54 protein-coding genes, 1 tRNA gene and 1 pseudogene (2 of these 56 cut by a window edge) are annotated in these 56255 nt (G+C 70.6%); 33 read left to right on the forward strand and 23 right to left on the reverse strand.

The genetic code is table 11. The features are described 5' to 3' along the window. Positions 1–38 carry the start of an ABC transporter ATP-binding protein gene (locus tag IE317_RS10195; protein WP_191308627.1) on the reverse strand. The gene continues 676 nt to the left of window position 1, outside the view, so only the first 38 of its 714 coding nucleotides appear in the window; the start codon lies at positions 36–38; its stop codon lies off the left edge, out of view. Positions 39–202: 164 nt separating this feature from the next. On the opposite strand from IE317_RS10195, the gene IE317_RS10200 reads away from it, so the two are divergent. Together IE317_RS10200 and IE317_RS10205 are read left to right on the forward strand one after the other, a co-directional pair. Further along, positions 203–2023: a sensor histidine kinase gene (locus IE317_RS10200; protein ID WP_191308630.1), complete on the forward strand. Its 1821-nt coding sequence runs from the start codon at positions 203–205 to the stop codon at positions 2021–2023. After that, positions 1963–2616 carry a response regulator transcription factor gene (locus IE317_RS10205; RefSeq protein WP_191308633.1) on the forward strand — a complete coding sequence of 218 codons (654 nt, stop codon included), beginning with the start codon at positions 1963–1965 and terminating at the stop codon, positions 2614–2616. The genes IE317_RS10200 and IE317_RS10205 overlap by 61 nt, the downstream gene beginning before the upstream one ends. Here the strand turns inward: IE317_RS10205 and IE317_RS10210 are convergent. Further along, entirely contained in the window at positions 2613–3959 is a 1347-nt protein-coding gene (locus IE317_RS10210; protein ID WP_229902624.1) for an FAD-dependent oxidoreductase, read from the reverse strand. The genes IE317_RS10205 and IE317_RS10210 overlap by 4 nt on opposite strands. Before the next feature lie 85 nt (positions 3960–4044). On the opposite strand from IE317_RS10210, the gene IE317_RS10215 reads away from it, so the two are divergent. From IE317_RS10215 to IE317_RS10230, 4 genes are all read left to right on the forward strand, one after another. Beyond that, positions 4045–4689 carry an aminodeoxychorismate/anthranilate synthase component II gene (locus IE317_RS10215; RefSeq protein ID WP_191308636.1) on the forward strand — a complete coding sequence of 215 codons (645 nt, stop codon included), beginning with the start codon at positions 4045–4047 and terminating at the stop codon, positions 4687–4689. Beyond that, positions 4686–5477 carry an ABC transporter ATP-binding protein gene (locus IE317_RS10220; protein ID WP_191308638.1) on the forward strand — a complete coding sequence of 264 codons (792 nt, stop codon included), beginning with the start codon at positions 4686–4688 and terminating at the stop codon, positions 5475–5477. Before IE317_RS10215 ends, IE317_RS10220 begins: the two co-directional genes overlap by 4 nt. Next, on the forward strand, positions 5465–6106 hold the full coding sequence (locus IE317_RS10225; RefSeq protein WP_191308641.1) for a hypothetical protein: 642 nt from the start codon (positions 5465–5467) through the stop codon (positions 6104–6106). Before IE317_RS10220 ends, IE317_RS10225 begins: the two co-directional genes overlap by 13 nt. 100 nt (positions 6107–6206) lie before the next feature. Further along, on the forward strand, positions 6207–6524 hold the full coding sequence (locus tag IE317_RS10230; RefSeq protein ID WP_191308643.1) for an effector-associated constant component EACC1: 318 nt from the start codon (positions 6207–6209) through the stop codon (positions 6522–6524). Between the two features lie 53 nt (positions 6525–6577). On the opposite strand, the gene pknB is transcribed toward IE317_RS10230, so the two are convergent. From pknB to IE317_RS10265, 7 genes are all read right to left on the reverse strand, one after another. Then, positions 6578–8554 carry a Stk1 family PASTA domain-containing Ser/Thr kinase gene (pknB, locus tag IE317_RS10235; RefSeq protein ID WP_191308645.1) on the reverse strand — a complete coding sequence of 659 codons (1977 nt, stop codon included), beginning with the start codon at positions 8552–8554 and terminating at the stop codon, positions 6578–6580. Further along, positions 8551–9900 (reverse strand): serine/threonine-protein kinase, encoded by a 1350-nt coding sequence (locus IE317_RS10240; protein WP_191308647.1) that lies wholly within the window; start codon positions 9898–9900, stop codon positions 8551–8553. The genes pknB and IE317_RS10240 overlap by 4 nt, the downstream gene beginning before the upstream one ends. 3 nt (positions 9901–9903) lie before the next feature. Further along, positions 9904–11373 carry a peptidoglycan D,D-transpeptidase FtsI family protein gene (locus IE317_RS10245; RefSeq protein ID WP_191308650.1) on the reverse strand — a complete coding sequence of 490 codons (1470 nt, stop codon included), beginning with the start codon at positions 11371–11373 and terminating at the stop codon, positions 9904–9906. Then, positions 11370–12857, reverse strand: coding sequence for an FtsW/RodA/SpoVE family cell cycle protein (locus tag IE317_RS10250; protein WP_191308652.1), 1488 nt, complete (start codon positions 12855–12857; stop codon positions 11370–11372). The genes IE317_RS10245 and IE317_RS10250 overlap by 4 nt, the downstream gene beginning before the upstream one ends. Continuing rightward, the gene (locus tag IE317_RS10255) at positions 12857–14254 is read right to left on the reverse strand and encodes a PP2C family protein-serine/threonine phosphatase (protein WP_191308654.1); all 1398 of its coding nucleotides are present in this window, start codon (positions 14252–14254) and stop codon (positions 12857–12859) included. Before IE317_RS10255 ends, IE317_RS10250 begins: the two co-directional genes overlap by 1 nt. Continuing rightward, complete coding sequence (locus IE317_RS10260; protein WP_091305105.1) at positions 14251–14712, reverse strand: FHA domain-containing protein FhaB/FipA; 462 nt, start codon at positions 14710–14712, stop codon at positions 14251–14253. The genes IE317_RS10255 and IE317_RS10260 overlap by 4 nt, the downstream gene beginning before the upstream one ends. Before the next feature lie 100 nt (positions 14713–14812). After that, positions 14813–16045, reverse strand: a complete 1233-nt coding sequence (locus IE317_RS10265) for a DUF3662 and FHA domain-containing protein (RefSeq protein WP_191308657.1) — start codon at positions 16043–16045, stop codon at positions 14813–14815. Positions 16046–16175: 130 nt separating this feature from the next. On the opposite strand from IE317_RS10265, the gene IE317_RS10270 reads away from it, so the two are divergent. After that, positions 16176–16258, forward strand: a tRNA-Leu gene (locus IE317_RS10270). Between the two features lie 144 nt (positions 16259–16402). Here IE317_RS10270 and IE317_RS10275 read toward each other — a convergent pair. Both IE317_RS10275 and IE317_RS10280 read right to left on the reverse strand, forming a co-directional pair. Then, the gene (locus tag IE317_RS10275) at positions 16403–17134 is read right to left on the reverse strand and encodes a S1 family peptidase (protein WP_191308659.1); all 732 of its coding nucleotides are present in this window, start codon (positions 17132–17134) and stop codon (positions 16403–16405) included. Between the two features lie 125 nt (positions 17135–17259). Then, positions 17260–17634 carry an FKBP-type peptidyl-prolyl cis-trans isomerase gene (locus IE317_RS10280; RefSeq protein WP_191308661.1) on the reverse strand — a complete coding sequence of 125 codons (375 nt, stop codon included), beginning with the start codon at positions 17632–17634 and terminating at the stop codon, positions 17260–17262. Between the two features lie 141 nt (positions 17635–17775). Between IE317_RS10280 and IE317_RS10285 the strand changes: the two genes are divergently transcribed. The 6 genes from IE317_RS10285 to IE317_RS10310 all read left to right on the forward strand — a co-directional run bounded on the left by IE317_RS10285 (position 17776) and on the right by IE317_RS10310 (position 25040). Then, positions 17776–20994, forward strand: coding sequence for a penicillin acylase family protein (locus IE317_RS10285; protein WP_191308663.1), 3219 nt, complete (start codon positions 17776–17778; stop codon positions 20992–20994). Between the two features lie 60 nt (positions 20995–21054). Then, positions 21055–22095, forward strand: a complete 1041-nt coding sequence (locus IE317_RS10290) for a trans-sulfuration enzyme family protein (protein ID WP_191308665.1) — start codon at positions 21055–21057, stop codon at positions 22093–22095. A gap of 60 nt (positions 22096–22155) precedes the next feature. Beyond that, the gene (locus tag IE317_RS10295; RefSeq protein ID WP_229902625.1) at positions 22156–22953 is read left to right on the forward strand and encodes a hypothetical protein; all 798 of its coding nucleotides are present in this window, start codon (positions 22156–22158) and stop codon (positions 22951–22953) included. Further along, positions 22950–23528, forward strand: a complete 579-nt coding sequence (locus tag IE317_RS10300) for a class F sortase (protein WP_191308667.1) — start codon at positions 22950–22952, stop codon at positions 23526–23528. The genes IE317_RS10295 and IE317_RS10300 overlap by 4 nt, the downstream gene beginning before the upstream one ends. A 215-nt stretch (positions 23529–23743) precedes the next feature. Continuing rightward, on the forward strand, positions 23744–24433 hold the full coding sequence (locus tag IE317_RS10305; protein WP_191308669.1) for a hypothetical protein: 690 nt from the start codon (positions 23744–23746) through the stop codon (positions 24431–24433). Positions 24434–24437: 4 nt separating this feature from the next. Further along, positions 24438–25040 (forward strand): class F sortase, encoded by a 603-nt coding sequence (locus tag IE317_RS10310; protein WP_191308671.1) that lies wholly within the window; start codon positions 24438–24440, stop codon positions 25038–25040. On the opposite strand, the gene IE317_RS10315 is transcribed toward IE317_RS10310, so the two are convergent. Then, entirely contained in the window at positions 25026–26066 is a 1041-nt protein-coding gene (locus IE317_RS10315) for a patatin-like phospholipase family protein (RefSeq protein WP_191308673.1), read from the reverse strand. The two genes, IE317_RS10310 and IE317_RS10315, sit on opposite strands and share 15 nt — an antisense overlap. 10 nt (positions 26067–26076) lie before the next feature. Further along, a complete protein-coding gene (locus tag IE317_RS10320) occupies positions 26077–26823 on the reverse strand; it encodes a FadR/GntR family transcriptional regulator (protein ID WP_191308675.1) in 747 nt (248 codons plus the stop codon). A gap of 127 nt (positions 26824–26950) precedes the next feature. Here IE317_RS10320 and IE317_RS10325 point away from each other — a divergent pair, with 127 nt between their 5' ends. The 10 genes from IE317_RS10325 to IE317_RS10370 all read left to right on the forward strand — a co-directional run bounded on the left by IE317_RS10325 (position 26951) and on the right by IE317_RS10370 (position 36680). Beyond that, positions 26951–28441 carry an ABC transporter substrate-binding protein gene (locus IE317_RS10325; protein WP_191308677.1) on the forward strand — a complete coding sequence of 497 codons (1491 nt, stop codon included), beginning with the start codon at positions 26951–26953 and terminating at the stop codon, positions 28439–28441. Beyond that, the gene (locus IE317_RS10330) at positions 28438–29382 is read left to right on the forward strand and encodes an ABC transporter permease (protein ID WP_191308680.1); all 945 of its coding nucleotides are present in this window, start codon (positions 28438–28440) and stop codon (positions 29380–29382) included. The genes IE317_RS10325 and IE317_RS10330 overlap by 4 nt, the downstream gene beginning before the upstream one ends. Further along, the gene (locus IE317_RS10335; RefSeq protein ID WP_191308682.1) at positions 29382–30188 is read left to right on the forward strand and encodes an ABC transporter permease; all 807 of its coding nucleotides are present in this window, start codon (positions 29382–29384) and stop codon (positions 30186–30188) included. Before IE317_RS10330 ends, IE317_RS10335 begins: the two co-directional genes overlap by 1 nt. Beyond that, entirely contained in the window at positions 30185–30916 is a 732-nt protein-coding gene (locus IE317_RS10340) for an ABC transporter ATP-binding protein (protein ID WP_191308684.1), read from the forward strand. The genes IE317_RS10335 and IE317_RS10340 overlap by 4 nt, the downstream gene beginning before the upstream one ends. Further along, positions 30913–31683: an ABC transporter ATP-binding protein gene (locus IE317_RS10345; protein WP_191308687.1), complete on the forward strand. Its 771-nt coding sequence runs from the start codon at positions 30913–30915 to the stop codon at positions 31681–31683. The genes IE317_RS10340 and IE317_RS10345 overlap by 4 nt, the downstream gene beginning before the upstream one ends. Beyond that, entirely contained in the window at positions 31676–33088 is a 1413-nt protein-coding gene (locus IE317_RS10350) for an aldehyde dehydrogenase family protein (RefSeq protein ID WP_191308689.1), read from the forward strand. Before IE317_RS10345 ends, IE317_RS10350 begins: the two co-directional genes overlap by 8 nt. After that, positions 33085–33840: an SDR family NAD(P)-dependent oxidoreductase gene (locus IE317_RS10355; RefSeq protein ID WP_191308691.1), complete on the forward strand. Its 756-nt coding sequence runs from the start codon at positions 33085–33087 to the stop codon at positions 33838–33840. The genes IE317_RS10350 and IE317_RS10355 overlap by 4 nt, the downstream gene beginning before the upstream one ends. Positions 33841–33849: 9 nt before the next feature. Continuing rightward, entirely contained in the window at positions 33850–35235 is a 1386-nt protein-coding gene (locus tag IE317_RS10360; RefSeq protein WP_191308694.1) for an amidase, read from the forward strand. 79 nt (positions 35236–35314) lie between these two features. After that, positions 35315–35836 carry an RNA polymerase sigma factor gene (locus IE317_RS10365; protein WP_191308696.1) on the forward strand — a complete coding sequence of 174 codons (522 nt, stop codon included), beginning with the start codon at positions 35315–35317 and terminating at the stop codon, positions 35834–35836. Continuing rightward, positions 35829–36680 carry a CU044_5270 family protein gene (locus tag IE317_RS10370; RefSeq protein ID WP_191308698.1) on the forward strand — a complete coding sequence of 284 codons (852 nt, stop codon included), beginning with the start codon at positions 35829–35831 and terminating at the stop codon, positions 36678–36680. The genes IE317_RS10365 and IE317_RS10370 overlap by 8 nt, the downstream gene beginning before the upstream one ends. A gap of 36 nt (positions 36681–36716) precedes the next feature. Here the strand turns inward: IE317_RS10370 and IE317_RS10375 are convergent, their stop codons facing one another. Further along, positions 36717–37574, reverse strand: coding sequence for an HpcH/HpaI aldolase/citrate lyase family protein (locus IE317_RS10375; protein WP_191308701.1), 858 nt, complete (start codon positions 37572–37574; stop codon positions 36717–36719). Continuing rightward, positions 37571–38641, reverse strand: a complete 1071-nt coding sequence (locus IE317_RS10380) for an HpcH/HpaI aldolase/citrate lyase family protein (RefSeq protein ID WP_191308703.1) — start codon at positions 38639–38641, stop codon at positions 37571–37573. Before IE317_RS10380 ends, IE317_RS10375 begins: the two co-directional genes overlap by 4 nt. Positions 38642–39063: 422 nt before the next feature. Between IE317_RS10380 and IE317_RS10385 the strand changes: the two genes are divergently transcribed. The 3 genes from IE317_RS10385 to IE317_RS10395 are packed head-to-tail and all read left to right on the forward strand — an operon-like array spanning position 39064 to position 41347. Continuing rightward, on the forward strand, positions 39064–39717 hold the full coding sequence (locus IE317_RS10385; protein ID WP_191308705.1) for a hypothetical protein: 654 nt from the start codon (positions 39064–39066) through the stop codon (positions 39715–39717). Between the two features lie 32 nt (positions 39718–39749). Further along, a complete protein-coding gene (locus tag IE317_RS10390; protein ID WP_191308708.1) occupies positions 39750–40400 on the forward strand; it encodes an SDR family oxidoreductase in 651 nt (216 codons plus the stop codon). Next, positions 40397–41347, forward strand: a complete 951-nt coding sequence (locus tag IE317_RS10395) for a ribose-phosphate diphosphokinase (protein WP_191308711.1) — start codon at positions 40397–40399, stop codon at positions 41345–41347. The genes IE317_RS10390 and IE317_RS10395 overlap by 4 nt, the downstream gene beginning before the upstream one ends. Here IE317_RS10395 and IE317_RS10400 read toward each other — a convergent pair. Then, positions 41344–42639, reverse strand: coding sequence for a D-arabinono-1,4-lactone oxidase (locus IE317_RS10400; protein WP_191308713.1), 1296 nt, complete (start codon positions 42637–42639; stop codon positions 41344–41346). The two genes, IE317_RS10395 and IE317_RS10400, sit on opposite strands and share 4 nt — an antisense overlap. An 85-nt stretch (positions 42640–42724) precedes the next feature. Between IE317_RS10400 and IE317_RS10405 the strand changes: the two genes are divergently transcribed. Beyond that, positions 42725–43909 (forward strand): amino acid deaminase/aldolase, encoded by a 1185-nt coding sequence (locus tag IE317_RS10405; RefSeq protein WP_191308715.1) that lies wholly within the window; start codon positions 42725–42727, stop codon positions 43907–43909. Positions 43910–44061: 152 nt separating this feature from the next. Here IE317_RS10405 and IE317_RS10410 read toward each other — a convergent pair whose 3' ends face one another. Then, entirely contained in the window at positions 44062–44709 is a 648-nt protein-coding gene (locus tag IE317_RS10410; RefSeq protein ID WP_086852102.1) for a TetR/AcrR family transcriptional regulator, read from the reverse strand. Positions 44710–44839: 130 nt separating this feature from the next. Here IE317_RS10410 and IE317_RS10415 point away from each other — a divergent pair, with 130 nt between their 5' ends. Further along, on the forward strand, positions 44840–46156 hold the full coding sequence (locus IE317_RS10415; RefSeq protein ID WP_191308718.1) for a GH1 family beta-glucosidase: 1317 nt from the start codon (positions 44840–44842) through the stop codon (positions 46154–46156). 25 nt (positions 46157–46181) lie between these two features. After that, a complete protein-coding gene (locus IE317_RS10420; protein WP_191308720.1) occupies positions 46182–47441 on the forward strand; it encodes an MFS transporter in 1260 nt (419 codons plus the stop codon). A 324-nt stretch (positions 47442–47765) separates the two neighbouring features. On the opposite strand, the gene IE317_RS10425 is transcribed toward IE317_RS10420, so the two are convergent. Next, on the reverse strand, positions 47766–48182 hold the full coding sequence (locus IE317_RS10425) for a hypothetical protein (RefSeq protein WP_191308723.1): 417 nt from the start codon (positions 48180–48182) through the stop codon (positions 47766–47768). 12 nt (positions 48183–48194) lie between these two features. Next, positions 48195–48533: a hypothetical protein gene (locus IE317_RS10430; RefSeq protein ID WP_091305133.1), complete on the reverse strand. Its 339-nt coding sequence runs from the start codon at positions 48531–48533 to the stop codon at positions 48195–48197. Positions 48534–48863: 330 nt separating this feature from the next. On the opposite strand from IE317_RS10430, the gene IE317_RS10435 reads away from it, so the two are divergent. Both IE317_RS10435 and IE317_RS10440 read left to right on the forward strand, forming a co-directional pair. After that, a complete protein-coding gene (locus tag IE317_RS10435; protein ID WP_191308725.1) occupies positions 48864–50249 on the forward strand; it encodes a helix-turn-helix transcriptional regulator in 1386 nt (461 codons plus the stop codon). A gap of 22 nt (positions 50250–50271) precedes the next feature. Continuing rightward, a complete protein-coding gene (locus IE317_RS10440) occupies positions 50272–51159 on the forward strand; it encodes a phosphotransferase family protein (protein WP_191308728.1) in 888 nt (295 codons plus the stop codon). Positions 51160–51369: 210 nt separating this feature from the next. Here the strand turns inward: IE317_RS10440 and IE317_RS10445 are convergent, their stop codons facing one another. The 4 genes and pseudogenes from IE317_RS10445 to IE317_RS10460 all read right to left on the reverse strand — a co-directional run bounded on the left by IE317_RS10445 (position 51370) and on the right by IE317_RS10460 (position 54299). Further along, positions 51370–52398: a copper resistance D family protein gene (locus IE317_RS10445; protein ID WP_191308731.1), complete on the reverse strand. Its 1029-nt coding sequence runs from the start codon at positions 52396–52398 to the stop codon at positions 51370–51372. Positions 52399–52403: 5 nt separating this feature from the next. Then, positions 52404–52972: pseudogene (locus tag IE317_RS10450) on the reverse strand (copper resistance CopC family protein). Next, the gene (locus IE317_RS10455; protein WP_191308736.1) at positions 52973–53728 is read right to left on the reverse strand and encodes a YcnI family copper-binding membrane protein; all 756 of its coding nucleotides are present in this window, start codon (positions 53726–53728) and stop codon (positions 52973–52975) included. 76 nt (positions 53729–53804) lie between these two features. Next, entirely contained in the window at positions 53805–54299 is a 495-nt protein-coding gene (locus tag IE317_RS10460) for a hypothetical protein (protein WP_191309124.1), read from the reverse strand. Positions 54300–54591: 292 nt separating this feature from the next. On the opposite strand from IE317_RS10460, the gene IE317_RS10465 reads away from it, so the two are divergent. Beyond that, positions 54592–55239, forward strand: coding sequence for an ABC transporter permease (locus IE317_RS10465; RefSeq protein WP_191308738.1), 648 nt, complete (start codon positions 54592–54594; stop codon positions 55237–55239). Beyond that, positions 55232–56255, forward strand: the 5' portion of a protein-coding gene (locus IE317_RS10470) for an ATP-binding cassette domain-containing protein (protein ID WP_191308741.1). 143 nt of this gene lie beyond the right edge of the window; the window shows 1024 of its 1167 coding nt (coding positions 1–1024); it begins with the start codon at positions 55232–55234; its stop codon lies beyond the right edge, outside the window. The genes IE317_RS10465 and IE317_RS10470 overlap by 8 nt, the downstream gene beginning before the upstream one ends.

Below are 56255 nucleotides of genomic sequence, written 5' to 3' on the forward strand. Positions count from 1 at the left end.
TAGCGCTTGCGGAGGTCGGTGACTTCGATGAGTGGCATGGTTCGAAACTACGAACCGGCGGCCGCGTGGGTAATGACGCTGAATCCCCAGCTCAGGTAGCGTTTTGCTGAAGCGGGGGTGGGGCTGGGCCCACCCCGTTCGGGGGGCTTCGGGCAGTGCGCGGTCCAGCGTGCGTCGGCGAGGATCCGGGGGAGGAGGTGCCATGACGTACCTGCGTGCGATTGGCCGGGCGTTCGCGCTGGCCGCGTTTTCGTTGCTCAGCTGGGTGGACGTGCTGATCCAGCTGTTCACGTTCGCGCTGCTCTGCGGCGGGCTGGTGTTCTTCTTCGGACCGGCGGTCGTCTGGGCCCGCGGCCGGTCGGCGACCATGCGGGCGTTGTCCGCGCGCTGGTGCGGTGTCGAGGTCGAAGTGCCGTACCGGCCGGAGCCGCCGGCGCCGGTTCGTGAACGCGACGGCTGGTACCGCGACGGCAACCAGCTCTACAAGCGGGCGTTCTGGATCAGCTGGCAGCACCGGCTCACCTGGGCGATGGAGGATCCGGCGACGGCCCGCGAGTTCAGCTGGCAGCTGGTGAACCCGCTGTGCACGCTGCTGTTGCCGGTCGCCACCTTGCTCGGCGGTCCCGTGGTGCTGCGCGGCTACGGCCGGTGGACGCGCTGGTGGCTCGGGCCCCGCCCGCCTGCCGAGCCGCGCCGGAACTGGGTGCACCGGCACCTCGAGTCACTCGGCCACCAGTTCGGCATCCTCGCGCTTTCCCTGGTGCAGCTGATCTTCTCGGCGGTGCAGCTGGTCGTCATGGTCGGCGCCCCGATGCTGGCGGCCCGGGTCGTGCAGTGGAGCCGGTCGACCACGGACACGCTTCGCCGGGAGGCCGAGAACTGGACCGGAGTGCGGATCCCGCGTCCGTACCTGCCGCCGCCCGGATTGCCGGTGCCCCGCGCCGACGGGCTCTACCAGGTCGGCAGGCAGCTGTACGAGGAGCCGTTCTGGCCGCTCCAGCACGCCCGGATGCGGTGGATCCTGCGCGACCGGGCCACCTGGCGGGACATCGCGGGCGGTGCGCTGAGCTCCCTCGTGTCGCTCGGGTGCTCGCTGCCGGCGCTCGCGTTGTTCGGCTGGGCGATGACCGGCCTCTCGGTGCTCTGGTTCTGGCGGCCGTTCGCGTCCTCGCCGGCCGAGTGGTACCCACTGCCCGCGGTGTCGACGCACCTCGGCGCGCTCGCGCAGACGCCGGTGATCGTGCTGGCGCTGGTCATCGCCGTGGCGCCGGCGCCGTGGCTCGCCCGCCAGCAGGCCCGCTTCGCCCGCCTGTGGTTCGGGCCGACCGAGTCGACCCGGCTCGCCCAGCGCGTCGAACGGCTGAAGCAGACCCGGTCCGACGTCACCGTCACGCAGGCCGCCGAGCTGCGCCGGATCGAGCGTGACCTGCACGACGGCATCCAGTCGCGGCTGGTCGCCATGGGCATGAAGCTGGGCGCGGTCGAGGCGCTGGTGGACACCGACCCGGCGGCGGCCAAACGGCTCGCGGCGGAGCTGCGTGCGGCGTCGTCGGAAGCGCTCACCGAGCTGCGGGTACTGATCCGCGGCATCCACCCGCCGGTGCTTTCGGAACGCGGGCTGCTGGACGCCGTGCGGGCGGTGGCGCTGGACAGCCCGCTGAAGTCGGAGGTCAGGGGCTCGCTGCCGGGACGGGTCGGGGAACCCGTGGAGGCGTGCGTGTACTTCGCGGTGTCCGAACTGCTCGGCAACGCGGCCAAGCACGGCGCGAAACGCGTGTCGATCGAGGTGGGCTTCGCGGACGGCCTTCTGACGGTCGTGGTGACCGACGACGGCCCGGGTGGCGCGAACCCGGCCCGCGGCTCAGGATTGCGCGGAATCGAGCGCCGGCTGGGAGGCTTCGACGGTAGGTTGACGCTGACCAGCCCGATCGGCGGCCCGACGAAGGCGACCCTGGAGATCCCGTGTCAGATCGACCAAGAACCCTCGTCGCCGAGGACCAATACCTCCTCCGAGACGGCCTGACACACCTCCTGACCGCGCACGGCTTCGACGTCGTCGCGGCGGTTGCCACCGGCCCGGAACTCGTGGCCGCCCTGCGCGAACACCGACCCGAGGTGTCCATTGTGGACGTCAGAATGCCGCCGACGAACACCGACGAGGGCCTGCAGGCCGCCCTGGCCGCCCGCCGGGAAGTGCCCGGGCTGCCGATCCTCGTGCTGTCCCAGCACGTCGAGCAGCTGTACGCGCGTGAACTGCTGGCCGACGGCACGGGCGCGATCGGCTACCTGCTGAAGGACCGCGTCTTCAACGCGGAGCAGTTCATCGACGCCGTCCGCCGGGTCGCGGCGGGCGGCACCGTGATGGACCCCGAGGTGATCGCGAAACTGGTGGCGGGCAACGCTTCCGACCCACTGGCGGCGCTGACCCCGCGCGAGCGCGAGGTCCTGTCGCTGATGGCGGAAGGCTGTTCCAACGCGGCGATCGCGTCCCGGCTGCACTTCAGCGAAGGAGCGGTCGGCAAGCACACGGCGAACATCTTCGCGAAGCTGGGCATTTCCGCTTCGGACGACACCAATCGCCGGGTGCTGGCCGTGCTGGCGTACCTGGGTTCTTAGCCGCGTGAGATCCGGGTCAACTCCTCGCGCTCGACCACCTTGACCCGCTCGCGGCCCGCCGCCGAGCCCAGCGCCTTCTCGTGCGCGTCGAGCCGTCCCCAGCCGTCCCAGTTGGTGAACGGGATGCCGCGCGCCTCGAGGAAGTCGAGGATGGCGTCCGGGGACGCGAACTTCGGGGCGGCCAACGTCGGAGCGTCCGCCAGCAGGCTCGCGATCGTCTCCGCCGCGTCGCCCTTCGTGTGGCCGATCAGGCCCACCGGGCCGCGCTTGATCCAGCCCGTCACGTACACGCCCGGCAGCTGGTTCTCGTCCAGGTCCAGCACGCGCCCGGCCTGGTTGGGCACCACGCCCGCCACGTGGTCGAACGGCAGCTCCGGCAGGTGCGACGACAGGTAGCCGACCGCGCGGTACACCGCCTGGACGTCCCAGTCGTGGAACTCGCCAGTGCCGCGGACGTTGCCGTCGCCGGTCAGCTCGGTCCGCTCGGTGCGCAGGCCCGTCACCTTGCCGTCCTCGCCGAGGACTTCGGCCGGCGAGTGGAAGAAGTGCAGGTGCAGCCGGCGCGGACGGGTGCCCGGCTCGCGGATGGCCCACTCCTGCAGCGTCTTCACCACCATGTCGATCTGCTTCGACGCGCGCAGGGCCGCGATGCTGCCGTCGTCGAACTCGATGTCCTCGGGGTACACGATGACCTCGACGTTCGGCGAGTGGTCCAGCTCGCGCAGCTCCAGCGGCGTGAACTTCGCCTGCGCCGGGCCGCGGCGGCCGAACACGTGCACGTCCGTCACCGGGCTCGCCTTGAGCCCCTGGTAGACGTTGTCCGGGATGTCGGTGGCCAGCAGCTCGTCGGCCGTCTTCGCCAGGACCCGCGCCACGTCCAGCGCGACGTTCCCGACGCCGAGGACCGCGACCGAAGACGCGGTCAGCGGCCAGGTGCGGGGCACGTCGGGGTGGCCGTCGTACCAGGACACGAAGTCGGCGGCGCCGTAGCTGCCGTCCAGGTCGATGCCCGGGATGTCGAGCGCGCGGTCGGCGGACGCCCCGGTGGAGAAGATCACCGCGTCGTAGAACTCGCGCAGCTCGTCGAGCTTGATGTCGGTGCCGTAGTCGATGTTGCCCAGCAGCCGGATGTTCGGCTTCGAGAGCACCTTCTCCAGCGCCGTCACGATGCCCTTGATGCGCGGGTGGTCGGGCGCGACGCCGTACCGGATCAGCCCGAACGGCGCGGGCATCCGCTCGAACAGGTCGATCGAGACGTCGGCGTCGGACTTGTCCAGGATGTCGGCGGCGTAGATCCCGGCGGGACCGGCACCGACCACGGCTACACGAAGAGAACGGCTCACTCGCTCCACGGTAAGTTAGGTCTACCTAACCTGAAATGTGATTTGGAGTACGGTCCACCAGGTGGGAGCCGGTAAGCTCGGCGCCATGCGCGTTCTCGTCGTCGACAACTACGACAGCTTCGTCTACAACCTGGTCCAGTACCTGGCCCAGCTCGGCGCCGACTGCACGGTCTGGCGCAACGACGTCGTGGACCTCGACCGCGTGCCCGAGTTCGACGCCGTGCTCGTCTCGCCGGGTCCGGGCACCCCCGAACGCGCCGGCCAGAGCATGGACGTCATCCGCAAGTGCGCCGAGACGCGCACGCCGATGCTCGGCGTCTGCCTCGGCCACCAGGCGCTCGGCGTCGTCTACGGCGCCACCGTCGACCGCGCACCCGAGCTGCTCCACGGCAAGACGAGCCAGGTCCGGCACACCGGCGTGGGCATCCTCAAGGACCTGCCGGAGGAGTTCACGGCCACCCGGTACCACTCCCTGACCGTGCTGCCCGACACGATCTCCGACACCGTCTTCGAGATCACCGGCCGCACCGAGTCCGGCATCGTGATGGGCATGCGCCACCGCGAGCTGCCCCTGGAAGGCGTCCAGTTCCACCCGGAGTCCGTGCTCACCGAGGGCGGCCACCGGATGCTCGCGAACTGGCTGGCCGCGGCGGGGCACCCCGTCGATCCGGTGCGGGTGAACGAGCTCGAGCGTGCGACCAAGGCGCTCCAGAAGGCCGCTGTTGCGTGATCCGGCTCGAGGGGGTCGGCAAGCGGTACGGGCGCGGTGACTTCGTCCTGCGCGACGTCGACCTGACCGTCGAGCCCGGGCACGTCGTCGGCATCCTCGGCAGCAACGGCTCCGGGAAGTCGACGCTGCTGCGGATCATGGCCGGCGTCTCGCACGCGACCACCGGGTCGCTCACCGGCACCCCGCGGATCGGCTACCTGCCGGATCGCTTCCCGGCCGGCCAGCGCATGGGCGCCCGCGCCTACCTGCGGCACATGGCGCGCATCCGGGGCCTCACCGACCTCTCGGTGATCGATCCGCTGCTCGAACGGCTCGCTCTCGTCGGCGGCCCGGCGGCTCCGCTGCGCACGCTGTCCAAGGGCAACGCCCAGAAGGTCGGGCTCGCGCAGGCCGTGATGGTCCGGCCCGACCTGCTGATCCTCGACGAGCCGTGGTCCGGCCTCGACGTCGGCACGCACACCATCCTCGGCGAGCTCGTGGCCGAGACGCGGGCGCGCGGGGCGAGCGTCGTGTTCACCGACCACCGGCCGCAAGTGGTGCACGACCACGCCGACGTCGTCCACCTGATGAACGACGGCAGGCTGACCGCCGAGAGCGCGGAGCCGACCACCCGGATCGTCCTGCGCGGCGGCGGCACCGGCTGGGCCGACGAGCCCGGCGTGCGGCACGCCGTCGCCGAAGGACCCCACGTGGTGCTGACGGTCGAGGTCGCCCGCGTCGACGCGGTCCTGCGGCGGGCGCTCGAAGACGGCTGGTCGGTGCGGGAGGTGGCGCCGTGCTCGCCCTGACGCGGTACTACCTGGCGCTGCTCGGCCATTCGCAGCGGTACCTGCCGGCGTTGCTGGCCTACCTCGCCCTGTGCGTGATCCTCTACGCCGACCCGCATTCGCCGCCGCTGCCGCTGTTCGGCGTCAGCGCCGGCGGGTTGCTCGTCGTCTCGTGCTGGCTGACGATCGCGCTGCTCGACATCGAAGACCCGGTGCAGCGCCTGGTGACCCTGAGCCACGCGCGCCAGTGGCGGCGGATGATCACCGGCGCGATCCTCACCGTGCTGGCCTGTTCGCTGGTCCTCACCGCGATCACCGCGGTGTGGTCGGCGATCAAGTCGTTGAAGGTCCAGCCGTCCGCGCTCGGCATCGGGTTGCTCGCCCACCTCGCGTGCGCGCTGCTCGGGATCGCCATCGCGCTCCCGTGCTCGCGGCTGCTGGTCCACCGCATCGGCTGGACGGTGCTCGCCGCGGTGATCACGCTCGTCGTCGTCCTGCTGGCGAAGATCCCGCTGGTCCACCCTTTGCTGCACGCCCTGACCGACGACGAGCCGGTCGGTGGCCCGCTGGTGCTCGCGCTGGTGACGGCGGTGGCGATGCTGGCGGTCAGCTACTTCGCCGTTTCGGAACTCGTGCGCCGCCGCTCCTGACGGCAAATTGCAGAATTCAATTCACGCACCGCTCTTCCAGCAGGACCACGCGGACGGCTAAGGTTCGGGGCCTCTCCGGTTCTGGGTGAAGGGAGATCGGGTGACGGCTGGGATCGTCGCGATCACCGTGCCGAACTCCGGCGGCGAGCTTCCGGAACTCGCCGCGTGGCTGCGCGGCGAAGACGAACTCCGCGGCCGCGTCCAGGTCTTCGACGCCGTCGTCGTCGGCGTTTCGAGCACCTCCGCCGACGTCTTCTGCCGCTCGCTCTTCGCGTGGCTGACGCGCTGCCGGGAAGCCCGTGTCTCGCTGAAGGTCAAACGCTCGGGGGCCGCCGAGGAACTCGAGCTCGATTTCGGTGCCGCGAGCGACGCCGATCAGGTTCTCGGTGCCGTGCAAGGGTTCCTCGACCAGTCCTGACCGACGAAGAAGGCCCGCACGGTTCGCCGTGCGGGCCTTCTTCGCGTTGCTTGCTAGTTGGAGGTTCTCGTCGGTGGCGTGAGGGTGAAGGACGGGAAGCCGTTGCCTTCGGACACGTTGATCGTGACGTTCTGATCCTTGTTGATCTGCGTGCCCGGTTGCGGGTTCTGACCCGTGATCGTGCCCTCGGGCGCGTTGCTGTTCTTGTCGGACTTCTGGTTGAACTTGCCGGTCCAGCCCATGCTCGTCAGCTTGTCCTGCGCCTGTTCGAAGGTCATCCCGGCCAGCTGCGGCATCTGGATCTGGCTCGAGCTGTCCGGCCCGGTCGACACGGTCAGCACGATCTGACTGCCCACCGTCAGCTGCCCGCCGTTCGGGTTCTGGGTGATGACCGTGTCCTTCGGCACCGTCTCCGAAGCCTGGTCGACCCGCTTCGTCGTGAAGCCCTGGCTTTCCAGCGACGACTTGGCCTTCGAGTACGGCTGGCCGGTGAAGTCGGTGACCGCCTTGAGCTGCTTCGACTTGCCGACCGTGATCCGCACGGTGGCGCCCTGGTCGACCTGGGAATTGGCGGACGGGGTCTGCGTCTGCACCAGGCCGGCCTGGTTGGGGTCGGAGACCTCGGTCTCCTGGACGTTCGGGTCGAGGGTCAGCTTCGCGTCGGTGAGCGCCTGCTCGGCCTGATCACGCGTCTTGCCCTTGAGGTCCGGCACGTTGGCCTTGCCCGGTGCCACGCCGACGTACAGCGTGATCGTCGTGTTGGGCGCGACCGAAACCCCCGCCGCCGGATCAACCTTGACGACCCGGTTGACGTCCTCCTGGGTGCACGACGGGCTGCCATCGGTCGGCTGCACCCCGCAGGTCACCGGCTTCTGATCGACCTTGCCGTTGAACCCGCTGCTGCTCAGCATCTCCCGCGCCTGCGGGACCGTCTGGTGCACCACGTTGGGGATCGCCACGGTGCTCGGGTCGTTGCTCTTGAACGCGTTCGACAGCCACATGATCAGCAGCACCGAACCCAGGACGAAGACCGCTGCCAGGACCGCGAACAGCGTGCGGCGCCGCCGCTTGGCCTTCGGATCCTCGTCGTCCGGCTCGGCGTACTCCTCGTAGCGGGCCGGCTGCCGCCGGTCGGCGTTCATCACCTGCGTGCGCTCGTCCTCGGACATCACCATCGGCGCCGCCGGGCGCTGGCCCGAAAGCGTGCGCACCAGGTCCGAGCGCATTTCCGCCGCCGACTGGTAGCGGTTCGCCGGGCCCTTGGCCAGTGCCTTCAGCACGACCGCGTCCAGCTCCGGCGCCACCGCCGGGTTCACCGACGACGGCGGGTTCGGGTCCTCCCGGACGTGCTGGTAGGCGACCGCGACCGGGGAGTCCCCGGTGAACGGCGGTTCGCCGGTGATCAGCTCGTACAGCACGCAGCCGGCGGCGTAGACGTCGGACCGGGCGTCGACCGACTCGCCGCGGGCCTGCTCCGGCGACAGGTACTGCGCCGTACCGATCACCGCGGCCGTCTGGGTCATCGAGGCCTGGCCGTCGTGCATCGCCCGCGCGATGCCGAAGTCCATCACCTTGACCGCGCCGTTCTTCGTGATCATCACGTTGGCCGGCTTGACGTCGCGGTGCACGATGCCGTGCCGGTGCGAGAAGTCCAGCGCCGCGCAGACGTCGGCCATGACCTCCATCGCCCGCTTCTGCGACATCGGGCCCTCGGTCTTGACGATGTCGCGCAGCGTCCGGCCTTCGACGTACTCCATGACGATGTACGGCAGCGGCCCGAACTCGGTGTTCGCCTCACCGGTGTCGTAGACCGCGACGATCGCCGGGTGGTTCAGCGCGGCGGCGTTCTGCGCCTCCCGGCGGAAGCGCTCCTGGAACTGCGGGTCCCTGGCGAGGTCGGCACGCAGGATCTTGATCGCGACTTCCCGGCCGAGACGCACGTCGTGGCCGTGATGGACCTCGGACATGCCTCCGTAGCCGAGCGTTTCGCCCAGCTCGTACCGGTTGGAGAGCAGTCTGGGTGTGCTCATCTCTGGATGCCGTTCCATTCCGTCCAAGGTGTGGTCATGATGCCTTGCCGGCCATCGTCGGTCGTGCCGGGAGTGCCTGCCGGGTAGACGCTCGAAGACTGCTCCGCGGGCGCCTGTCTGCCCGGGAGCACCTGGCTCTGCGTCTGGCCGGTGTGCGGCGGCGAGCCGCTGCCGCCGCCGCCCAGCATCTTCGCCACCAGCACGATGCCCGCCACCAGGACAACGAGCAGGATCGCCGCGAGAAGCGCCCACCAGCCCCACTGCGTCTTCTTCCGTGCGGCCGGCAGCATCACCTGCCGCGGGGCGGGACGCGACGGCGGGCCGATGGCGATCATCGGGTTCATCGCGGGGGACGGCGGACCGCCCGGCATCGGCTGTTGCTGCGGGGGAAGCTGCTGCGGCGGGATCGGCACCGGCATCGACGGCGGTGGCTGCTGCTGCACCTGCGGCGGCACCACCGGCTGCTGGCCGGTCGTGTAGGTGGCGTTCACCAGCCCGGACGGCGTGGGCAGCGGCAGCCCGGCGCGGACCGCGGCCACGGCGGACGCGAACTCGCCGCCGTTGTTGTAGCGCTGCCGCGGATCCTTGACCAGCGTCGCTTCGATCACCGCGCGGGCCGCGGGCGGCACGTCCGGCGGCAGCGGCGGCGGGAGGTCGCGGATGTGCATCATCGCGACCGTCACGGCGTTCTCGGACAGGAAGGGCCGGTGCCCGGCGAGGCATTCGTAGCCGCACACCGCCAGCGAGTAGACGTCGGACGCCGGCTCGGCCGGTTGCCCGAGCGCCTGCTCCGGGGCGATGTAGTGCGCGGTGCCCATGACCATGCCGGACCGGGTGACCGGCGCGGCGTCGGCCGCCTTCGCCACGCCGAAGTCGGTGATCTTCACCTGCCCGGCCGAGGTCACCAGGATGTTGCCCGGCTTGACGTCGCGGTGGACCAGGCCGTGGGAGTGCGCCGCCTGCAGCGCGTTGCCCGCCTGCTCGAGCATGTCGAGGGTGAACTCCGCCGACAGCCGCCCGTGCTTGGCCAGCAACCCGGCCAGCGGGTCGCCGTCGACGAGCTCCATCACCAGGTACGCGATCGACAGGTCGCCGTCGAGGATGGTTTCGCCGTAGTCGTGCACCGCGGCGATGCCGGGGTGGTTGAGGGACGCCGTCATCCGCGCTTCGGTGCGGAAGCGGTGGAGGAACTCGGCGTCGCCGGAGAGTTCGGCCTTGAGGATCTTGACGGCCACGGTCCGGTCGAGCCGGGTGTCGCTGGCCTGCCAGACCTCACCCATCCCGCCGACGGCGATCCGGCTCGTCAGCTTGTAGCGGTCGGCCAGCAGCTGACCGGAGGACAGCATGCGCTATCCACCCCCGAGCTTCGCGTTGATGGCCGCACGGCCGATTTCCGCCGCGACCGTGCCGCCGGTGGCCGCGAGGCCGCGGTTGCCGCCGTCCTCGACGATCACGGCGACCGCGATCTGCGGGTTGTCGACCGGGGCGAAGGCGGTGTACCAGGCGTGCGGTGCGGTGTTCTTGGAGTCCGTTCCGTGTTCGGCGGTGCCGGTCTTCGACGCGATCTGGACGTCCGCGCGCTTGCCACCGCCCTTGGTGAAGCCTTCGGAAGCGACCATCATGTCCTTGAGGATGGCGGCGTTCGCCGACGACAGCGCCGGGGTGCCGGTGAGTTCGGTGGGGCTGTAGTCCTCGATCGTCGACAGGTCCGGTGCCAGCACCGACTGCACCAGCTGCGGTTTCATCGCCATTCCGCCGTTGGCCACGGTGGCCGCGAGCAGGCAGTCCTGCAGCGGCGTGAGCCGGACGTCGCGCTGGCCGATGCCGCTCTGGAAGAGCGCGCCCTGCGAGTCGAGCGGGCCGACGGTCGACGGGGCGACCTTCATCGGCACGGTCAGGTCGGTCTGCCCGATGCCGAAGTTCGCCGCCGTCTTCTTCATCTTGTCCGGGCCGAGCTTGCCGGCGAACTCCGCGAACGGCACGTTGCAGGAGTGCGCGAGCGCGTCCTTGAACGTGTCGCCGGGGCAGCCCTGGCCCGCGTAGTTCTCCAGCGTGACGTTCGTGCCGGGGAGCTTGGTGTTCGGCGCGGTGTTGACCTTCGTGTCCGGGCCGTTGCCGTCCTCGAGCGCGGCCGCCGCGGTGACCAGCTTGAACGTCGATCCCGGCGGGTAGGTCTCCGAGATCGCCCGGTTCAGCATGGGCTTCTTCGGATCCTTGTTGTTCGCGGTCCAGGCGTCGGTCTGCGCCTTCGACGTGTGCTGAGCGAGCGCGTTCGGGTCGTACGACGGCGTCGAGACCATCGCCAGGATCCGCCCGGTGCTCGGCTCCATCGCGACGACGGCGCCGGTGTAGCCCTTCTGCGTCATCAGGTCGTACGCGGCCTTCTGCACGGCCGGGTCGATGGTCAGCCGGACGTTGCCGCCGCTGGGGTCGCGGCCGGTGACCATGTCCGACAGCCGCCGCACGAACAGCCGCGGGTCGGAGCCGTTGAGGACGTCGTCCTCGGCGCGCTCCAGGCCGCCGGCCCCGTAGTTGATCGAGTAGTAGCCGGTGACCGGCGCGTACATCGGGCCGTCGGCGTAGGTCCGGATGTACTTGTACTTGTCGTTCGACGGGTTGACGCTGGCCAGCACCTCGCCGTTGGCCTGCGACACGATCTTGCCGCGCTGGCGGGCGAACTCGTCGTAGAGCACGCGGGCGTTGCGCGAGTCGGTGCGGTAGTCGTCGGCCTTCACCACCTGGATGTAGGTGGCGTTGGCCAGCAGGAGGACGACCATCACGAGCATCGCCATGCCGACCTTGCGGAGCGGGGTGTTCATGCCTGCGCGCCCCCCTCCGCCGGCGGGCGCTGCACGAGCACGGTGTGCGCTTCCGCGATCGGGGCCTGCGGCTGCTGCTGCGGCTTCGGGCGGGCGGCGGGCTTGCGGGCCGCGTCGGAGATGCGGAGCAGCAGCGCGACCAGGATGTAGTTCGCGAGCAGCGACGAACCACCCTTGGACAGGAACGGGGCGGTGATACCGGTCTCCGGGATGAGTTTCGTGACCCCGCCGACGACGACGAAGATCTGCATGACCATGGTGAACGCGAGCCCGCCGCCCAGCAGCTTGCCGAACGTGTCGCGCACGGCCAGCGCGCTGCGCATACCGCGCATCGCGACCAGCAAGTACAGCATCAGCACCGCGGCCAGCCCGATGAAGCCGAGCTCTTCGCCGATCGACGCGGTGATGAAGTCGGTGTTGGCCTCGGGCACCATGTCCGGCCGTCCGGCGCCGAGCCCGGTGCCGCCGACGCCGCCGGTGCCGAGGCCGAACAGGCCCTGCGCCAGCTGGTAGCCGCCGCCGGCCTGGTCGTAGGTGGCCAGCGGGTCCAGCCAGTTCGCCACGCGCTGCTGGACGTGCGAGAAGAGGTTGTAGGCGATGACGCAGCCGACGGCGAAGAAGCTGAGGCCCAGCACGACCCAGATGACCCGCTCGGTCGCGACGTACAGCATCACCAGGATGACGCTGAAGAACAGCAGCGACGTGCCGAGGTCCTTCTCGAACACCAGGATGCCGATGCAGGCGAACGCGGCGATCAGGATCGGGCCGAGGTCGCGGGCGCGCGGGAGCTCGACGCCGACGAGCTTCTTGCCCGCCACCATGAACAGGTCCCGCTTCGACACCAGGAACGACGCGAAGAAGATCATCAGCAGGATCTTCGCGAACTCGCCGGGCTGGATCGAGAAGAACGGCAGCTTCAGCCACACCTTGGCGCCGTTGACCTCGGACAGGCTCGACGGCAGCAGCGCGGGCAGCGCCAGTGCGGCGATCCCGATCAGGCCCGCGGTGTAGCCGTAGCGGGTCAGCGTGCGGTGGTCGTTGACCACGATCAGCACCACGACGAAGAACACGAGCGAGATGACCGTGAACAGCACCTGCGCGGTGACCGCGGGCGTGTAGTCCTTGCCCTGCTGCGTGGCGCGCTCGGCCAGGGCCAGGTCGATCCGGTGGATCATCACCAGCCCGATGCCGTTCAGCAGCGCGACGCAGGGGAGCAGCACGGGGTCGGCGTACGGCGCCCACTTGCGGACGGCCAGGTGCGCGCCGGTCAGCACGCCGAGGTAGGCCAGGCCGAGCCAGATGATCGACGCGGTGAGCTCCTGCTCCTGGTTCGCTTCCACCAGGACCAGCGCGATGGTGACGATGAACGTCGCGAACCCCAGCAGCACCAGCTCGGTGTTGCGGCGGGTCGGGACCTCGCGCGGCGGGTTCGTCTGGAACTGCGCGGCGAGCGGTTCGGCGGCGCGCGCGGCGGGCTGGCTCATCAGTTACCGCCTCCCGTCGTCGGTGCCGTCGAACTCGGCGTCGAGCAGTCCCTCCCCGCTGGCTGGTTCGCCGACGACGGAGCAGTGGAGCCGGCCGGAGCCGACGGAGTCGTCGTCGGCGTGGCCGTAGGGGTCGGCGTCGAGGACGGCTGACCGCCCGCCGGCGCGCAGTTGTTCAGGCGCTTGCGCAGCTGCAGGAAGTCGTCGATGTACTTCCGCGCCTCGTCGAGGCTGTCCTTCTTGACGCCGTTCTGCACCGCCAGCCGCGCGTCCTCCTGGAGCTGGGAAACGCGCAGCTTGTCCGTGCACACCTGGCTCGGCGGGCAGGACCCCTGCTCGTACGCGTGCAGGTCGATGCCGAGAATGCTGCCGGGGACGCCGCGGTAGATCACGACCTCCCCGTCCGATCCCTCGCCGACATAGTACTGACTCAGCACGAAGTAGCGGGTCGCGATGGCGGCCGCGGCGAGCACCACGAGGACGACGAGCGCGCCGGCCAGCCAGCGGAACCGCTTCCGGCGGCGGGCCTTCGGGTCTTCCTGGGGCTGCGGGAGTTCCTGGCGCGGCGGCGGGGGCGGCTGGGTCAGCGCCCTGGCCCGCGCGGCGGGCGAGTCGCCCTGGTGCCGTTCGTCGCTGCCGTCCCCGGCGGCGCCGCCCACGATGGGCGCGTCCTCGCCGAAGTCGACGTCGACCACGTCGGCGATGATCACCGTGACGTTGTCGGTGCCGCCGCCCTTGAGCGCCAGCTCGATCATCCGGTCCGCGCACTGCTGCGGGTCCGCGATCTGCACGGCCTCGGCCAGCGTCTCGTCGCTGACCATGCCGGACAGGCCGTCGGAGCAGATCAGGTACCGGTCGCCGGCGCGGGCCTCGCGCACGGTCAGGCTCGGCTCGACCTCGTGGCCGGTGAGCGCCTTCAGCAGCAGCGACCGCTGCGGGTGCACCGCCGCCTCTTCGGGCGTGATCCGGCCCTGCTCCAGGAGTTCGTTGACGAAGCTGTCGTCGCGGGTGATTTGCGCGAACTGACCGCCGCGCAGCAGGTAGGCCCGCGAGTCGCCGACGTGCACCAGCCCCAGCCGGGTGCCGGCGAACAGGACGGCGGTGAGCGTGGTGCCCATGCCGTCGAGGTCCGGGTCCTGCGAGACGAGTTCGGCGATCGCGGCGTTGCCGTTCGCCACCGCCTCGCGCAGCTGGGCGAGGAGGTCGTCGCCCGGCTCGTCGTCGTCGAGCGGGGCGAGGGAGGCGATGACGACCTTGCTGGCGACTTCACCCGCCGCGTGCCCACCCATGCCGTCGGCGAGCGCGAGCAGGCGAGGGCCGGCGTACACGGAGTCCTGGTTGCTCGAACGCACCAGGCCCCGGTCGCTGCGGGCTGCGTAGCGGAGGACGAGAGTCATGGGCGAAGCTCGATCACCGTCTTGCCGATCCGGATGGGGACTCCGAGCGGGACCCGGAGGGGTGCAGTGACCTTAGCCCGGTCGAGGTAGGTCCCGTTCGTCGAGCCCAGATCTTCCACGTACCAGTCCTCACCGCGCTGCGCGATCCGCGCGTGGCGGGTGGACGCGTAGTCGTCGTCGAGGACCAGCGTCGAGTCGTCGGCCCGGCCGATCAGGATCGGCCTGCCGTCCAGCGCGATGCGGGTCCCGGCGAGCGCGCCGTGCGTCACCAGCAGCTGCTGCGGCGACTTGCTGTTGCGCGGCTTCTTCTCCTTCTTGCGCCCGAAAGACGGCACCTGGACGCGCATGCCCGATGCCGCGTAGAGGTCCGAACGGACGACTCTGAGCGCGGCGAACACGAAGAGCCAGAGCAGCACGAGGAAGCCCACCCTGGTGAGTTGTACGACCAGCTCTGGCACTTGGTGTGTCCGCTCCCGACTCTTCCGCGCAGCCGCGACGCGGGTACGCCGCGGTCCCCCCGCACGTCAATTCTGCGGGAACAGTATTCCGGGTCCCCAGTCAGCCCTGTGTACGGAACACCAGGGACGAATGACCCACCCGGATGACGTCGCCGTCGGCGAGCTGCCAGGTCTGGACCGGGGTGCCGTTCACGGTGGTGCCGTTCGTCGAACCGATGTCGGCCAGCGTCGCGCTCTGGCCGTCCCAGGTGATCTCCAGGTGGCGGCGCGAGACGCCGGTGTCCGGCAGGCGGAAGTCGGCGTCCTGGCCGCGGCCCACGACGTTCCCGCCCTGCTTCAGCGAGTACGTGCGGTTCGAGCCGTCGTCCAGCTGCAGGCTCGCCGCGAGCTGGCGGCCCGGCGCCGGCGGGGCGTAGCCGCCCTGCTGGCCGTACGGGTCACCGGCCGGCTGGCCGTACGCCTGCTGCTGGCCGTACTGGTCGTACCCGCCCTGCTGCTGGGGCTGGCCGTACTGGTCGTAGCCACCCTGCTGGTAGCCGCCCTGGTCGTACCCGCCGCCCTGCGGCTGGCCGTAACCCTGGTCGTAGCCGCCACCCTGCGGCTGCGCGTAGCCGCCCTGGTCGTAGCCACCGCCCTGGGGCTGGCCGTAACCCTGGTCGTAGCCGCCCTGGTGCTGCTGGCCGTACTGGTCGTAGCCGCCACCCTGCTGCGGCTGGCCGTACTGGTCGTAGCCACCGCCCTGGGGCTGCTGGCCGCCGTACTGGTCGTATCCACCCTGCTGGCCGTAACCCTGGTCGTACCCGGGCTGCTGGCCACCCTGCTGTCCGTAGCCGTACTGGCCCTGCTGGCCGTACGGGTCACCCTGGTCGTATTGGCCGTAGCCGGGGGGCTGGCTCATTGCTGGGTCTCCTGCGTTGCTGGGTCGTGCCGACCGCGGTGAACCGGCGCCTGAGGGGCGGGCGTCGGGATCGACGGACGAACGGGTCTTGAACTGTCCAGTATGCAGCGCCTCGTTGCGCTCGAGTGATACGACGACGTCACCATAGGTGTCCAGGCCTTCGGCGGCGAGGTGTTCCGCCACCGCCTTGGCCAGCACCTGCGTGACGCGCTGCTCGTCGCCGGCCATGCGTTCGTGGTCAGTCGCCCCCAGGGACACGATGTAGTGATTCGGGGCGAGCTGCCGACCGCCTGCCAGCTCACGAACGTTTTCCTCACTCTCCCGCTCCAGGGCGATCGCCACTTCCTGCGTGACGACGTTGCCACCGAACATGCGCGCGAAAGTGTTCCCCACCAGGTTCTCGAGTCGCCTGTCGAATCTTTCGGCGCGGCCCACCGGGGAAAACCTCCTCACGCTCGTGCTTCCGCATCGATCCTATCCGGGTGAGCCAGCCTCTACACGGCCCCCGGTGAAAGCCGTTAAAACGACCTGCTAGTCTTCTCCTCGCTGCCGCAAGGAAGCACTCGGGCGAGTGGCGGAATGGCAGACGCGCACGGTTCAGGTCCGTGTGTCCGAAAGGACGTGAGGGTTCAACTCCCTCCTCGCCCACGCTGTTCAGGGGCCCGATCGCTAGCGCGATCGGGCCCCTTCCCATTTGCCTTATGTCTCCCGGGGGGCCGAGCCCCCCCGGACCCCCACGGTGCCTTTCGTCACCTTCCAGCGTGGTCCGGTGGATGTTCGCCCTGGGCGAAGTTAGGCCGTGTGGGTGGTGATCCAGTCCGCGATCACGTCCGCGCGGCTCGTGGTTTCGATGCCCGCGTGGGGGCAGTCCGGTCCCGTCGCCTCCAGCGAGACGAGCTCGTCGCCCGAGAAGTACGGGGCTCCCGAGTCGTAGGTGCACGCGCTCGTCGTGATCTCCGGGGCCGCGCCGCGGACCCCCAGCGTGGTCGGATCCACCTTCGTGATCGCCACCGTTCCCTGCTGGAGGCGGGTGGCCGGCTTGGGGTTCGCGCTCGTGAGGCTGCCCCAGCCCGCCAGCGTCAGCTGCTGGCCGACCTTCGGGACCGCGCGGCTCACCGCCAAGGGCGTCACCGCGGTCACCGGGGAGTCGAGGCGGATCAGGGCGACGTCGTTCTCCTTCGCCTGGAGGACCTCGGTCGCCTTGCGGGCGATGCCCGACTCCGTCTCCTCGTCGGTCATGCCCAGCGTCACCGTCGTCGGGTACGGGACCTTGCCCGAGACCCGGTCGCGGTGGGCGTCGTGGAAGCAGTGGCCGGTGGTCAGGACCCAGGCGGGCGCGACGAGCGCGCCCGTGCAGTAGCTGCTGTACGTCGAGCCGTCCGGGCGCGGGATCTTCGTCATCGCGAGCTTCGCGACGAACCCGTACTGGCCCGGCGGGACGTCGGAACCGTGGGCGACGGCCCAGGCGGCGGGAGCGGTGGAGACGGTCAGGACAGCAGCGGCGAGCAGGGCGCGCAGGCGCATTCTTCCCCTTCGTCGAGTCGGTGGTCGACGTTCGACGTTAGGGCCGCCGCCGCGGGCGGGGAATTCCCTGGCCGGGCGTCACCCGGTGGACCATCGGGTGACGCCCGGCCGCGACCGGGAGTGCGTCAGTTCACGCCGACCAGGTCGACGACGAAGATGAGCGTCTCGCCCGGCTTGATCACGCCGCCCGCGCCGCGGTCGCCGTAGGCCAGGTGCGGCGGGATGACCAGCTTGCGGCGGCCGCCGATCTTCATCCCCGCGACACCCTGGTCCCAGCCGGAGATGACCTGGCCGGCGCCGAGGCCGAAGCGCAGCGGCTCGCCGCGGTTCCAGGACGCGTCGAACTCTTCGCCGGTCGAGTGGGCGACACCGACGTAGTGCACGGTGACGGTCTTGCCCGCCGTGGCCTCCGCGCCGTCACCGACAGTGAGGTCGGTGATCTCGAGTTCGGCCGGAGCGGGTCCGTCCGGGCGGTCGATGAGGGGCTTTTCCAAGGTCATGGGCCTCACCGTACCCACGCGCCGGAGGCTGCGCCGATCGGACTACGCCCAAGGAGGGGAAAAACGCGAAAAGTCTTCACACTTCGCCTACTGCTGGGTAGCGTGCGCTACGTCACTTTTCTGGACTGAGGGGAGCCCGGCATGCGACGCCGCATCCGCGCCCTGACCGTTACGGCACTGGGGGCCCTCGTGGCCGGGCTGACCCAGGTCGCCGTCACCGCGCCGGCCGCCCAGGCGGCCGTGTCGCCCGACGACTACTGCGGGGGGCAGTGCAGCGACATCCTCCCGCCCGGTGAACAGGGCAGCGCCACCCTCGCGGAGATCCTGGCGCACAAGCTGCTCGGCACCCGCCCGGCGCACTCGGCCGACCAGCTCGGGAAGTACTCCTCGCTGGCCAACGGGTACAAGACGCTGACCACGAGCGCGATCAACCAGTACTTCAACGACTCCTCGTTCGGCGTCCCGGCCGACCAGGTGGCGAGCACGACGAAGCCGCGTGCCGACGTCACCATCGTGCGGGACAAGGCCCTCGGCGTCCCGCACATCACCGGGACCACCCGCGCCGGCACCGAGTTCGGCGCCGGGTACGCGGCCGCGCAGGACCGGCTGTGGCTGATGGACGTGCTGCGGCACGCCGCCCGCGGCCAGGTCACCTCGTTCGCCGGTGGCGCCCAGGCCAACCGCGAACTCGAGCAGCAGTTCTTCGCGAACGCGCCGTACACCGAAGCCGAGCTGCAGCAGCAGATCGACCGGACGGCCGCCAGCGGGCCGCGCGGCGCGCAGGGGCTCGCCGACGCGCAGGCCTACGTCGACGGCATCAACAAGTACATCAGCGACTCCTACAACGGCCGCTACTTCCCCGGCGAGTACGTGCTGACCGGGCACGTCGACTCCATCACCAACGCCGGGTCGATCGACCCGTTCAAGCTGACCGACCTGGTCGCGCTGGCCTCGCTGATCGGCGCCGAGTTCGGCGCGGGCGGCGGCGGCGAGGTCCAGAACGCCATCGCGAAGCTCGCGCTGCAGGAGAAGTACGGCGTCGTGCAGGGCGAGAAGGTGTGGCAGAGCCTGCGCTCGGAGGACGACCCCGAGGCGGTCAAGACGCTGCACGACGGCCAGACCTTCCCGTACGGCAAGACGCCGGCCAACGCGACCGGCCGGGCCATGCCGGACAAGAACTCGGTGACGCCGCAGCCGCTGGTGTTCGACCAGACCGGTTCGGCCGCCACCGCGACGCCGTCCACTGTGGACGTCGCAGCGCCCGCCGAGCAGGAGCCCGCCCGCGGGATGTTCGAGAACGGCGTGCTGCCGGCGAACATGCTCAGCGAGAAGCACGGCATGTCCAACGCGCTGCTCGTCTCCGGCGCCAAGACCGCCAGCGGCCACCCGGTCGCCGTGTTCGGCCCGCAGACCGGCTACTTCGCCCCGCAGCTGCTGCTGTTGCAGGAACTCCAGGGCCCGGGCATCAGCTCGCGCGGCGCGGCCTTCGCCGGGCTGAGCATGTACACGCTGTTGGGCCGCGGCCAGGACTACTCGTGGAGCGCGACGACGTCGGCGCAGGACATCATCGACACCTACGCGCTGCAGCTGTGCGACCCGAACGGCGGCACGCCGACGAAGGACTCGAACTACTACACCTACCAGGGCAAGTGCGTCCCGATGGAGACCGTGGAGGTCAAGAACGCCTGGAAGCCGACGGTGGCCGACGGGACCGCGGCCGGTTCGTACACCCTGCGCAGCTACCGGACCAAGTACGGGCCGGTGCAGAGCCGGGCGACCGTCGGCGGCAAGCCGGTGGCGTACGCGGCGCTGCGCTCGTCCTACTTCCACGAGGTCGACTCGCTCATCGGCTTCCAGGAGCTGAACGACCCGACCTTCGTCAAGTCCGCGGCCGACTTCCAGAAGGCCGCGTCCGACATCAACTTCACGTTCAACTGGTTCTACGCCGACTCGAAGGACATCGCGTACTTCAACTCCGGCGCCAACCCGGCCCGGCAGTCCGATGTGGACCCGAACATGCCGGTGTGGGGCGACCAGGGCCACGACTGGCAGGGCTGGAACCCGGCCGGCAACCTCGCGACCTACACGCCGGCGGCGCAGCACCCGCAGTCGGTCAACCAGGACTACTACGTCAGCTGGAACAACGCCCAGGCCAACGGCTACGCCGCGGCCGGCGCGGACAAGTCCGCCGTGCACCGCGTCGACCTGCTCGACTCCCGGGTCAAGCAGCTGATCTCCAGCGGCACCAAGGTCACCCGGGTCAACCTGACCCAGGCGATGGCGGACGCCGCGCTGGCCGACCTGCGTGCCGAGCGCGTCCTGCCGCTGCTGCTGCAGGTGCTCGACAAGACGCCGACCACCGGCGCGGCGGCGGACGCCGAGGCGAAGCTCAAGACGTGGCTCGCGAACGGCCACCTGCGCAAGGAGACATCGGCAGGCAGCAAGACCTACGCCGACGCCGACGCGATCCGCATCTTCGACGCCTGGTGGCCGCTGCTGGTCCAGGCCGAGTTCAAGCCGGGCATGGGTGACGCCGCCTACAACGCGATGACGAGCGTGCTCGGCATCAACGAAAGCCCGTCCGGCTGGCAGAACGGCAACGGCCAGCACACCGGCCAGCCCCACAAGGGCTCGTCGTTCCAGTACGGCTGGTGGGGTTACGTCAGCAAGGACATCCGGCAGGTGCTCGGCCAGCCGGTGGCGGGCCCGCTCGCGCAGACCTTCTGCGGCGGCGGCGACGTCACGGCCTGCCGCCAGGCGCTCGTCGACTCGCTGACCACGGCCGCCGGCCAGCCCGCGAACACCGTCTACCCCGGTGACGCGAACTGCTCGGCCGGTGACCAGTGGTGCGCCGACTCGATCATCCACAACCCGCTCGGCGGCATCACGCAGGACAAGATCAGCTGGCAGAACCGCCCGACGTTCCAGCAGGTCGTCGAGTACGCGGCGCACCGCGGCGACAACATCGCCAACCTGGCGGCGACGAAGACGGTCAGCGCCACGAGCGCCGAGACCGGCTTCTACAACTCGCCGGCGTCGAACGCGATCGACGGGAACGCCGCGACCCGCTGGGCCAGCGACTGGAGCGAAGACCAGGCGATCACCGTCGACCTCGGCTCGGTCCAGCAGGTCTCGCGGGTGCTGCTGAACTGGGAGTCCGCCTACGGCAAGAGCTACCGGATCCAGCTCTCGCCGGACGCGGTCAACTGGACGGACGCGGCGGTGGTCACCGACGGCGACGGCGGCCAGGACAACATCGCGTTCGCCACGACGACGGCCCGGTTCGTGAAGATGCAGGGCGTCCAGCGCGGGACCAAGTACGGCTACTCGCTCTACGAGTTCGAGGTGTACGCGCACTGATACCCGGCCGGGGCACGCGCGGACGCGTGCGTGCCCCGGCCTCCCCCTATCGTGAGGCGCATGGACGACTGGACGCCTCGCACCAAGGCCATCGCCGCCGGCCGGCCGCACGGTCCCGGTGAGCCGCTGAACACGCCGCTCGTCGCCACCAGCACCTACCAGGCCGGTGGCGACTTCGTGTACGCCCGCGGCGACGGGACGCCCACCTGGCACGCGCTCGAGGAAGCCGTCGGCGCGCTGGAGGGCGGCGAGGCGACGGCTTTCGCGTCCGGCGTCGCCACCCTCTCCGCGGTGCTGGACCTGCTGCCGGTCGGGTCGCGGGTCGCCGTCCCGACCTTCAGCTACGCCGTCACGCGCGGGGTGCTGGCCCACGCGCAGAAGCTCGGGAAGCTCGCCGTCACCGAACTCGACCCGGCCGACACCGGGGCCTGGGTCGCCGAGGCCGCGACGTCCGACCTGGTCTGGCTGGAGTCGCCGACCAACCCGACCCTCGACGTCATGGACATCGAGACGATCGCCGCCGCCGCGCGCGGCCGGGTCGTCGTCGACAACACCTTCGCGACGCCGCTGCAGCAGCGGCCGCTCGAGCTGGGCGCGGACGTCGTCGTGCACAGCGCGACCAAGCTCATCGGCGGCCACAGCGACCTGCTGCTGGGCATCACCGTGGCCAAGGACCCGGCGGTCGCGGCGGAACTCAAGGGCGCGCGGACGCGGGTCGGGTCGACGCCGGGCGCCCTCGAAGCGTGGCTCGCGCTGCGGGGGCTGCGGACCATGCCCGTCCGGCTCGCGGAGCAGTCCCGCACCGCCGCGCTGCTGGCTTCGCGCCTCGGTGAGCACCCCGCGGTGCGCCGGGTGCGCTACCCGGGCTTCGGGATGATGGTCTCCTTCGACCTCGCCGACGCCGAGACGGCGGACCGCTTCTGCGCGTCGGTCCGGCTGATCCGGGCGGCGACCAGCCTCGGCGGCGTCGAGAGCCTGGTCGAGCGGCGGGCGTGGCTGGCGGGCGAGGAGCGCGTCCCGCCCGGGCTGATCCGGTTCAGCGTCGGCCTGGAGGACCCCGAGGACCTGTGGGACGACCTGATGTTCGCCCTGACGGAGTAACGCGGGCCGCCGAACCGCCGATACTCGCAACATCGCAGGTCAACGTGTTGGGAGTGCATCGTGGGCAGAACGCTGAGCCGGGTCGCCGGAGTCGTTTTCGCGGGTGCGCTCGCCACCTTCGCCGCCGCGCCCGCCGCGCTGGCGCAGACGGAAACCAGCACGTCACCGACCGAAACGCCGACGTCCACTTCGGAGACTTCGACGTCGAGCAGCCCGACGAGCACGACCACGCCTTCGTCCACTTCGGTCACCCCGGCCACCACGCCGTCGTCGAGCACGAAGAGTGATGTCAAGACCACCGAACGGCGGATCGCACCCCCGACCCAGACCGAGGCCGCGCCGGACAAGCCCGTCGAGGAAGCGCCGAAGGACGACTACCAGGACAACGTCGGGCACGGCTTCATCGGCCTCGGTGGCGAGGGTGTCCTGGTCATCGCCTGCGCGGCCGGGCGGCCGGGCGAAGTCGCGACCCAGTACCTGAGCGTCACCGGTGGCCCGGACCAGGACGAGGCCGACGGCCGCCTGTGGAACTACTCCGTGCGCGTCGTCGACGCCCCGGCGGGCACCACCACCGCGAAGTTCAGCTGGACCTGCGGCGGTGCCGAGGGCAACGGCACCGTGGAGTTCGAGCAGAAGCAGCAGCCGCCGACCTCGACCGTCACCGTGACGGCGACCGCGACGAGTACGGCGACGAGCACCCCCACGGCCACGCCGTCGTCCGGTGCCCCGGCGTCGAGCACCACGCCGGGCACCACGACGACCAGCGCCACGCCCGCCGGCAACGCCGCTCCGAAGGCCCAGGTCAAGGTCGCGCCCAAGGGCGGCGTCGAGACCGGCTTCGGCGGCACCGCCCGGTGACCGCGCGGCGGGCGGGGGCAGCCCTCGCCCTCGTTCTGACGCTGGGTGCGTGCAGTACCCCGGAGCAGCCGAAAGCGGCGCCGGCGCCGGTTCCCTCCTCGGTGCCGGTGACCGTGCCGTTCAAGGGACTGCGCCCGACGTCGGTGAACATCCCGAAGATCGGCGCGGAGTCGAGCCTGCTGGCCGTCGCGGTGAAGCCCGACGGGTCGATCTCCGTCCCGTCGGTGCACACGCCGATGCAGGCGGCCTGGTACAAGCTCTCGCCGGTACCCGGTGACGTCGGCCCGGCGATCGTGCTCGGGCACGTCGACGGCGACAAGAAGCCGGGCATCTTCTTCAAGCTCAAGGACTTGGCGCCCGGGGACGAGGTCGACATCGACCGCAGCGACGGCAAGAAGCTCAAGTTCGTCGTCGACCGGGTCACCCAGGTCCCGAAGGAGACGTTCCCGCGCGACGCCGTCTACGGCAACAGCGACAAACCGGAACTGCGCCTGATCACCTGCGGTGGCGCCTTCGACCACGCCGAGCACAGCTATCAGGACAACATCGTCGTTTACGCGACCCTGGCCGGCTGATCCACCCCGAAAGCGCTGTCGGCGGCACTGTCCGATGTGGATTCCGCTGAGCCCGGACGTTACCGGTTTCCGCAGTGGTTTTCTTCACGTTCAAATCGGTTCCGGTATATACCAGTACTGGGGCAGGATGTCCGGGTCGCCCGATCTTGTGCGTTCGGCACCGGGCGGCGCGCGTAGTGGGGGTCATTGCGCGTTTTCCTTCCCGGGGAGTCACTTTGAAGAAGACCCTGGGCCGTCTCGCGGGCGCTGTGCTCGCGGGGGCCCTGCTCACGCTCACCGTTTCGCCTGCCGCGTTCGCGCAGGAGGCACCGGCCGGCACGACTGAAGCCGCGCCCAGCAGCGAGGCGCCGACGTCGACCGGGCTGCCCACCAGCACTCCGGTCCCGACCACGGAACAGCCCACCTCGCAGCCGCCGACCTCGGAGCCGCCGACGTCGCAGCCGCCGACGTCGACCGGCACCGGCACCGGCACGCCCACTTCGGGCAAGCCGACCAAGCCCACCACGCCGACCACCGAGCCGACCACCGAGCCGACCGACCCGTTCCCGCACGGCGACGACTACGTCGACGACGTCGCGTACGCGTGGGAGTTCGACGGCGGCCTCGGCGTGCTGGTCATCGCCTGCGCGGTGGGCGAGCCGAAGAACGTCGTCTCCGGCGACTTCTCCGTGGCCGCCGGCCCGTTCCAGGATGGTGCGGACGGCCGCTACTGGGGCTTCGACATCCAGCTGAACGAGGGCAAGCACCTGACCGACGACACCACGGTCTCCTGGTCCTGCGAGGGCAAGCCGGTCACCCGCCCGGTCGGCCACGGCGGCGGCTCGGCCACCGTCGGCGGCCAGGTCAAGGTGACCCCGAAGGCCGGCGGTGTCGAGACCGGCGGCGGCGCGACGGCCCGGTCCTGACCGCATGACCCAGCAGTTCCGCCGCGGCGGCCGCGTCCTCGCGGCCGCCCTGGCGCTGTCCTTCGCCCTGGCCGCCTGCGGGACGCCCGACTCGCAGCCGGCAGCCCCGTCGTCATCGGCGCCGTCCGTGCCGCCGGTGACCAAGCCGTTCGCCGGCCTGCGCCCGACGCAGCTCGACATCCCGAAGATCGGCGCGCAGTCGTCGCTGGTTTCGGTGCTGCCGAAGGCCGACGGCGGGATCTCGGTCCCGTCGGTGCACACGCCGATGCAGGCGGCCTGGTACAAGATGTCACCGGTTCCCGGCGAGACCGGTCCCGCGGTCGTGCTCGGGCACGTCGACGGCGACAAGAAGCCCGGGATCTTCTTCAAGCTGAAGGAGCTGGTGAAGGGGGACGAGGTGGACGTCGAACGCAGCGACGGCAAGAAGCTGAAGTTCGTCGTCGACCGGGTCGACCAAGTGCCGAAGGAGACGTTCCCGCGTGACGCGGTCTACGGCAACAGCGACAAGCCACAGCTGCGGCTGATCACCTGCGGTGGCGCGTTCGACCACGCCGAGCACAGCTACAAGGACAACGTCGTCGTGTACGCGAACCTAGCCGACGCCTGAGCCCGGGTACGGGAACTCCGGCTTCAGCTCGGTACCCGGGCACACCCAGCGGCGCATGCCCGCGTCGCAGACGGCGTAACCCCAGTTGATCAGGTTGTCCTGCACCTTCTCGGGCAACCTGGTCAGCCGGGTCTTCGTTTCGGCCAGCCGCCGGGTCTGCTCGACCGGCGCCGGCAGGGCGTCCGGCAGTTCGAAGTTCTCGATGTCGCTGTAGGTCGCCCAGTACGTCCCGGCGTACACCTTGTCCTCGTAGGACTTGAGCAGCGAGCCGGTGCGCAGCTCGCGGACCTGGTTGTCCATCACGGTCAGCACGCGCAGCAACTGCATCGGCCAGTTGTGCTTCGGCTTGCTCTCGTGCTTCATCTTCTTGCCCGCGTCGCTGACCAGGACGGTCGCCCGCTGGTTCTCGATCGGGTCGAGACCGAGGTTGTCGTAAACGCCCGCGTCGCTGAGCACGATCTTGCGGCCGGGCTGGTGCGGATCGGGGATCACGACCGGGGAGAGCATCGGCGGGAACGCCGAGGACGCGGCGACCGCGGTGGCCAGCGGGATCTGCCCGTGCGGGCCCGGCTGCCGGAAGAACCACCACAGCGAGCCGTCCTGCAGGCTGGTCGCGGTGAACACGAAGTTCGGGCCGGCCGGGTCGAGGTCCGCGAGGCAGCAGTCGCCGAAGAGGTGCTTCGCGTAGCGGCGCGCGAGTTCCTCCCCGGCACTGCGCCACGGCATCAGCATCGCCTTCAGCGTGACCGGAACGTCGAGGTTCGTGCGGGCCAGCCGCCGGATCGGCTGCACGACCTCCTTGCCGAAGTTCTCCGCGACGCCGTCCGCGCCGAACCACAGCTTGTTCCACGCGTGCGCCAGCACCCCCGCGGCGATCGAACCGCCGGAGACGCTGGAGACGGTGGTCAGCTTCGGCAGCCAGCCGAGTTCGTTGAGCCGCCAGAGCGCGCCGGCGTGGAAGAGCATTGCGCGGTAGCCGCCGCCCGAGAGCGCGAGGCCGACGCCGTCCCGTTTCGCCGAGTCCACGCGGCCGAGTCTATGGCCGCAGCAACGGCGTGAGCAGAGTCCGTTGCCCGGCGGGGACGTATTCGGCGTAGTTGTCGTACAACGCCTGTTTTGCCAGGTGCGCCGCCGCCGTACCGTCTTCCGCGCGGATCGCGTCGAGCACCTCGGCGTGGTGGGCGAGCCAGGCGCGCATCAGCGACGTCCGGTTGCTGGCGTGCTCGAGCTTGTCCTCGATCAGTTCCAGCACGACCCCGCGCACGACTTCCTCGCTGATCACCAGCAGGGGATTGCGGGAGATGCGGGCGATCACCTCGTGGAAGGCGACGTCCGCACGGCTGAACTCGGCATACCCGCGCGAGACGCCTTCGCGCATCGACTCCAGGGCCGCGTCGAGACCGGTCAGGTCGGCTTCGGTGCGGAGTTCGGCCGCGAGCAGGTGCGCCGAGCCGTCGAGGATCATCCGGAACTGCAGCAGTTCGGCGAGCCCGACGTGGTCGGCGCGGGCGAGCCGGTGCATCGAGCGGTGCAACGCGGCGGGCGAGGCGGCCAGCACCTCCGGCCCGCGCGGGTCCCCGGGCCGCGACCGGATCATCTCGGCGGCCTGCAGCACGCGTAGCGCTTCCCGGATCGTCGACCGGCCAACGCCGAACTGCGTCATCAGCTCGCGCTCGCTCGGCAGGCGTTCGCCCGGCTTGAGCTCGCCGCTGATCACGGCCTGCTCGATCTGCTCGACGACCCGCTCGTACGCGCGGACCGGAGCCACCGGTTCGAACCGCATCCCTTGACCTCGCCGTCCGCTCGGTGCAGGCTACTGGTCAGACCAGTGTACTAACTTTTTCGGGGGTCCGGGTGGCGGAGCCCCCGGACCGGGGCGAAGCCCCGGTTGTTACAGCCCTGGAGGCCGAATGAAAGCCCGACTTCACGTGCTGGCAGCGGCGCTGCTGCTCGTGGTGTCCGGCTGCTCGGCCGGCTCGTCGGCCAGCGTTTCCGCTGGTCCGGACACGCTTTCCGTCGGCTTCACGGCGGAGCCGGCGAACTTCGACTTCACCCGCACCGACGGCGCCGCCATCCCGCAGGCCCTGCTCTACAACGTCTACGAAGGCCTGGTGAAGCTCGACGCCCAGGGCAAGGTCGTGCCGCTGCTCGCGAAGTCGTGGACCGTCAGCCCGGACCGCAAGACCTACGACTTCCAGCTGCAGCAGGGCGTCAAGTTCAGCAACGGCGCTCCCTTCACCGCGGAGGACGTCAAGTTCTCCCTGATGCGCGTGAAGACGGACTGGACGATCTCGATCAAGGCGAACATGGACGTCATCGACCACGTCGACGCCGTGGCACCGGACCACGCGCGGGTCGTGCTGTCGAAGCCGTCCAACGGCTGGCTGTTCAGCCTCACCAGCCGGCTCGGCGCGATGTTCAGCCCCACCGGTGTCGCCGATCTCGCGAACAAGCCGGTCGGCACCGGGCCGTACGTCGTGGCGGCGCGCAAGCGCGGCGACTCCGTGGTGCTGAAGGCGAATCCCGCGTACTGGGGCCGGAAACCGGCGTACGGCACGGTGGTCCTCAAGTACATCAAGGACCCGACCGCGCTGAACAACAGTTTGTTCAGCAACGGCATCGACGTCATCTCCGCGATCACCGCGCCCGACTCGATCCCGCAGTTCCAGGCCGACGACCGGTTCCAGGTCGTCCAGGGCACGACGAACTCCGAAGTCACGCTCGCCATGAACAACGCGCGGCCGCCGCTGAACGACGTCCGCGTGCGCCAAGCCCTGACGTACGCGATCGACCGGAAGGCCTTGCTGGACACGGCGTGGGCGGGCCGCGGCACGCTGATCGGCAGCATGGTCCCGCCGACCGACCCGTGGTACGAAGACCTCTCGAACGTCCACCCGTTCGATCCCGCGAAAGCGCAGGCGCTCCTGACCGAGGCGGGTGCGACGAACCTGAGCCTGCGGCTGCGGATCCCGAACCTGCCGTACGCGGTGTCGGCCGCGCAGGTCGTCCAGTCGCAGCTCGCCGACGTCGGCGTGCGGACCACGATCGAGCCGCTCGACTTCCCGGCGGTGTGGCTCAAGCAGGTGTTCACCGACCACGACTACGACCTGTCGATCATCCAGCACGTCGAAGCCCGGGACATCACGACGTTCGGGAAGCCGAAGTACTACTGGGGCTACGACAGCAAGCGCGTCCAGCAGCTGCTCGGCGAAGCCGACAGCGGCACGCCGGAACAGCAGATCGCGGACATGAAGCAGGTGGCCCGGCAGCTGAACGCCGACGCGGCCGCGGACTGGCTGTTCCTGTTCCCCAACGTGATCGTCGCGAAGACGAAGGTCGGCGGGTTCGTGCAGAACCAGGTTAGCGAGTCCTTCGACCTCACCGGGCTGGCGCCGCGATGACCGCCAAGGTGCTGCGCCGGGTGGCGATCTTCGTGGTCAGCGTGCTGGCCGCGTCGATCGTGGTGTTCCTGTTCATGGCCGTGCTCCCGGGTGACCCGGCGCAGGTCGCGCTCGGCGTCAACGCGACACCGGAGCTGCTCGCCAAGACCCGCGCGGAGTTCGGCATCGACCGCCCGCTCCTCACGCAGTACTTCGACTGGATCGGTGGCGTGCTGCACGGCGACTTCGGCCGCTCCTACGTGACGCGGGACGCAATCGGCCCGCAGCTGCTCGACCGCCTCGGCGTGACGCTGTGGCTGGTCGGCGCGGGCATGCTGGTGGCGCTGGTGATCGCCGTGCCGGCCGGGACGTTCGCCGCGGTCAAGCACCGGAAGGCGTCGGGTGCGAGCGTCTCGGGCCTGTCGCAGATCGGCGTCGCCATTCCGGCGTTCCTCGCCGGGATCATCCTGGTGCAGATCTTCGCCGTGCAGTTGCGCTGGCTGCCTTCGGGCGGGTGGACACCCCCGAACCAGGACTTCGGCGAGTTCTTCCGCGGGCTGGTCCTCCCGGCGTTGTCGCTCGGCCTGGTGCAGGGCGCGGTGCTCACGCGGTACGTGCGTTCGGCCGTGCTGGACACGCTCGGCCAGGACTACCTGCGCACCGCGCGGTCGAAGGGGCTGCGGCCGGGACAGGCGCTGGTGCGGCACGGCCTGCGCAACGCGTCGGTGCCCGTGGTGACCGTGCTCGGCCTGCAGCTGGCGACCCTGCTGATCGGCGCGGTCGTCGTCGAGCGCGTGTTCGTGCTGCCGGGGCTGGGTTCGATGCTCCTGGACGCCGTCTCCGCGCGTGACCTGCTGACCGTGCAGGGAATCGTCCTGGTGCTGGTGGTCGGCGTGCTGCTGGTCAACTTCGTCGTCGACGTCCTCTACACCGTGCTCGACCCGCGATTGCGAGGTTCGTGATGCGCAATCTGGTGCTGGGCGCGGTGCTCGTCGGCCTGGTCGTGCTGGCCGCGTTGCTGTCGTTCGCGTGGACGCCGTTCGACCCGGTGAAGGTCGACGCGACCCACCGGCTGCTCGGCTTCACCGGCTCGCACTGGTTCGGCACCGACAAGTTCGGCCGCGACCTGCTGAGCCAGCTCATGGTCGGCGCGCGGACGACGTTGTACGTCGGGGTCGTCGCCGTCGGGATCGCCGCGGTGATCGGCACGCCGCTGGGCATCCTGGCCGGGATGTCGCCGCGGTGGCTCGGCGAGTTCGTCATGCGCGTCAACGACCTCGTGCTCGCGTTCCCCGCGCTGCTGCTGGCCATCATGTTCGGCGCGGTGTTCGGCGCGGACACGCTGACCGCGATGGTCGCCATCGGCATCGCCACCATCCCGTCGTTCGCGCGGATCGCCCGGTCCGGGACACTGCAGGTGATGAGCACCGAGTTCGTGCTCGCCGCCCGCGCGGGGGGCCGGTCGCGGCTGAACATCGCGCTGCGGCACGTGCTGCCGAACATCTCCGGCCTGCTGATCGTGCAGGCGTCGGTGTCGTTCGCGATCGCCGTGCTCGCCGAGGCGGCGCTGTCGTTCCTCGGGTTCGGCACGCGGCCGCCGACGCCGTCGTGGGGCCGGATGCTGCAGGAATCCCAAGAGCTGCTGACCGTGCAGCCGCGGCTGGCGCTGGTGCCCGGCATCGCGATCGCCGTCGCCGTGCTCGGCTTCAACCTCCTCGGCGACGGCCTGCGCGACCGCCTCGACCCCCGATTGGCGGCCCGCGTATGACGCTCTCGGTGACCGGACTCCGGGTCGGCGACCTGGTCCGGGACGTCTCGTTCGAGATCGGCGCCGGCGAGCGCGTCGGCCTGATCGGCGAGTCCGGGTCCGGGAAGTCGCTGACGGCGCTGGCGATCATGGGCCTGCTGCCCGAGGAACTGCCCGCGTCCGGTTCGGTGCGCTTGTACGACCGGGAACTGCTGGGAATGTCCGAAAAGGACCTGTCGCGGCTGCGCGGCGACGAGCTGGCCATGGTGTTCCAGGAGCCCATGACGGCGTTGAACCCGGCCATGCGCGTCGGCCGCCAGGTCACCGAGCCCGGCCGCCTCCACGGCCGCCGGCACCGCGCCGAGGACCTGCTGGCCGCGGTCGGCCTGCCGGGCACCGCCCGCGCGTACCCGCACCAGCTGTCCGGCGGGCAGCGGCAGCGGGTCGTGCTCGCGATGGCCCTGGCCAACGAGCCGTCGCTGCTGATCTGCGACGAGCCGACGACCGCCCTCGACGTCACCGTGCAGGCCCAGATCCTCACCCTGATCAAGCGGGCACTTTCACGGGAAAGTGCCCTCCTCTTCATCACGCACGACCTGGCGGTGGTGGCGTCGGTGTGTGAACGCGTGCTGGTGATGCTGGACGGCGAGATCGTCGAAGCAGGCTCGACGCGCGAAGTGCTGACGCAGCCGAAACACGAGTACACGCGCAAGCTCCTGGCCGCTTCGGACCTGGAGGCCCGGCGATGATCATCGAAGTCCGCGACCTCGAACGCCGGTACGCCCGCCGGGACGTGCACGCCCTGCGGGGCGTCAGCTTCGACGTCGACGCGGGACAGCGGTTCGGCATCGTCGGCGAGTCCGGATCCGGCAAGTCCACCCTGGTCCGGCTGCTGGCCGCGCTCGACAAACCGACTGCGGGCACGGTCTCGTTCCAGGGCAAGCGCATCGACAACCTGCCGGAACGCCGCCTCGGCTTCCTGCGCTCGGAGCTGCAGATCGTCTTCCAGGACCCGATGGGTTCGCTCGACCCCCGGATGCGGGTGCGGGACATCGTTTCCGAACCGCTGGGCCACCGGGACCCCGGCCGCGTCGCCGAGCTGCTCGCCGCTGTCGGCCTGCCGGAAGACGCCGCCCAGCGCTACCCGCACCAGTTTTCCGGCGGCCAGCGGCAGCGGATCTCGATCGCCCGCGCGCTGGCTCCGAACCCGAGCGTGCTGATCGCCGACGAGCCGGTCAGCGCCCTCGACGTCTCCGTGCGCGGCCAGATCCTCGACCTGCTCGGCTCGCTGGTGGAGCAATTCGCGCTGACGCTGATCTTCGTGTCCCACGACCTCGGCGTCGTCCGGCACGTCTGTGACCGGGTGGCGGTGATGCGCCGCGGCGAGATCGTCGAGCTGGGCGACGTGGCGCAGGTCTACGACGCGCCGCAGCACGAGTACACGCGGGAACTCCTCGAAGCCGCGCCGAACCTGCGCGCGGAACTCGCCCGGCTGCGCGGAGGTGACGATGCCTGACCATCCCGGAGGCCTGCCGATCGGAGCGGGCTGGGTGTCCACTGTGGATACCGAAGAAATCGTTTTCCCCTACGACGGGAGCGTGGTCGGCACCGCGCCGGTCGGGACGCCGTCACTGGCGCGTCGGGCTGTCGACGAGGCTGTCGCCGTCGCGCGCGAAGTGGCTTCGCTGCCTTCGCGGGTTCGGCGTTCGCTGCTCAACGACGTCGCGGTGGCGCTGCGCGACCGGCGGGCGGAGTTCGAGAACCTGCTCGTCCTGGAAACGGGCAAGCCGCTGGTCGACTGCCGCGTCGAGGTCGCGCGCACGGTCGTCACCTGGGAAGCCGCCTCCGAAGAGGTCTCCCGGCTGCACGGTGAGACCGTGCCCCTCGATCTGCTGCCCTCGGGTGACGGCCTGGTCGGGTTCTGGAAGCGCAAGCCGATCGGCGTCGTCGTCGGCATCGCGGGCTTCAACTACCCGCTGCTGCTGGCCTCGCACAAGATCGCGCCCGCGATCGCCGCGGGGTGCCCGGTGATCGTCAAGCCCGCGCCGCAGACGCCGCTGGCCACGCTGTGGCTGGTTCACCTGGTCCGGTCGCTCGCCCCGCTGCCCGCCATGGTCCAGCTGGTCACCGGGGACGCGGCCGTCGGCGCGGCACTGACGACCGACCGCCGGGTCGGCGCGGTCTCGTTCACCGGTTCGGCCGCGGTCGGCCACCGCATCGCCCGTGACGCGGCCCCCACGAAGACGTTGCTGGAGCTGGGCTCGAACGCGGCGCTCGTGGTCGCGGAAGACGCCGACCTCGAAGCCGCCGTGGACGCCGTGCTGCGCGGCGGGTTCTACGCGTCCGGTCAGGCCTGCATCTCGGTGCAGCGGGTGCTGGTCGTCGCCCCGGTCGCCGAGGAGTTCACCGAACGGCTGCTCGCGCGCCTGGACGAAGTCGTCGTCGGCGATCCACGGGACGAGAAGACGCGGGTGTCGGCGCTGATCGACCCGGCTTCCACCGAGCGCGTCGCCGCGTGGATCGAGAAGTCCGGCGGCCGCCGGGTCGGCGGCGGTGTCGACGGCACGGTGCTGCGGCCGACCGTCCTGCTCGACGTGCCGGACGGCGTCGAGGCGTGGGACGAGGAGATCTTCGGCCCGGTCGTCTGCGTGCGCACGGTGTCCGATGTGGACGAGGCCTTCGCCGCGGTGAACGCCTCCCGCTACGGGCTCCACGCCAGCGTCTACAGCAAGTCGCTGAAGACGGCGTTCCGCGCGCTGGACGAGCTGGAAGTGGGTGGCGTCGTGATCAACGAGGTGCCCGGCTTCCGTTCCGACACCATGCCCTACGGCGGCGTGAAGGACTCCGGCATCGGCCGCGAAGGGCCGCGTTTCGCCGTCGAGGAACTGACCGTGACGAGGATGGCGGTGCTGCGCCCGTGAACTACTCGACGTTGTTCCGGCTGGACGGCCGCCGGGCCGTGGTCCTCGGCGCGGGCGGCATCGGCCGCGAAGCCGCGCGTGCCCTGGCCGCGCACGGCGCTTCGGTGGTGTGCGCGGACCGCGACCTCGACGCCGCGCGCGAAGCCGGGGTGGGGGAGCCGTACGAACTGGACCTGCTCGCACCGGGCGCCCTCGACCGGGCCGCGGCCGACCTCGGCCCGCAGGACGTCGTCGTGCTGACCGCCGCGACGAACGTCCGCAAACGGCTGCTCGACTACACCCGCGAGGAGTTCGACCGCGTCCTGGCGCTGAACCTGGGCGTGACGTTCGAGGTCGTCCGCGTCTTCGGCGCCGGCATGGTCGCGCGCGGGCGGGGCAGCATCATCGGCTTCTCGTCGATCCGCGGCACCACCGTCGAGCCCGGCCAGGGCCCGTACGCGGCGACGAAAGCCGGGCTCGTCCAGCTGTTCCGCACGGCCGCCGCGGAGTTCGGCCCGGCCGGGGTCCGGGTCAACGCGATCGCCCCCGGCGTCGTCGAGACCCCGCTGACCGCGCAGATCAAGGCGAATCCCGAGTGGTACGACGCGTACGCGGCGAAGGGCGCGTTGGGCCGCTGGGCGCGTCCGGACGAGCTCGCCGGAGCGGTCGTGTACCTCGCTTCGGACGCTTCGTCGTTCGTGACCGGCTCTGTGCTGGCGGTGGACGGTGGCTGGACCGCCGTCGACGGCCGCTTCGACCCGCCTGCCTCGTGAGGAGCGCCCATGACCGAGCTGCCTGACCTGACCGCCGTCGAGCTCGTCGCGCAGTACCGCGCGAAGACGCTCTCGCCGGTCGAGGTGACCGAAGCCGTTCTCGCGCGCATCGAAGCGCGAGAGCCCGAGCTGCACGCGTTGTACGCGTACGACCCGTCAGGCGCTCGCGACGACGCAAAGGCGTCCGAAGCTCGGTGGGCGGCAGGCGAACCGCTGGGCCCGATCGACGGCGTCCCGCTCACCCTCAAAGAGAACATCGCCACCCGCGGCACGCCGGTGCCGCTGGGCACGGCGGCGACCGCGCTGGTCCCGGCCGCCGAGGACGCCCCGGCGGCCGCGCGGGTCCGCGAGTCCGGCGGCGTGCTGCTGGCCAAGACGACCATGCCGGACTACGGGATGCTGACGTCCGGGCGGTCGAGTTTCCACCCCACGGCCCGCAACCCGTGGCAGCTGGCGGCCACGCCCGGCGGGTCCAGCGCGGGGGCCGGCGCCGCGGCCGCCGCGGGGTACGGCCCGCTGCACGTCGGCACGGACATCGGCGGCTCGATTCGGCTGCCCGCGGGCTGGTGCGGCCTGACCGGGCTGAAGCCGAGCTTCGGCCGGGTGCCGGTCGTCCCGCCGTTCCTCGGCCGCGTGGCCGGCCCGATGACCCGCACGGTCGCCGACACGGCGTTGCTGATGAGCGTGCTCTCGCGCCCGGACCCGCGTGACCACCTGTGCCTGCCGCCGTCGGAGTTCGACTGGTCGTCGCTGGAGCTCCCGCTGACCGGCCTGCGCGTCGGCCTGCAGCTCGAGGCCGGCCTCGGTCTCCCGGTGGACCCGGCGATCCGCGACGCCGTCACCGCGGCGGCCCGTGCCTTCGAGGCTGCGGGCGCGGTCGTCGAGCCGGTCGAGCCGTTCCTCACCCGGGGCATGCTCGACGGCCTCGACGTCTTCTGGCGCACCCGGGCCTGGTCGGACATGGCGGCGCTGCCGCCGGAGCGCCGCGTGAAGGTCCTCCCGTACATCGCGGACTGGGCGGCGGGCGGCGCGGACGCGTCCGGCGTCGACGTCTACCGCGGCTTCGCCCAGATCGACGTGATGAGCGTGGCGGCCTTGCAAGCGACCTCGGCGTTCGACGTCGTCCTGTCCCCGACCTGCCCGGTCGCGGCGCCGCCGGCGGAGTGGGCGTCCCCGACGAACGACCCGGCCCGGCCGTTCGAGCACATCGCGTTCACCGTGCCGTACAACATGTCCGGCCAGCCCGCGGTCTCGCTGAACTGCGGCTACACCGACGACGGCCGTCCGATCGGCCTCCAGCTCGCCGGCCGCCGCTTCGACGACCTCGGCGTCCTCCGCGCCGCGGCGGCGTACGAGCGGCTTCGCCCGCCGCAGCGGCCCTGGCCGGTGGGGTAGGGAAGGAGTTCCGGACCTTCGGCGAAGTGGGGGTGTAGCTGTCGCCGACGGGAAGGAACCCCATGACAGAGGCAGCCCCATGACGGCGGCCCCGGTGCTCGGCACCGAGCAGTTCACCGCGGTGCACGACCGCTACTTCGCGGACATCCACCGGTACGTCGCCGGGCGCCTCGGCACCCAGGCCGCGGAGGACGTCGCCGCCGAGACGTTCCTCGTCGCCTTCGACCGCCGGAAGACGTTCGACCCCACCCGCGGCGACCTGCGCGCCTGGCTGTTCGGCATCGCGACGAACCTGGTCTCCCGGCACCGCCGCAAGGAGGCCCGCCACTACCGCGCGCTCGCGCGGCTCGACCCGCGCGAAGCCGCCGAAGGCCACGAAAGCCGTGTGGTCGCTTCGGTGACGGTGGCGCGGCTGGGGAAGGCACTGGTCCGGCTGTCCGCCGGCGAGCGCGACGTCCTGCTGCTCGTCGCGCTCGGCGACCTCGGTTACGCCGAAGTGGCCGAAGCACTCGGCATCTCCCCGGGCACGGTCGGCTCCCGGCTGACACGGGCCCGCAAGAAGCTCACCCCCGCTCTCGCCCAGGAGGCGTCCGATGAATGACCTGCAGACCCTGCGAGCCGCGCTGGCGCCCCACGAAGTGGCGCAGGACGTCGTCGACCGGAGCCGGCACCGCCTGCAGAACCGGATGCTCGCGGGCCCGCGCCGCCGGGTCCGCCCGTACGCGCTCGGGGCCGGTCTCGTCGCCGCCGCGGCCGCGGCCGCCGTCGTGGTGGCGACCCTGCCCGGCTCGCCGGCGCCCGTCCCGCAGCCGCAGGCGGTGGCGCCGGTCGACACCGGCAGGCAGATCCTGCTGGCGGCGGCCACGGTCGCCGAGCGCACCCAGGCCGGCGCAGGCCGGTACTGGCACACGACGACGAAGGTGGGCAGCGAGTCCTGGGAGTACTGGACCACCACCGACGGGCACGAGTGGTACCGCACCGGACGGACCGGCGGCAAGGCCGTCCCGGCGAGCCGGCCCCGGCCGTTCCGGCTGACCGGCGCCGAGGTCACGCTCAGCCAGATCCTGGCGCTGCCCACCGACCCGAAGGCCCTGCGCGACTGGCTCGCGGAAGGGCTGGCCCGGAACAAGTACCCCGCGAAGCAGCGGGACATGGCGGCGCTGGAGTCGCTGGTCATGCTGGTGTCCACCGTGCCGTCGCCCCCGGCGGTCCGGGCCGCGGCGTTCCGCGCGATCGCCGACTACCCGGGTGTCCACGCGCTCGGCGCGGTACCGGGCGGCGAAGGCGTCGAGCTGCCGGGCGGCGGCCGCCTGGTCGTCGACCCGCAGACCGGCAAGGTGGACGGGTCGAAGGTGTTCCTGAACGCGAACGGCACCCCGGCCACGAACGCGGCGGGCGACACGTACGCGGTCAGTGCCGAGTGGACGGACGACCTGCCGAAGTGAGCCCGGTGGCCGGGCGGACCGCCCGGCCACCGCGGTTCAGCTCTTGACGGCCTCGGCCAGCGCCAGCACCCGCCGGGCGTTGTCGACGTGCAGGTTCTCGATCATCCGGCCGTCCACGGTGACCACGCCGCGGCCTTCCTTCTGCGCGTCCTCGAAGGCCTCGATGATCCGCCGCGACCGGTCGATCTCCTCCTCCGACGGCGCGAAGATCCGGTTGCACGGCTCCACCTGCGCCGGATGGATCAGCGTCTTCCCGTCGAACCCGTACTGTCGCCCCTGCTCGCACTCCGCCTCGAAACCGGAAAGGTCCTTCACGTCGTTGTAGACGCCGTCGAGGATCACCTTGCCGGTCGCCCGCGCGGCCAGCAGGCACAGCGACAGCCCGCCGAGCAGCGGGCCGCGGCCCGGGACGAACTCCGCGTGCAGCTCCTTCGCCAGGTCGTTCGTGCCCATCACCAGCACGGTCAGCCGCTCGGACGCCGCCGCGATCTCCTCGGCGTGCAGCATCGCGACCGGGGTCTCGACCATCGCCCAGATCTTCGTGTGGTCCGGCGCCCCGCCGAGCTCCAGCGCCCGCTCGATGTTGTGCACCTCGGCCGCCGAATTCACCTTCGGGACGACGACCGCGGCCGGCCCGGCCGACGCGGCCGCGCGCAGGTCGGCGTCGTGCCACTGGGTGTCCAGGCCGTTGACCCGGATCGTCACTTCACGCGAACCGTAGTTGCCCACCGCGGCGCACACGCGTTCGCGCGCGGCTTCCTTGGCGTCGGGGGAGACGGCGTCCTCGAGGTCGAGGATCAGCGCGTCCGCCGGGATGGTCTTGGCCTTCTCCAGCGCGCGCTCGTTCGCGCCGGGCATGTAGAGGACGGAGCGCCTCGGCTTCAGCTCGGTCATCCGAGGACCTCCTTGGTGGCCGCGTCGTAGGCGGCGGCGAGTTCGGGGTCGTCCGCCGCGAGGGCGTCGGCCAGTTCGGCGACCACGCGGCACTGCTTCACCGACGCGTCGTCCTGCATCTTCCCGTCGATCATCACCGCGCCGGTGCCGTCACCCATCTCGGCGATCACCCGGCGCGCCCAGGCCACATCGGACGGCGAAGGCGAGAACACCTTCTTCGCGATGTCGATCTGCACCGGGTGCAGGCTCCACGCGCCGACGCAGCCGAGCAGGAAGGCGTTGCGGAACTGGTCTTCGCAGGCGACGACGTCGCGGATGTCCCCGAACGGCCCGTAGTACGGCAGGATCCCGTGCATCGCGCACGCGTCCACCATCCGCGCCACCGTGTAGTGCCAGAGGTCCTGCTGGTAGGTCGTCCGGTCCTCGGTCAGGTCTTCGCCGGCCGGGTCGGTGCGCACCAGGTAGCCGGGGTGCCCGCCGCCGACGCGGGTCGTCTTCATGCGACGGCTCGCGGCCAGGTCGGCCGGGCCGAGCGAGATGCCCTGCATGCGCGGGCTCGCGCCGGCGATCTCCTCCACATTGGCCACGCCGCTCGCCGTCTCGAGGATGGCGTGCACCAGCAACGGCTTCGTCAGCCCCGCGCGCGCCTCGAGCTGGGCCAGCAGCCGGTCGACGTAGTGGATGTCCTGGGCGCCCTCGACCTTCGGCACCATGATGACGTCGAGCTTGTCGCCGATCTCGGTGACCAGCGTGATCAGGTCGTCGAGCACCCACGGCGAGTCCAGGCTGTTGACGCGCGTCCACAGCTGCGTCTTCCCGAAGTCGTTCGCCTTGGCGATGGCGACCAGCCCGGCGCGCGCGGCCTCCTTGCGGTCGGCGCGGACCGCGTCCTCGAGGTTCCCGAGCAGGACGTCGACCTTCTTCGCGATGTCCGGCACCTTCGCCGCCATCTTCTCGTTGCCGGGGTCGAAGAAGTGGATCATCCGGGACGGCGTCACCGGGATCTCCCGCACGGGCGCGGGCGCGCCCAGGGCGAGCGGGGCGAAGAAGTCCTTCGGGGAGCGCATCGGTCCTCCACGGCGGCGGCTAAGTGACTGGTGGGTAACTTTAGTCCCGCCCGCGCGTGACCGCTGCGGTGCAAGTCACCGCCGTGTGGGTGACGGCGGACAACCGCAGCTCAGCGGGCCGCGTCCACTGTGGATTTCGCCCTTGTTGCGCCGAACGGGCTAGCCGGAGCGGGTTTGGCCGATCCTGCCGCGGGTAATCGTCCGTTGCCGTTCCGTAATGCCACTCACCCCGCGATCACTCGGTTGGCCGCACCGTTCGACCGAAGTCCGATGACCGCCCACCGACCGGTCATCGACCGCTGGGCGCCGCCGATCGCAGCCACTCGCACTACCCGGCGACGTCGCGCCGCCGCGCTGTTAGACAAGTGAGGTGCCGGTTTCCCCCGGTCACGAAGCAGTGCAGGGCAGAAGGAGGCGGACTCGTGGCGGCTACACCTCAGAACACCGAGCGCTCGACGGTCGCCGGTGGCGCGAAGCGCAGCCGGTCGATGCCGAGCCGCGTGGTGCCGCCGATCGAGCTCCCCGCGAGCGTCGACGAGCTCGCCCACGCGGCCGCCGCCCAGCTGGGCTGGAACGGCGTCGTCCTCCCCGAGACCACGATCCTCGGCCGCAAGGTCTGCGTGGTCGCCAAGCTCCGCACCGACGTGCACGCCGAACGCATCGCGATGGGTGCCGGCCCGGTGGCCGACCGCGCCACCGTCGACACCTGGACCTGGCCGGAGCTGGCCGGAACCGCCCCCGCCCCGGCCGCCGAGATCGTCGGCGTCCTGGCCGTCGCGCGCCACTGGCGCACCGCGATGGCCTCCGCGGTTCCGTTCGCCCGCTACGGCGAGGCCGCGATGGTCCTCCCCTCCCCGGCGGTGCTGACCGAGGACTACGTCGGCAACTGCCTGCCGCGCGCCCGCGCGTACGGCCTCGCCGTCGTGACCGCCGACCCGAACGCGGTCGTCGACCTCGACCTCGAGGGCCGCACCGAGCGCGTCGTGCTGGCCGAGGACCCGGTCTCGCGCCTGATCAACGAGCTGGTCTACGACCACCTGCTCCGCACCGCCGAGGTCCCCGCGTCGCTCGACTGACGCTTCTCCCCGATCGGTAATAGGGTCGGCTCATGCGAGTCGTCATTGCAGGTGGACACGGTCAGATCGCGTTGCGGCTCGAGCGGCTGCTCGCCGCGCGCGGTGACGAAGCGGTCGGGATCGTCCGCAATCCCGCCCACGTGGCGGACCTCGAAGCCGTCGGCGCCCAGGCCGTCGTGCTCGACCTGGAGAACTCCGATGTGGACGCCGTCGCCGAAGTCCTGAAGGGCGCCGACGCCGCGGTGTTCTCCGCCGGCGCGGGCCCGGGCAGCGGCACTGCCCGCAAGGACACTGTGGACCGGGGCGCCGCGGCGCTGTTCGCCGAAGCGGCCGAACGGGCCGGCGTCCGGCGGCACATCCAGGTGGGGTCCATCGGTGCCGACAACCCGGAGAACCCGGACGTCACCGAGGAATTCCGGCACTACCTGCGCGCCAAGCGCGCGGCGGAGGACGACCTCAAGGCCCGCGACCTCGACTGGACGATCCTGCGGCCCGGCTCGCTCACCGACGACCCCGGCACCGGCCTCGTCCTGCTGGCCGAGCAGACCGGCCGCGGCCCGATCCCGCGTGACGACGTCGCCGCGGTGCTCGTCGGCCTGCTCGACACGCCCGCTTCGGCGGGCCGCACCTTGACGTTGATTTCGGGCGAGGACGCCATCGGCGAGGCGATCGCGGCGCTGTGATCACCCAGGCATCCAGAGAAATCGCCGTCTTCAGCGGCAGCGCGCACCCCGAACTCGCCGAAGAGATCTGCCGGCACCTCGGCGTGCCGCTGCGGCCGGTCGAGATCCAGCGGTTCGCCAACGACTGCCTCGAGGTGCAGCTGCAGTCGAACTGCCGCGAGCGGGACGTGTTCATCATCCAGCCGCTGGTGAAGCCGGTGCAGGAGCACCTCGTCGAGCTGCTGCTGATGCTCGACGCGGCCCGCGGTGCGTCGGCGTCGCGGATCACCGCCGTGATCCCGCACTACTCGTACGCGCGTTCGGACAAGAAGGACGCCCCGCGCATCTCGATCGGCGGCCGGCTGGTCGCCGACCTGCTGGTGACGGCCGGCGCGAGCCGCGTGCTCGCGATGACCCTGCACTCCCCGCAGGTGCACGGCTTCTTCAGCGTCCCGGTGGATCACCTGCACGCGCTGCAGGAGCTGGCCAAGCACTTCCGGCAGTACGACCTTTCGCGCGCCACCGTCGTCTCGCCCGACCTGGGCAACGCGAAGGAGGCGTCGCACTTCGCGCGGCTCCTCGGCGTCCAGGTCGCGGCCGGGGCGAAGGAACGCTTCCCCGACGACCGCGTCCAGATCACCTCGGTGATCGGCGAGATCACCGGCCGGGACGTGATCGTGCTCGACGACGAAATCGCCAAGGGCAGCACGGTGCTCGAGCTGCTGGACAGGCTGGCCGAGCTGCAGCCGCGTTCGATCCGGGTCGCCTGCACGCACGGGCTGTTCGCGGCGAACGCCATCGAGCGCATCGGCAGCCGGCCGGAGGTGCTGGAGATCGTCTGCACGAACACGGTCCCGGTGCCCGAGGAGGAGCGCACCGAGAAGCTGAAGATCCTGTCGATCGCGCCGGCGATGGCCGAGGCGATCCGCCGGATCCACAACGGCGAATCGGTTTCGGCGCTGTTTTAGGCCGGGCCGAGCACCCGATCCAGGTAGGTGTTGCGGAACAGCCCGCTCGGGTCGGTTTCCTTGCGCACGCGGAGGAAGTCGTCGAAGTGCGGGTAGCGCGTGCGGAGGACGCCGGCGTCGAGGTCGTGCATCTTGCCCCAGTGCGGGCGGCCGCCGACGGCGCCGGCGATCTTCTCGAACGCGCTGAAGTACTCGCGGTACGGCATGCCGATGAACTGGTGGATGGCGATGTAGGCGGAGTCGCGGCCCTGCGCGGTCGACAGCCAGATGTCGTCGGCCGCGGCGACCCGCACCTCGACCGGGAACATCACCGGGTGCTTCAGCGTCGGCACCACCGCGCGCAGCTCGGCGAGCACGTCGAGCACTGATTCACGGGGAACAGCGTATTCCGTTTCGGTGAAGCGGACGTTGCGCGCGGTGACGAAGACGCGGTGGGAGACGTCGCTGTACTCGCGCGCGGAGAGGACGTTCGAGGCGAAGCTGCCGAGCGACGGCACCAACCGCGGCATCAGGCGGCCGGTGCGGCAGAGCCCGCCGAAGGCGACGTTCTCCATGATCCGGTAGTCGACGAACTCGCGGACCTTGCTCAGCGGCTGCGCCGTCTCGGTCCGGTTGTTGCGCTTGACCAGGGCGTTCTTGCCGTAGGGGAACCAGTAGAACTCGAAGTGCTCGTTCTCGTCGGCGAAGTCGTGGAAACCCTCGAGGACCTGTTCCAGCGGCTCCGGCCGTTCCTGCGCCCGCAGGTAGAAGGACTTTTCACAGCGCAGCGTCACGGTCGTGATCACGCCGATGGCGCCGAGGCCGACGCGGGCGGCGGCGAAGAGGTCGGGCCTTTCCGTGGCCGAGCAGGTGACGACCGAGCCGTCCGCGAGGACGAGTTCGATCGCGACGATCTGGGTGGCGAGGCCGCCGAGCTTCGCGCCGGTGCCGTGGGTGCCGGTGGAAATCGCGCCGGCGACGGTCTGCGCGTCGATGTCGCCGAGGTTGGTCATCGCCAGCCCGAGCGCGTCGAGGGCGGCGTTGAGTTCCCGGAGCGTGGTGCCCGAGCGGACGGTGACGTGCCCGGAAGCCAGGTCCACCTGTTCGATGCCGGTCCAGTGCCGCAGGTCGAGCGCATCGGAGTCGGCGGCGGCGATGGCGGTGAAGGAGTGCCCGCTGCCCCAAGGGCGCACGGTGCGACCGGCCGCGGCGATGCGCTCGATCGTCGCCGCGATTTCAGCCGGGTTGCGCGGCTGGTGGACGTGCTGCGGCGAAGCGGACGCCGTGCCCGCCCAGTTGGTCCACCGGGTCATGCGCGCGCACCCTTCTTCCGTGAGTGCCGAAACAGTAAGTGAATAGTATTCGCGTTTCAAGCCTTCGTGTCGTACTTTAGACCTCGTGACCAGTGCGACGGTGTACGACTTGGCGACCAAGGACCTCGATCCACCCTTGGCCGTGGTCGACCTGGCGGCGTTCGACGCGAACGCCGCCGACCTCCGCCGCCGCGCGGGCGGCAAGCCGATCCGCGTCGTGAGCAAGTCCGTCCGCTGCCGCGCGCTGCTGGAGCGCGCGCTGACGATGCCCGGCTTCGAAGGCCTGATGTGCTACTCGCTGGCGGAAGCGGTCTGGCACGTCGAGCAGGGCACGACCGATGACATCGTCGTCGCCTACCCGACGGCGGACCACGAGGCCCTCCGCCGCCTGGCCACATCCGACAAAGCCCGCGCGGCGATCGCGATCATGGTGGATTCGCCCGCGCACCTCGACCTGGTGGACGCCGCCCTCGGCCACGGCCACCCGGAAATCCGGGTGTGCCTGGAGCTGGACGCCTCCTGGCGTCCCCTGCCGGGCATCCACGTCGGCACCCGTCGTTCGCCGGTCTTCACCCCGAAGCAGGCCTCGACATTCGCCCGCCAGATCGTCGACCGCCCGGGCTTCCGCCTGGTGGGCGTAATGGCCTACGAAGGCCAGATAGCGGGCCTCGGCGACGCGGCGGGCCCCGGCTTGAACCGGGTACTGGTGGGCTGGATGCAACGCCGATCGGCGGCCGAGCTGGCCCGCCGCCGCGGCGAAGCGGTCCGGGCGGTCCAGGCGGTGACCCCGCTGGAGTTCGTCAACGGAGGCGGAACGGGCAGCCTGGAGTCGACGGGCGCGGACGCGGTGGTGACGGAAATAGCTGCGGGCTCCGGCCTGATCGGCCCGACGCTGTTCGACGGCTACACCCGGTTCAAGCCCCGCCCGGCGGCGTTGTTCGCCCTCCCGGTGGTCCGCCGCCCGACCCGCAACATCGCCACCCTCTTCTCGGGCGGCTACATCGCCTCGGGCCCGACCGGGCCATCCCGCCAGCCGAAGCCGTACTTGCCGAGGGGGCTGAAGTTCCTCGGTTTCGAGGGGGCGGGAGAGGTCCAGACCCCGGTGACGGGCCGCGCGGCCCGGACATTGAAACTGGGCGACCGGGTGTGGTTGCGCCACGCCAAGGCGGGCGAGCTGGCGGAGCGCTTCACCCACTACCACCTGGTCATGGGGGACCGGGTGGAGCGAACAGTGCCGACGTACCGGGGTGAGCACCAGAACTTCGGCTGAGCCCCTGTGGGGCCCTCGGGCCGCCCAGAAACTCCCCCACCCTCCCGGGGGCGTGCCCAAGTCCAGTCTATCGGCCCCCACCGACAACCCACCCCAAACCACGCCAGTTGTCCACAGTTGTGCATACCTGTGGACAACTTCTGTGGACAGCCCTAAGACCGCTCCCCGAACCGGGCCGCCAAGTACCCCTTCACCACGTACTTCGCCTCAGCCACGATCTTCTCGTCCCCGCTCGGCTCCCGCCGGAACGCCAGCTTCATCAGCGCGTCGGCCACCTCGTTCGCGATCGTGATCGCGAACCGCAGGTCCTCCACCGGCCGATCGACCTGCTTGGCCACCAGGTCCGTCAGCGAATCCACGATCACCGCGTTGTTGTCGCGCGTCTCGTCGAGCAGCTGGCGGTCGATGATGTCGCCGAAGTGGACCTTCGAAAATCCCGGGACCGTCCGGTGCATCTCCAGGTAGATGTCGAGGATCGAGTCCACGACGTCCCACCAGTGCTCCGGCCCGAGCTGCTTCAGGCGCTCGTTGACCGCGCCCACGAAACGCTCCAGGTTGCGAGCGGTCAACGCCTGGACCACCGCGCGCTTGTCCGGGAAGAACTGGTACAGCGAGCCGACGGCGACCCCCGCCCGTTTGGCGATCAACGTCGTCGTCAGCGCGTCGTAACCGAGTTCGTCGATCAACGCCGCGCTCGCGTCGAGCATCTGCTCGACCCGCTTCGCGCTTCGTTGCTGGACCGGTTGACGGCGTAAGGGGGTGGCTTCTGCCGGCACCTTCGCGGCCTGGATGTCGGACACGGCGCTCCTCCTCGTCTGATCTGGGACTTTATCGTGCCGACGGGCTTCCCCACGGACGAGTGAAGACCTAGTATATGAGAACTTTTCATGTTCACCCGTACGGGTGCCCTGACGAAGGGGTCAGCAGCCGGTGCAGAACCCGAACTTCCCGCCCGACTTCCTCTGGGGTGTTTCGACATCGGCGTTCCAGATCGAAGGTGCCACCAGCGAAGGTGGGCGCGGACCGTCCATCTGGGACACGTTCACCGCGACCGAGGGCAAGATCGCCCGCGGTGAACAAGCCAACGTAGCCGCCGACCACTACCACCGCTACCCCGAAGACATCGCGCTGATGTCGGAACTCGGCGTCGGCGCCTACCGGATGTCCATCGCCTGGCCCCGCATCCAGCCCGACGGCAAGGGCGCGCCCAACCCCGAAGGTCTCGGCTTCTACGACAAGCTCATCGACGCCGTCTGCGAAGCCGGCATCGCCCCCGCCGTCACGCTCTACCACTGGGACACCCCCCAAGCCGTCGAAGACGAGGGCGGCTGGCTCTCCCGGACGACCGCTGAGCGCTTCGCCGAGTACGCCCACATCCTCGGAGAGCGCTTCGCCGATCGGGTGAAACTGTGGATTCCGCTCAACGAGCCGATGGTCATGTCGATCTTCGGCTACGGCATCGGCGAGTACGCGCCCGGGCAGGTCCTCCTGCTGGACGCCATCCCGACCGCGCACCACCAGCTCCTCGCGCACGGCCTCGCCGTCCAGGCCCTGCGCGCGGCGGGCGCCACCGACGTCGGCACGGCGAACAACCACTCGCCCATCTGGGCCGTCGACGACGACGCCCAGGACGCGGCGGAATACCTGGACGCGCTGCTCAACCGGCTCTACGCCGATCCCGTGCTGCTCGGCACCTACCCCGAACAGCTGCACCGGCACCTGCCCGCCGGGTTCGCCGACGACCTGCCCACCATCGCGCAGCCGCTCGACTTCTACGGCATCAACTACTACGAGCCGCAGGGTGTCGCGATGCCCGGTCCGGGCAACCCGCTGCCGTTCGAGCTGCGCGACATCGAGGGCTACCCGATGACGACGAACGACTCGCCGATCGTCCCGCACGCCCTGCGCGAGCTGCTGCTCGACTTCCACCACCGCTACCGCGACAAGCTGCCGCCGATCCAGATCACCGAAAACGGCTGCAGCTTCGCCGACGAAGTCGCCGAGGACTCCCGCGTCCACGATCCCGAACGCATCGACTTCCTGCACGGTCACCTCGTCGCGCTGCGCGAGGCGATGGACGCCGGTGTCGACGTCCGGGGTTACTTCTGCTGGTCCCTGCTGGACAATTTCGAGTGGTCCAAGGGTTACGCGCCGCGCTTCGGCCTGGTGCACGTCGACTACGAGACCCTGCGGCGGACGCCGAAGGACTCGTTCCACTGGTACCGGAAGCTGGTGCGGCATGAGTGAGCTTGCGAACGAATCAGGTCGGCGCATGAGTGAAACGACCCAGGTCGTCCCGGAAGCGCTCGCCGAGCCCACCGTGCGGGTGCGGCCCGGCTGGATGAGCCTGCTGTTCTTCGCGAACATCGCGCTCTGGCTGGGCGTCTACGCCCCGATCCAGGTGCTGCTGCCGAAGCAGGCCGAGCTGCTCGACAGCGTGAACAAGGAAACCGTGCTCGGGCTGGTGATGGGCTTCGGCGCGGCGGTGGCGCTGGTGGCCAACCCGGCGATCGGGCTGCTGTCCGACCGGACCTGCTCGCGGTTCGGCCGGCGGCACCCGTGGACCGTCGGCGGCGCGCTCGTCGCCGCCGTCGGGCTGGGAGTGCTGGCGTTCGCGCCGACGGTCGCCGTGATGATCGCCGGCTGGTGCCTGGTGCAGGGCGGCCTCAACGGCATGCTCGCCGCGCTCATGGCCGCCCTGCCCGACCGGGTGCCGGTTCAGCAGCTGGCCGTGGTCGGCGGCCTGGTCGGCATCGCGCAGATGCTCGGAACGGTCCTGGGCGCGGTCGTGGTGGTCGTCGTGCTCGGCATCGCCGGGCTGCCGTTGGCCTACTCGGTCTGCGCCGGGATCGTGGTGATCGGTGCCGCGTGCTTCGTCCTCCGGACACCGGACGCGCGGTTGCCGGCCGAGTTCCGCCCGCCGTGGGTGCTGCGCCAGGTGCTCCGCGACTTCTGGGTTTCGCCCCGGAAGCAGCCCGACTTCGCGTGGGCCTGGAGCTGCCACTTCATGATCAACCTCGGCAACGCGTTCGGGACGCTCTACCTCTTGTTCTTCCTCCAGGACGCGGTGCACTACCCGGACCCGGACAACGGCCTGTTGATCATGATGGGCCTGTACGGTGTCGCGCTCGTCGGCGGCGCGGTGCTCGCGGGGCACTTCTCCGACAAGTCCGGACGGCGTAAGCCGTACGTCCTCGCGGCGTCCGGTGTGATGGCACTTGCCGCTTTGCTGCTCGTCCTGTGGCAGAGCTGGCCGGTGGCGCTCGCCGCGTCGCCGCTGCTCGGCGTCGGTTTCGGTGCGTACATGGCGGTCGCGCTGGCGATGCTGACGCAGGTGCTCCCCGCGGCGCAGAACCGCGCCAAGGACTTCGGGATCATCAACATCGCGAACTCGCTGCCGCAGGTGGTGGCTCCGCTGCTGACGCCGCTGCTGCTGGCCCACGTCGGCGGCTATCCGGGACTGTTCGCGGCTTCGGCGATCGCGACGCTTTCGGCGGCGGTGCTCGTGCTGCGCGTGAAGGCGGTTCGCTAGACGTGGAACCGCGGGCCGGTGCCGGTCGGGGGAGGGGAGTGCAACGGCACCGGCCCGCGGAATTCGAGGGCCGCTCTGAGGCGGGGTGACAGCAGGACCAGACCCATGATCCAACGCTGTCTTCGATGATCAATCTAGCGGGGGATTACCGCCTGGGCTAGGCCTAACGCGGATTTTTTTCGATTAATCGCGGTGGGGACCGGGTGGCGGCCGAGGACTGGTTCGCGCTGCTCGGGGGTGCGGGCGAAACAGTCCTCGGCCCGGGCGAGTGCAGACGGGGCTCCGATGGGGCGATCGGCCGGCCGCGGCTCGCCTGTCAGGGGGTCAGGCCGTGACCGCTCGGCGCGGGTTCACCAACGCGTGGCGCCCGGTGGTCTCGGCCGCGGTGGGCGGCGCGGGGTGCGTCGGAACCGGGCTCTTGCGGCGGCCCTGCAGGCGGCTGTCCGACGAGGACGACTGCTGCGGGGCGAGGCCGCCGGCCACCAGGTGTTCGTGCGCGACCTGCCAGACCGAGCACGGCGCCTTGCAGCGGTGCCACCGGGTCGAGCAGGTCGGGCAGTCGCCGCGCTCGTCGGGCTCGTGCATCTTCAGCATCGCGCGCCACGCCTCGGTCAACCGGGGCAGTTCGGAACGCGCGACCGAGACGAGCGACTGGGCGTCGGCGCGGTTCGCCAGGTCGGTCAGCATGTCGAGGCGCTCCCAGACCGCGTTGCGGAGGACCTGCCCGAGAACCTGATCCATGTCAGCTCACCGTTACCTTTCCGCCATCTTGGCGGCTTCGTTGAGCGCGGCGCGCAGCTGCCCGAGCTGGCCGGACGTCAACCGCGCGGTCTCACCGGGAGGCGAGACCAATACCACCTGGTTGTCTTCGACGAACACCGTGACCGCCCGCTCGCGGCTGATGAGGTCGCCGCACTGCACGCGCCACACGAGCTGACCGCCCTCGTAGTGGCGGACGCTCGCGGTGCGGGGGTCCACCGCGGCGGCCGGGGTGACGGGACGGACAGCGGGGGCGGGAGAGACCATCGCCGGCCGCACGGCGCGGGTGGCCGTGCCGGCATGTCCCCCTGCGAACGAGTCCACGAACTCCACGCCCTTCTCCGCTCTGTCGAAAGTCTCCGAAGATGCCTTCTGCAACATCGCCCTTGGCACGACGCCGGGACGACGCTGCGGTTTTCGTAGCTCTCCGTGATCGCTACCGGTGTGCGGCCGGTGACGGAGATCTGACAACTACAGTGAGGTGAAACCGAGTGCGATAGAAGGTGGAATCGGCGTCATAGCGGTGACTGGACTCGGTTCCACGGTAAGCGGTCAGCGGACTTCGCCCGGACCGATCAGGGCACCAGTTCGGCTGTTCACACGGTTCCCCAGGTTTGCCTACGCTGTTTCACAGACGCCCGACCGGACAGTGGAGGGGGCGCGATGGACGCCAGTAACGGTGGCAGTGCCGAAGCCCGGCAGAGCCACGCAGTTCCCGCTGACGCGTGGGAACAGCCGGAGATGAGATCGGCTCTCGCGTCGCGCGAGATCAGCGCCGTGTACCGGCTCCTGCGCAAGCACGGTGTCTCGCAGCGCCAGATCGCCGCGATGACCGGCCAGTCCCAGTCCGAGGTGTCGGAGATCCTCAAGGGTCGCCAGGTCATGGCCTACGACGTGCTCACGAGGATCGCCGACGGCCTGGGCGTCCCCCGTGGGTACATGGGCCTCGCCTACGACGAGGCCACGGCGATACGGGTCGTCGGCTCCGCCGACGGCCAGCAGGCTGAGGAGGACGAGTCCGTGAAGCGACGGAGGTTCCTCGCGCACGCTGCCCAGGTCACGATGGGCGCGGCGGTGTTCGGTCCGGAATCGGGCACCTGGTCGGCCGGACCGGCCAGGACGCCGGCGCCCGGGCGCATCGGCATGACCGACGTCCGCCAGGTCGAAGCCGCGACGCGGGCGCTCCGGGCGCTCGACTACCAGTACGGCGGCGGGTTCTGCCGCGACGCCGTCGTGGCCCAGCTGTCCTGGGGGCAGCAGATGCTCGAAGCGCACGGCACCGAGCTGGTGAAGAACCGGCTGTACGTGGCGCTCGCCGACCTGCACTCCCTCGCCGGCTGGACCTCCTTCGACACCGGCCTGATGGATTCCGCCCGCGGTCACTTCGCGAACGCGCTGGACCTGGCCAAGCAGGGCGAAAACCACCCGCTGGTGGCCAACGTGCTCTACCGCATGGGCCGCGTCTACCTGCACCAGGACGCCCCGAACGACGCGCTGAAGCTGTTCCAGCTGGGCCAGATCGCCGCCCAGGAAAGCGGTTCCGAGCTGGCCGTCTCCGTCCTGTGCGCGAACGAGGCCTGGGCCTACGCGATGATGGGCAACGAAGAGCAGGCGGTGAAGCTGCTCGGCCGGAGCAAGGACGAGTTCGAGCGCGCCAACCTGGCCGAAGCCGAGTCGTGGGTCAAGTTCTTCACCGAGACCGACGTCTACGCCATGGTCGGCACCGTCCACACGGTGCTCGCGCAGAAGAACGCCGAGCACACCAAGTACGCGATCCCCGCGCTGACCAGGGCCGTCGAGTCCTACGACGACGAAATGGCCCGCTCCAAGACGTTCATGCTGAGCGCGCTCGCCACCAACCACCTGCTCGACGGCGACCTCGACCACGGCGCCAAGGTCGGCGGCAAGGCCATCGACTGCGCCGAGGGCATCAAGTCCGAGCGCGTCAAGGACCGCATGCGGCCCCTGCAGGAGGAGGCCGAGCGCCGCCGCAACAACGCCGACGCCCGTGACCTCGCCGACCGCCTCCACGCTTTCTACGCCGCCTGACCCCGGAAGCGCCGGCTCCATCTTGGACGGCCGGTTCACCGCCGGGAAGCTGCGGGAAGTGCTGGCTGAGACCTGCGCGCTGCTGGGACTCGACCCGGCGGGCGCGCGGCTGCTGCGGTTCACCAACAACGCCGTGTACGCGCTGGTCACCGCGCCATTCGTGGTCCGGATCGTCGGGTCGACGCAGCTGCGGCACCGCGTCGGCACGGTGGTGCAGGTGGCCCGGCACTTCGAACACCACGGCGTCCCGGCGATCCGGCTGCTCGGCGACGTCGAACAGCCCCTGGAAGTCGGCGGGCACCTGGTGACCGTGTGGCACCAGGTGCCGAGCATCGGCCGGGCCGCGACGTCGGTCGACCTGGCCCGGCTGCTGCGCCGGGTGCACGCCCTGCCACCGCCGCCCGGCCTCGCCGAGTGGGCGCCGTTCGCCGCGGTGCGGGCCCGGGTGTCCGACGCCGAAGAGATCAGCGACGCCGACCGGGAGTTCCTGCTCGACCGCTGCGCCGAGCTCGAAGCCGAGCTGGCCGGGCTGGAGTTTCCGCTGCCCAGAGGTCTGGTCCACGGCGACGCGTACCCCGGCAACGTCATTCCGGGCCCGGACGGCCCGGTGCTCTGCGACTTCGATTCCTCGTGCGTCGGGCCGCCGGAATGGGACCTGACGCCGCTGGCCGTCGGCCGCGAGCGGTTCGGTGACCCCCCGGTGCGCTACCGGACGTTCGCCGCGGAATACGGCTTCGACGTGACGTCGTGGTCCGGTTTCGCCGTCCTCCGGGGCATCCGGGAGCTGAAGCTGACCACCAGCGTGCTGCCGATCCTGCGCAGCCGGCCGCAGGTCCGGCCCGAGCTCTTCCGCCGTCTGGACGATTTCCGGAACGCGCGGACGGACGCGCGGTGGACGCGTTACCGCTGACCGCAATCTGTCACATCTTGTGATCGACGCCACAAGCTGCACGTGCATTCGCCGACTGCAAATGACCGTTCGTCGCATCAGAAAGGGGGTCAGCTCAGGGTAGAAAGTTCGGCCCGACCAGTCACCCCCAATGGATTACCGGTCAGCCCAATGCGCAAGTTGCAGCTACTCGCCGTCACTTCAACCGGGTTCTACCTGCGGCGACGACGTTCAGGAGGCGACGACCGGCGCCCGCGTCAGCACCACGGCGAAGCCGAACGCCAGGCCCATCACGGTCAGCTCGAGCGTCGCCCACGCGGCGAGCGCCGTCCGGTCGTGCCGGACGATCCGCGGCATCAGGCGCCAGCGGACGTTCGCGCCGAGCAGCGCGATGACACCGGTGCACACGAGCTTCAGGACGAGCAGCTGCCCGTACGGCGTCGTGAAGATCGCCGCCCAGAACCCGATGGTCGGGTTCAGCGAGATTTCGACCAGACCGTTGAACAGCCCGGTCGCCGCGGAGAGGGCCAGGCAGAGCGTCGCGAGCTTCGAGAACCGGGGCAGCGCGTGCGCCAGCAGCGTCCGGTTCGCCACGAGGAGCACGGCCATCGCGCCGAGGCCGCCGGTCCAGGCGACCGCGCTCATGACGTGCAGCTCCATCGAGATCATCGTGTAGTCGTGGTAGTTCCAGTTCGACGCGTGCCCGGTGACCGGCAGCGGCAGCAGCGCGAACAGGCCGAGTCCGACGCGGACCTCGGCGGGCACCTTCTCGCCGAAGCGCAGGGCCAGCGCGCCGATCCCGGCGTGGACCAGCGCGAGCACCGCGACGATGACGAGCGCCTTCCCGGCTCCGACGTCGGCGATGTACCGGCCGATGTCGGACGCCGAGAGCGTCGCCGAACCCGGCTTGTACTCCGCGGTCTGCAGGATCAGCGCGACGACCGCGGCCGTGGCCCAGACGAGCGCGGCCGCGACACCGCCCGGGCGCGCCAGCCGCATGACCGGCTCGGTCAGCTTCGGCCGGTCGTAGCCGACGAGCACGGACAGCAGCGCGAGCCCGATGGTGGTGACCGCGGCGAGGTCGAGCAGGACCCGGACGACCGGGATCCCGGCCGAGACCACCGCGTCGGGCTGCACCACGCCGGGGACCGGGGCGGTGGCGGTGAGCGCGACGCCGATGAGGGCGCCCAGCAGGCCCGCCGTCACGACGCAGAACAGCGTCGCGTAGCGGGGTTTCGCGGTGGTCTCGGCCTGGGTCATCTGAACTACTGCTTCTTCTCCGCTGGGTTTTCTTCACTGACCTTGCCGCCCGAGCGCAGGGCCACGGTCAGCCCGATGGCCAGCAGCACGACGGCGCCGGCGATCCAGACCCAGATCGGCACGCCGGTCGACGACGACTGCGGCGCCGCCTGCGACGAACCGCCCGGCGACCTCGCCGCGTCGACGGACGCCGGGGTGCCGGTGCCGGCCGTCGTCAGGGTGAAGGAGAACTCCCCGGTCACCGGGTGGCCGTCCGCGGACAGCACCCGGTAGCCGACGGTGTACTTCCCGGCCGGCCCGAGCGGCCGCAGGGGCGCGCTGATGACGTTGTTCACCACGCCGATCGGCCCCTCGGCCCACTGGCCGCCGCCGGGCCCGGTCACCGCGATCTGGTTGACGTCCGCGCCCTGCACGTACTGGTCGAAGGTCAGGCTGATCTTCGCCGGGCCGGCGGCGACGGACGAGCCGTTCGCCGGGTCCGAGGAGATCAGCACGTTGTGCGCCAGCGCCGGGGTGGCCGTGCCGAGCACCCGCCCACCCCGGTCAACGCCAGCGCGACGAGCACACCGCGCATTTAGCTGTTGCCTCCCGACTTGGCCGTGGCCTTGCGCGCCCGGATGGTCGCGCCGGCCCCGACGCCGAGGCCGATGGCGCCGACGAGCAGACCGGCCCCGCCGAGCCAGCGGGCCGTGGTGTCGGACGCCGCCGCGGCTTCAGTGTGCTCCCCGGTGGTGGCCGCCGTGTTCGCGGCCATCCCGTGTTCGTCGCCCTCCGACTTCGCGGCCAGCTTGACGGCCGGCGTCGGGTGCTCCGGCTCCTCGCCGTTCGCCGGGGTCGGCTGGTTCCAGTCGACGACCTTGCCGTCGCTGTAGGTCTGGTGGGCCGGGAACTCCACCTGGTCCACGTTGGTCGGCAGCGGGCCGAAGGAGACCGAGAACTCCTGGTAGTCGGTGGCCTTGAGCTCGTTGCCCGGCTGCGCGGTCCAGGTGACCGCGGTGACGGCTTCGGTGATCTGCGTCCCGTTGTCCTTGGTGATCGGGGTGGGCAGCTTCGACTTCGTCACCTCGGCGGTCCAGCCGGGCACCGGCTTGGTCCGCACCGAGCCGATGCCGTAGTCCGCCTTGAAGTCGACGGCGACCTTCGTGGTGGTGATGGGGTCCTTCTCCTCGCTCGGCACGCGGAAGACGATCGCCGCGTAGCCGCCCTTCGTGGGCTGCGGGCCGTAGACGTTGGCCGTCACGTGCGCGGACGCGACGCCGGTGCCGAGGAGACCGGCGACACCGACGGCGGCGACGAGGAAACCGGCGCGCTTGAAGACGTGCTGGGACATGGGTTCACTCCTGATGAACTCAAGAAAGGGGACGGCTCGGTGCGGGGACCGGCCGTTTTTCGGAGACGAGCTGGGTTCAGGAGTGCGCGGGCGGGCCGCGCCGCCCGCGGATCCGGCGCAGGTCGACGCCGACGAGGTGGTCCGGGCCGCCCGGACGGACCGGGACGAGCGCGGGCGCCGCGGACGGCACCGGCAGCGGGGTGAGCAGCCGCGGCAGGATCGCGCGCAGCACGGCCAGCACCGTCAGGAGCATCGTGTCCGCGCGGGCGAGCAGGAGCGCGGTGAGCACCGTGGCGAGCACGTGCGCGGCGGTCATGCCGAGCCCGGTCGGTCCGGGCGTCGCGTCCATGTCGTGGTGGTCGGCGAGCGTGGTCAGCAGCAGGTGCATCACCAGCTGGGCGGTCCCGAGCAGGGCGATCGTGGCGACCGGTCCGCGCGCCTTGCCGGCGAGCGCGTTCGCGGTCCAGCCGAACAGGCCGGCGAGCAGCACGGTCATCGCCGGGTCCGGCAGGCCACCGTCGGCGATCCGGTGCGCGGTGACGGAAAGTGCACCGGCGCACACGGCGAGCAATGCTCCGCGGGTAGCTCCGAGCACGGCGGGACGCCGTGTCGGATCGCTCATGAAGAGCAGCCTAAGGGACCTGCTCCGCCGTGAACGTGTGATCCCGTGAACTGAGCACACACCGAGTTCACGGCCCGCGCCACGCGGTGGTTCAGGCGATTTGTTGCCGATCTCCGCCGACTGGGCCACGGTGGGCCGAGGACGCGGGTTTCGGACGGCAGTGTCGTGGGTACTGAGCCGCTGGTCAGGAACTAGCCCGTTCGGGTGAAGGCCGGCGCGAAGGGCGGGAGAGCGAACACGGATGAACCTCTTCGACTACATCTCCGACCGGGCGGGCAAGCTGTGGCTGGAGGCCTACCTGCACACCAGCATGGTGGTGCAGTGCACGGTCATCGCCGCGGTCCTCGGCGTGCTGATCGGGGTCGCGGTCTACCGCAGCCCGATCGGTTCGGCGGTGGCCACGGCGCTGGCGAGCACGATCCTGACGGTCCCGTCGTTCGCCCTCCTGGGCCTGCTGATCCCGGTTTCGGGGCTCGGTCCGACGACCGCCGTGATCGCGCTGGTGCTCTACGGCCTGCTGCCGATCGTCCGGAACACCATCGTCGGGCTCGACGGGGTCGACCCGGCGGTCACCGACGCCGCCCGCGGCATCGGGATGAGCCGCTTCGGCGTGCTCACCCGCGTCGAGCTGCGGCTGGCCTGGCCGGCGATCCTCACCGGCATGCGGGTGGCCACCCAGATGCTGATGGGCATCGCGGTGATCGCCGCCTACGCGAAGGGGCCCGGCTTCGGCGCCGAGGTCTTCTCCGGCCTGACGAACGCGGGGAGCACGAACTCCCTCAACCAAGCCGTCACCGGCACGGTCGGGGTGGTCATCCTCGCCCTGCTCCTCGACGGCGTCTACGTCATGATCAAGCGCTTCACCGTCTCTAGGGGTGTCCGTGGCTGAGAACGAGGAAGTCTCCGGCGTCGAAATCGAGCTGGAGCACGTGACCAAGCGGTACCCCGGCACCCGCACCCCGGCGGTCGACGACTTCTCGATGGTCGTCCCGGCCGGCAAGATCGTCGTCTTCGTCGGCCCGTCCGGCTGCGGCAAGACGACCACCATGCGGATGATCAACCGGCTGATCGAGCCGACGTCCGGCCGGATCACCATCGGCGGCGAGGACGCGCTGAAGCTCGACGTCGACACCCTGCGCCGCCGCATCGGCTACGCGATCCAGCAGGCGGGGCTCTTCCCGCACTTCACCGTCGCGCAGAACATCGCGGTGGTGCCGGGCCTGCTCGGCTGGGACAAGAAGAAGGTCAACGACCGCGTCGAGGAGATGATGGACCTGGTCGGGCTCGACCCGGCCGACTTCCGCGACCGCTTCCCGCGCCAGCTCTCCGGCGGGCAGCAGCAGCGCGTGGGCGTGGCGCGGGCGCTCGCCGCGGACCCGCCGGTGCTGCTGATGGACGAGCCGTTCGGCGCGGTCGACCCGATCACCCGCGGCAACCTGCAGGACGAGCTGCTGCGGCTGCAGACCGAGCTGAAGAAGACGATCGTCTTCGTCACGCACGACTTCGACGAGGCCGTGAAGCTGGGCGACAAGATCGCGGTGCTCGGCAACCAGTCGACGATCCTGCAGTACGACACGCCCGAAGCGATCCTGGCGAACCCGGCGGACGACACGGTCGCGGGCTTCGTGGGCGCGGGCGCGTCGCTGAAGCAGCTGACCCTGCTGCGCGTCCGGGACGTCGAACTCCAGCAGGACGCGCTCACGGTGACCGCCGACGAGTCGCCCGCTTCGGTGCGCGAGAAGCTCCAGTCCTCGCGCAAGCACTTCGCGCTGGTGCTGGACGCGCGGCGCCGTCCGACGCGCTGGGTGCACGTCCGCGAGCTGACGTCGGCGACGTCGCTGGCCAACCTCGGCAAGCCGCTGCGCGACGTCGTCAGCCTGCAGTCGACGCTGCAGGACGCGCTCG

The organism is Amycolatopsis bullii (assembly GCF_014654205.1).
Classification (GTDB): domain Bacteria; phylum Actinomycetota; class Actinomycetes; order Mycobacteriales; family Pseudonocardiaceae; genus Amycolatopsis; species Amycolatopsis plumensis.

Excerpts from the sequence above, each read along its gene's own strand:
- IE317_RS10330 (WP_191308680.1), top strand. The coding sequence starts at position 28,438 with ATGACCGCCAAGGTGCTGCGCCGGGTGGCGATCTTCGTGGTCAGCGTG.
- IE317_RS10400 (WP_191308713.1), bottom strand. The coding sequence starts at position 42,639 with ATGACCCGGTGGACCAACTGGGCGGGCACGGCGTCCGCTTCGCCGCAG.
- IE317_RS10200 (WP_191308630.1), top strand. The coding sequence starts at position 203 with ATGACGTACCTGCGTGCGATTGGCCGGGCGTTCGCGCTGGCCGCGTTT.
- IE317_RS10345 (WP_191308687.1), top strand. The coding sequence starts at position 30,913 with ATGATCATCGAAGTCCGCGACCTCGAACGCCGGTACGCCCGCCGGGAC.
- pknB (WP_191308645.1), bottom strand. The coding sequence starts at position 8,554 with ATGAGCACACCCAGACTGCTCTCCAACCGGTACGAGCTGGGCGAAACG.
- IE317_RS10325 (WP_191308677.1), top strand. The coding sequence starts at position 26,951 with ATGAAAGCCCGACTTCACGTGCTGGCAGCGGCGCTGCTGCTCGTGGTG.
- IE317_RS10285 (WP_191308663.1), top strand. The coding sequence starts at position 17,776 with ATGCGACGCCGCATCCGCGCCCTGACCGTTACGGCACTGGGGGCCCTC.
- IE317_RS10215 (WP_191308636.1), top strand. The coding sequence starts at position 4,045 with ATGCGCGTTCTCGTCGTCGACAACTACGACAGCTTCGTCTACAACCTG.
- IE317_RS10360 (WP_191308694.1), top strand. The coding sequence starts at position 33,850 with ATGACCGAGCTGCCTGACCTGACCGCCGTCGAGCTCGTCGCGCAGTAC.
- IE317_RS10465 (WP_191308738.1), top strand. The coding sequence starts at position 54,592 with ATGAACCTCTTCGACTACATCTCCGACCGGGCGGGCAAGCTGTGGCTG.
- IE317_RS10365 (WP_191308696.1), top strand. The coding sequence starts at position 35,315 with ATGACGGCGGCCCCGGTGCTCGGCACCGAGCAGTTCACCGCGGTGCAC.
- IE317_RS10290 (WP_191308665.1), top strand. The coding sequence starts at position 21,055 with ATGGACGACTGGACGCCTCGCACCAAGGCCATCGCCGCCGGCCGGCCG.
- IE317_RS10390 (WP_191308708.1), top strand. The coding sequence starts at position 39,750 with ATGCGAGTCGTCATTGCAGGTGGACACGGTCAGATCGCGTTGCGGCTC.
- IE317_RS10255 (WP_191308654.1), bottom strand. The coding sequence starts at position 14,254 with ATGACTCTCGTCCTCCGCTACGCAGCCCGCAGCGACCGGGGCCTGGTG.
- IE317_RS10375 (WP_191308701.1), bottom strand. The coding sequence starts at position 37,574 with ATGACCGAGCTGAAGCCGAGGCGCTCCGTCCTCTACATGCCCGGCGCG.
- IE317_RS10350 (WP_191308689.1), top strand. The coding sequence starts at position 31,676 with ATGCCTGACCATCCCGGAGGCCTGCCGATCGGAGCGGGCTGGGTGTCC.
- IE317_RS10420 (WP_191308720.1), top strand. The coding sequence starts at position 46,182 with ATGAGTGAAACGACCCAGGTCGTCCCGGAAGCGCTCGCCGAGCCCACC.
- IE317_RS10240 (WP_191308647.1), bottom strand. The coding sequence starts at position 9,900 with ATGCTGTCCTCCGGTCAGCTGCTGGCCGACCGCTACAAGCTGACGAGC.
- IE317_RS10455 (WP_191308736.1), bottom strand. The coding sequence starts at position 53,728 with ATGTCCCAGCACGTCTTCAAGCGCGCCGGTTTCCTCGTCGCCGCCGTC.
- IE317_RS10425 (WP_191308723.1), bottom strand. The coding sequence starts at position 48,182 with ATGGATCAGGTTCTCGGGCAGGTCCTCCGCAACGCGGTCTGGGAGCGC.
- IE317_RS10370 (WP_191308698.1), top strand. The coding sequence starts at position 35,829 with ATGAATGACCTGCAGACCCTGCGAGCCGCGCTGGCGCCCCACGAAGTG.
- IE317_RS10250 (WP_191308652.1), bottom strand. The coding sequence starts at position 12,857 with ATGAGCCAGCCCGCCGCGCGCGCCGCCGAACCGCTCGCCGCGCAGTTC.
- IE317_RS10310 (WP_191308671.1), top strand. The coding sequence starts at position 24,438 with ATGACCCAGCAGTTCCGCCGCGGCGGCCGCGTCCTCGCGGCCGCCCTG.
- IE317_RS10445 (WP_191308731.1), bottom strand. The coding sequence starts at position 52,398 with ATGACCCAGGCCGAGACCACCGCGAAACCCCGCTACGCGACGCTGTTC.
- IE317_RS10335 (WP_191308682.1), top strand. The coding sequence starts at position 29,382 with ATGCGCAATCTGGTGCTGGGCGCGGTGCTCGTCGGCCTGGTCGTGCTG.
- IE317_RS10435 (WP_191308725.1), top strand. The coding sequence starts at position 48,864 with ATGGACGCCAGTAACGGTGGCAGTGCCGAAGCCCGGCAGAGCCACGCA.
- IE317_RS10380 (WP_191308703.1), bottom strand. The coding sequence starts at position 38,641 with ATGCGCTCCCCGAAGGACTTCTTCGCCCCGCTCGCCCTGGGCGCGCCC.
- IE317_RS10340 (WP_191308684.1), top strand. The coding sequence starts at position 30,185 with ATGACGCTCTCGGTGACCGGACTCCGGGTCGGCGACCTGGTCCGGGAC.
- IE317_RS10320 (WP_191308675.1), bottom strand. The coding sequence starts at position 26,823 with ATGCGGTTCGAACCGGTGGCTCCGGTCCGCGCGTACGAGCGGGTCGTC.
- IE317_RS10280 (WP_191308661.1), bottom strand. The coding sequence starts at position 17,634 with ATGACCTTGGAAAAGCCCCTCATCGACCGCCCGGACGGACCCGCTCCG.
- IE317_RS10275 (WP_191308659.1), bottom strand. The coding sequence starts at position 17,134 with ATGCGCCTGCGCGCCCTGCTCGCCGCTGCTGTCCTGACCGTCTCCACC.
- IE317_RS10245 (WP_191308650.1), bottom strand. The coding sequence starts at position 11,373 with ATGAACACCCCGCTCCGCAAGGTCGGCATGGCGATGCTCGTGATGGTC.